General features: G+C 65.4%; 50 protein-coding genes, 2 tRNA genes, 5 pseudogenes and 1 riboswitch (1 of these 58 running past the window's edge). Of the genes and pseudogenes, 20 read left to right on the top strand and 37 right to left on the bottom strand.

Annotated elements, in window-relative coordinates; translation table 11 throughout:
• The 3 genes and pseudogenes from W823_RS0131105 to leuC form a co-directional block, all read right to left on the bottom strand.
• Positions 1-491 (bottom strand): HU family DNA-binding protein (locus W823_RS0131105; protein ID WP_031333716.1); only part of this gene is annotated, 491 nt, incomplete at its 3' end.
• 147 nt (positions 492-638) lie between these two features.
• Entirely contained in the window at positions 639-1,247 is a 609-nt protein-coding gene (gene leuD, locus W823_RS55615; RefSeq protein WP_023963784.1) for a 3-isopropylmalate dehydratase small subunit, read from the bottom strand.
• Positions 1,248-1,277: 30 nt separating this feature from the next.
• Positions 1,278-2,698 (bottom strand): annotated as a pseudogene (gene leuC, locus W823_RS55620) (3-isopropylmalate dehydratase large subunit).
• An 86-nt stretch (positions 2,699-2,784) separates the two neighbouring features.
• Between leuC and W823_RS55625 the strand changes: the two are divergent.
• A complete protein-coding gene (locus W823_RS55625; protein ID WP_023963786.1) occupies positions 2,785-3,504 on the top strand; it encodes an IclR family transcriptional regulator in 720 nt (239 codons plus the stop codon).
• An 88-nt stretch (positions 3,505-3,592) separates the two neighbouring features.
• Positions 3,593-4,099 (top strand): pyridoxamine 5'-phosphate oxidase family protein, encoded by a 507-nt coding sequence (locus tag W823_RS55630; protein ID WP_023963788.1) that lies wholly within the window; start codon positions 3,593-3,595, stop codon positions 4,097-4,099.
• Positions 4,100-4,127: 28 nt separating this feature from the next.
• Here the strand turns inward: W823_RS55630 and W823_RS55635 are convergent, their stop codons facing one another.
• Positions 4,128-4,352, bottom strand: a complete 225-nt coding sequence (locus tag W823_RS55635) for a hypothetical protein (RefSeq protein ID WP_023963790.1) — start codon at positions 4,350-4,352, stop codon at positions 4,128-4,130.
• Between the two features lie 144 nt (positions 4,353-4,496).
• Here W823_RS55635 and W823_RS55640 point away from each other — a divergent pair, with 144 nt between their 5' ends.
• Complete coding sequence (locus W823_RS55640) at positions 4,497-4,727, top strand: hypothetical protein (protein ID WP_030172015.1); 231 nt, start codon at positions 4,497-4,499, stop codon at positions 4,725-4,727.
• Positions 4,728-4,765: 38 nt separating this feature from the next.
• On the top strand, positions 4,766-5,797 hold the full coding sequence (locus tag W823_RS55645; protein WP_023963794.1) for an N-acetylmuramoyl-L-alanine amidase: 1,032 nt from the start codon (positions 4,766-4,768) through the stop codon (positions 5,795-5,797).
• A gap of 98 nt (positions 5,798-5,895) precedes the next feature.
• Here the strand turns inward: W823_RS55645 and W823_RS55650 are convergent.
• The 5 genes from W823_RS55650 to W823_RS55670 form a co-directional block, all read right to left on the bottom strand.
• Positions 5,896-5,968, bottom strand: a tRNA-Glu gene (locus tag W823_RS55650).
• Positions 5,969-5,996: 28 nt separating this feature from the next.
• A tRNA-Gln gene (locus tag W823_RS55655) sits at positions 5,997-6,068 on the bottom strand.
• Between the two features lie 101 nt (positions 6,069-6,169).
• Positions 6,170-7,642 (bottom strand): glutamate--tRNA ligase, encoded by a 1,473-nt coding sequence (gene gltX, locus W823_RS55660; protein ID WP_023963796.1) that lies wholly within the window; start codon positions 7,640-7,642, stop codon positions 6,170-6,172.
• A 48-nt stretch (positions 7,643-7,690) separates the two neighbouring features.
• Positions 7,691-8,518 (bottom strand): alpha/beta fold hydrolase, encoded by an 828-nt coding sequence (locus W823_RS55665; RefSeq protein WP_023963798.1) that lies wholly within the window; start codon positions 8,516-8,518, stop codon positions 7,691-7,693.
• Position 8,519: 1 nt separating this feature from the next.
• Positions 8,520-9,296, bottom strand: coding sequence for a fumarylacetoacetate hydrolase family protein (locus W823_RS55670; RefSeq protein WP_023963800.1), 777 nt, complete (start codon positions 9,294-9,296; stop codon positions 8,520-8,522).
• 147 nt (positions 9,297-9,443) lie between these two features.
• On the opposite strand from W823_RS55670, the pseudogene W823_RS55675 reads away from it, so the two are divergent.
• Positions 9,444-10,657, top strand: a pseudogene (locus W823_RS55675) (MFS transporter).
• Between the two features lie 28 nt (positions 10,658-10,685).
• Here the strand turns inward: W823_RS55675 and W823_RS55680 are convergent.
• Both W823_RS55680 and serA read right to left on the bottom strand, forming a co-directional pair.
• A complete protein-coding gene (locus tag W823_RS55680; RefSeq protein WP_023963802.1) occupies positions 10,686-11,699 on the bottom strand; it encodes a 3-isopropylmalate dehydrogenase in 1,014 nt (337 codons plus the stop codon).
• Positions 11,696-13,291 carry a phosphoglycerate dehydrogenase gene (serA, locus tag W823_RS55685; RefSeq protein ID WP_023963804.1) on the bottom strand — a complete coding sequence of 532 codons (1,596 nt, stop codon included), beginning with the start codon at positions 13,289-13,291 and terminating at the stop codon, positions 11,696-11,698. Before serA ends, W823_RS55680 begins: the two co-directional genes overlap by 4 nt.
• A 257-nt stretch (positions 13,292-13,548) precedes the next feature.
• On the opposite strand from serA, the gene W823_RS55690 reads away from it, so the two are divergent.
• A complete protein-coding gene (locus W823_RS55690; RefSeq protein WP_023963806.1) occupies positions 13,549-14,211 on the top strand; it encodes a S1 family peptidase in 663 nt (220 codons plus the stop codon).
• Positions 14,212-14,500: 289 nt separating this feature from the next.
• Here the strand turns inward: W823_RS55690 and ilvC are convergent, their stop codons facing one another.
• From ilvC to W823_RS55705, 3 genes are all read right to left on the bottom strand, one after another.
• Positions 14,501-15,502, bottom strand: coding sequence for a ketol-acid reductoisomerase (ilvC, locus tag W823_RS55695; RefSeq protein WP_200866421.1), 1,002 nt, complete (start codon positions 15,500-15,502; stop codon positions 14,501-14,503).
• A 141-nt stretch (positions 15,503-15,643) separates the two neighbouring features.
• Entirely contained in the window at positions 15,644-16,147 is a 504-nt protein-coding gene (ilvN, locus tag W823_RS55700; protein WP_023963810.1) for an acetolactate synthase small subunit, read from the bottom strand.
• Entirely contained in the window at positions 16,144-18,165 is a 2,022-nt protein-coding gene (locus tag W823_RS55705) for an acetolactate synthase large subunit (protein ID WP_023963812.1), read from the bottom strand. Before W823_RS55705 ends, ilvN begins: the two co-directional genes overlap by 4 nt.
• A 325-nt stretch (positions 18,166-18,490) precedes the next feature.
• Here W823_RS55705 and W823_RS0131125 point away from each other — a divergent pair, with 325 nt between their 5' ends.
• Together W823_RS0131125 and ilvD are read left to right on the top strand one after the other, a co-directional pair.
• Positions 18,491-19,015, top strand: coding sequence for a PH domain-containing protein (locus tag W823_RS0131125; RefSeq protein WP_023963814.1), 525 nt, complete (start codon positions 18,491-18,493; stop codon positions 19,013-19,015).
• A 185-nt stretch (positions 19,016-19,200) separates the two neighbouring features.
• A complete protein-coding gene (ilvD, locus tag W823_RS55710; RefSeq protein WP_023963816.1) occupies positions 19,201-21,048 on the top strand; it encodes a dihydroxy-acid dehydratase in 1,848 nt (615 codons plus the stop codon).
• Between the two features lie 107 nt (positions 21,049-21,155).
• Here the strand turns inward: ilvD and W823_RS55715 are convergent, their stop codons facing one another.
• Positions 21,156-22,220: a DoxX family protein gene (locus W823_RS55715; protein WP_023963818.1), complete on the bottom strand. Its 1,065-nt coding sequence runs from the start codon at positions 22,218-22,220 to the stop codon at positions 21,156-21,158.
• Between the two features lie 138 nt (positions 22,221-22,358).
• Between W823_RS55715 and W823_RS55720 the strand changes: the two genes are divergently transcribed.
• Positions 22,359-23,438, top strand: a complete 1,080-nt coding sequence (locus W823_RS55720) for a sorbosone dehydrogenase family protein (RefSeq protein ID WP_023963822.1) — start codon at positions 22,359-22,361, stop codon at positions 23,436-23,438.
• 4 nt (positions 23,439-23,442) lie between these two features.
• On the opposite strand, the gene gatB is transcribed toward W823_RS55720, so the two are convergent.
• The 4 genes from gatB to W823_RS55740 form a co-directional block, all read right to left on the bottom strand.
• A complete protein-coding gene (gene gatB, locus W823_RS55725) occupies positions 23,443-24,933 on the bottom strand; it encodes an Asp-tRNA(Asn)/Glu-tRNA(Gln) amidotransferase subunit GatB (RefSeq protein ID WP_023963824.1) in 1,491 nt (496 codons plus the stop codon).
• A gap of 102 nt (positions 24,934-25,035) precedes the next feature.
• On the bottom strand, positions 25,036-26,070 hold the full coding sequence (locus tag W823_RS55730; protein WP_023963826.1) for an ATP-dependent 6-phosphofructokinase: 1,035 nt from the start codon (positions 26,068-26,070) through the stop codon (positions 25,036-25,038).
• A 112-nt stretch (positions 26,071-26,182) separates the two neighbouring features.
• Positions 26,183-26,836 carry a response regulator transcription factor gene (locus tag W823_RS55735; RefSeq protein ID WP_023963828.1) on the bottom strand — a complete coding sequence of 218 codons (654 nt, stop codon included), beginning with the start codon at positions 26,834-26,836 and terminating at the stop codon, positions 26,183-26,185.
• Between the two features lie 9 nt (positions 26,837-26,845).
• Complete coding sequence (locus W823_RS55740) at positions 26,846-28,123, bottom strand: sensor histidine kinase (protein ID WP_023963830.1); 1,278 nt, start codon at positions 28,121-28,123, stop codon at positions 26,846-26,848.
• Positions 28,124-28,289: 166 nt separating this feature from the next.
• Between W823_RS55740 and W823_RS55745 the strand changes: the two genes are divergently transcribed.
• Together W823_RS55745 and W823_RS55750 are read left to right on the top strand one after the other, a co-directional pair.
• On the top strand, positions 28,290-28,904 hold the full coding sequence (locus W823_RS55745) for a hypothetical protein (protein ID WP_031333690.1): 615 nt from the start codon (positions 28,290-28,292) through the stop codon (positions 28,902-28,904).
• Positions 28,901-30,103 carry an alpha/beta-hydrolase family protein gene (locus W823_RS55750; protein WP_023963834.1) on the top strand — a complete coding sequence of 401 codons (1,203 nt, stop codon included), beginning with the start codon at positions 28,901-28,903 and terminating at the stop codon, positions 30,101-30,103. The genes W823_RS55745 and W823_RS55750 overlap by 4 nt, the downstream gene beginning before the upstream one ends.
• 68 nt (positions 30,104-30,171) lie before the next feature.
• Here W823_RS55750 and gatA read toward each other — a convergent pair whose 3' ends face one another.
• The 3 genes from gatA to W823_RS55765 all read right to left on the bottom strand — a co-directional run bounded on the left by gatA (position 30,172) and on the right by W823_RS55765 (position 32,634).
• Entirely contained in the window at positions 30,172-31,665 is a 1,494-nt protein-coding gene (gene gatA, locus W823_RS55755) for an Asp-tRNA(Asn)/Glu-tRNA(Gln) amidotransferase subunit GatA (protein ID WP_023963836.1), read from the bottom strand.
• The gene (gene gatC, locus W823_RS55760; protein WP_023963838.1) at positions 31,662-31,961 is read right to left on the bottom strand and encodes an Asp-tRNA(Asn)/Glu-tRNA(Gln) amidotransferase subunit GatC; all 300 of its coding nucleotides are present in this window, start codon (positions 31,959-31,961) and stop codon (positions 31,662-31,664) included. Before gatC ends, gatA begins: the two co-directional genes overlap by 4 nt.
• A gap of 106 nt (positions 31,962-32,067) precedes the next feature.
• A complete protein-coding gene (locus W823_RS55765) occupies positions 32,068-32,634 on the bottom strand; it encodes an antibiotic biosynthesis monooxygenase (RefSeq protein ID WP_031333694.1) in 567 nt (188 codons plus the stop codon).
• A 109-nt stretch (positions 32,635-32,743) separates the two neighbouring features.
• Between W823_RS55765 and W823_RS55770 the strand changes: the two genes are divergently transcribed.
• Positions 32,744-33,085, top strand: coding sequence for a YbjQ family protein (locus tag W823_RS55770; RefSeq protein WP_030172081.1), 342 nt, complete (start codon positions 32,744-32,746; stop codon positions 33,083-33,085).
• Between the two features lie 68 nt (positions 33,086-33,153).
• Positions 33,154-33,819, top strand: coding sequence for an amino acid-binding protein (locus W823_RS55775; protein ID WP_023963844.1), 666 nt, complete (start codon positions 33,154-33,156; stop codon positions 33,817-33,819).
• A gap of 17 nt (positions 33,820-33,836) precedes the next feature.
• Here W823_RS55775 and ligA read toward each other — a convergent pair whose 3' ends face one another.
• The 4 genes and pseudogenes from ligA to W823_RS55795 form a co-directional block, all read right to left on the bottom strand.
• Positions 33,837-35,978 (bottom strand): NAD-dependent DNA ligase LigA, encoded by a 2,142-nt coding sequence (gene ligA / locus W823_RS55780; protein ID WP_023963846.1) that lies wholly within the window; start codon positions 35,976-35,978, stop codon positions 33,837-33,839.
• Positions 35,979-36,055: 77 nt separating this feature from the next.
• Complete coding sequence (locus W823_RS55785; protein WP_369792682.1) at positions 36,056-37,033, bottom strand: ABC transporter substrate-binding protein; 978 nt, start codon at positions 37,031-37,033, stop codon at positions 36,056-36,058.
• A 156-nt stretch (positions 37,034-37,189) separates the two neighbouring features.
• Positions 37,190-37,945, bottom strand: a pseudogene (locus W823_RS55790) (ABC transporter ATP-binding protein); the annotation flags it as partial.
• Positions 37,945-38,982: an iron ABC transporter permease gene (locus tag W823_RS55795; protein ID WP_038254838.1), complete on the bottom strand. Its 1,038-nt coding sequence runs from the start codon at positions 38,980-38,982 to the stop codon at positions 37,945-37,947. The pseudogene W823_RS55790 and the gene W823_RS55795, both read right to left, overlap by 1 nt.
• 123 nt (positions 38,983-39,105) lie before the next feature.
• Positions 39,106-39,321, bottom strand: a riboswitch (cobalamin riboswitch).
• A gap of 44 nt (positions 39,322-39,365) precedes the next feature.
• Between W823_RS55795 and W823_RS55800 the strand changes: the two genes are divergently transcribed.
• The gene (locus tag W823_RS55800; protein ID WP_023963854.1) at positions 39,366-39,770 is read left to right on the top strand and encodes an MmcQ/YjbR family DNA-binding protein; all 405 of its coding nucleotides are present in this window, start codon (positions 39,366-39,368) and stop codon (positions 39,768-39,770) included.
• Positions 39,771-40,001: 231 nt separating this feature from the next.
• On the opposite strand, the gene W823_RS55805 is transcribed toward W823_RS55800, so the two are convergent.
• The 7 genes and pseudogenes from W823_RS55805 to W823_RS55835 all read right to left on the bottom strand — a co-directional run bounded on the left by W823_RS55805 (position 40,002) and on the right by W823_RS55835 (position 47,076).
• Positions 40,002-41,015, bottom strand: a complete 1,014-nt coding sequence (locus W823_RS55805) for a vitamin-B12 independent methionine synthase (RefSeq protein WP_023963856.1) — start codon at positions 41,013-41,015, stop codon at positions 40,002-40,004.
• Positions 41,012-42,160 (bottom strand): tRNA 2-thiouridine(34) synthase MnmA, encoded by a 1,149-nt coding sequence (gene mnmA / locus W823_RS55810; protein ID WP_031333700.1) that lies wholly within the window; start codon positions 42,158-42,160, stop codon positions 41,012-41,014. The genes W823_RS55805 and mnmA overlap by 4 nt, the downstream gene beginning before the upstream one ends.
• Positions 42,160-43,377 carry a cysteine desulfurase family protein gene (locus tag W823_RS55815; protein WP_023963860.1) on the bottom strand — a complete coding sequence of 406 codons (1,218 nt, stop codon included), beginning with the start codon at positions 43,375-43,377 and terminating at the stop codon, positions 42,160-42,162. Before W823_RS55815 ends, mnmA begins: the two co-directional genes overlap by 1 nt.
• 83 nt (positions 43,378-43,460) lie before the next feature.
• Positions 43,461-44,345, bottom strand: coding sequence for a 1-acyl-sn-glycerol-3-phosphate acyltransferase (locus tag W823_RS55820; protein ID WP_023963862.1), 885 nt, complete (start codon positions 44,343-44,345; stop codon positions 43,461-43,463).
• Positions 44,342-45,151: a GNAT family N-acetyltransferase gene (locus tag W823_RS55825; RefSeq protein ID WP_031333704.1), complete on the bottom strand. Its 810-nt coding sequence runs from the start codon at positions 45,149-45,151 to the stop codon at positions 44,342-44,344. Before W823_RS55825 ends, W823_RS55820 begins: the two co-directional genes overlap by 4 nt.
• Positions 45,152-45,283: 132 nt before the next feature.
• Positions 45,284-46,239, bottom strand: a pseudogene (locus W823_RS55830) (electron transfer flavoprotein subunit alpha/FixB family protein).
• Positions 46,240-46,290: 51 nt separating this feature from the next.
• Positions 46,291-47,076 (bottom strand): electron transfer flavoprotein subunit beta/FixA family protein, encoded by a 786-nt coding sequence (locus W823_RS55835; RefSeq protein ID WP_023963866.1) that lies wholly within the window; start codon positions 47,074-47,076, stop codon positions 46,291-46,293.
• Positions 47,077-47,289: 213 nt separating this feature from the next.
• On the opposite strand from W823_RS55835, the gene W823_RS55840 reads away from it, so the two are divergent.
• Genes W823_RS55840 through W823_RS55850 form a run of 3 tightly spaced genes read left to right on the top strand, consistent with a single transcriptional unit; the run spans position 47,290 to position 50,947 of the window.
• The gene (locus tag W823_RS55840; RefSeq protein WP_023963868.1) at positions 47,290-48,111 is read left to right on the top strand and encodes a bifunctional 2-polyprenyl-6-hydroxyphenol methylase/3-demethylubiquinol 3-O-methyltransferase UbiG; all 822 of its coding nucleotides are present in this window, start codon (positions 47,290-47,292) and stop codon (positions 48,109-48,111) included.
• Between the two features lie 47 nt (positions 48,112-48,158).
• A complete protein-coding gene (locus W823_RS55845; RefSeq protein WP_031333708.1) occupies positions 48,159-49,679 on the top strand; it encodes a glycoside hydrolase family 57 protein in 1,521 nt (506 codons plus the stop codon).
• Positions 49,676-50,947: a glycosyltransferase family 4 protein gene (locus W823_RS55850; RefSeq protein ID WP_023963872.1), complete on the top strand. Its 1,272-nt coding sequence runs from the start codon at positions 49,676-49,678 to the stop codon at positions 50,945-50,947. Before W823_RS55845 ends, W823_RS55850 begins: the two co-directional genes overlap by 4 nt.
• 48 nt (positions 50,948-50,995) lie before the next feature.
• Here the strand turns inward: W823_RS55850 and W823_RS55855 are convergent, their stop codons facing one another.
• Positions 50,996-51,742: an acyltransferase gene (locus W823_RS55855; protein ID WP_023963874.1), complete on the bottom strand. Its 747-nt coding sequence runs from the start codon at positions 51,740-51,742 to the stop codon at positions 50,996-50,998.
• 94 nt (positions 51,743-51,836) lie between these two features.
• Between W823_RS55855 and W823_RS55860 the strand changes: the two genes are divergently transcribed.
• Positions 51,837-53,138 carry a PQQ-binding-like beta-propeller repeat protein gene (locus W823_RS55860; RefSeq protein ID WP_023963876.1) on the top strand — a complete coding sequence of 434 codons (1,302 nt, stop codon included), beginning with the start codon at positions 51,837-51,839 and terminating at the stop codon, positions 53,136-53,138.
• Positions 53,139-53,160: 22 nt separating this feature from the next.
• Here the strand turns inward: W823_RS55860 and W823_RS55865 are convergent, their stop codons facing one another.
• The gene (locus W823_RS55865; RefSeq protein WP_031333710.1) at positions 53,161-54,351 is read right to left on the bottom strand and encodes an SAM-dependent methyltransferase; all 1,191 of its coding nucleotides are present in this window, start codon (positions 54,349-54,351) and stop codon (positions 53,161-53,163) included.
• A 108-nt stretch (positions 54,352-54,459) separates the two neighbouring features.
• On the opposite strand from W823_RS55865, the pseudogene W823_RS55870 reads away from it, so the two are divergent.
• Positions 54,460-55,098 (top strand): annotated as a pseudogene (locus W823_RS55870) (HNH endonuclease family protein); the annotation flags it as partial.
• Between the two features lie 69 nt (positions 55,099-55,167).
• Here the strand turns inward: W823_RS55870 and W823_RS55875 are convergent.
• Both W823_RS55875 and W823_RS55880 read right to left on the bottom strand, forming a co-directional pair.
• The gene (locus W823_RS55875; protein ID WP_031333712.1) at positions 55,168-56,133 is read right to left on the bottom strand and encodes a class I SAM-dependent methyltransferase; all 966 of its coding nucleotides are present in this window, start codon (positions 56,131-56,133) and stop codon (positions 55,168-55,170) included.
• Between the two features lie 29 nt (positions 56,134-56,162).
• Positions 56,163-56,951 (bottom strand): enoyl-CoA hydratase/isomerase family protein, encoded by a 789-nt coding sequence (locus W823_RS55880; protein WP_023963884.1) that lies wholly within the window; start codon positions 56,949-56,951, stop codon positions 56,163-56,165.
• A 46-nt stretch (positions 56,952-56,997) separates the two neighbouring features.
• On the opposite strand from W823_RS55880, the gene ligD reads away from it, so the two are divergent.
• Positions 56,998-57,671, top strand: partial view of a non-homologous end-joining DNA ligase gene (ligD, locus tag W823_RS55885; protein WP_023963886.1) — the 5' portion only. Its footprint extends 292 nt past the window's final position; 674 of the gene's 966 nt are visible here — the first part of the coding sequence; its start codon is at positions 56,998-57,000; its stop codon lies beyond the right edge, outside the window.

A 57,671-nucleotide genomic window follows, 5' to 3' on the forward strand; every position in this document is an offset into this window, starting at 1 on the left:
GCAGCAGTCTTCTTGGCCGGTGCTGCCGTGGTCTTCTTGGCAGCAGTCTTCTTGGCCGGTGCTGCCGTGGTCTTCTTCGCGGCGGTCTTCTTGGCCGGAGTGGCCGCCTTCTTGGCCGGAGCCGCCTTCTTGGCGGCGGTCTTCTTGGCCGGCGCACTGCTCGAAGCAGTTGCACTGCCCCGCTTGACTGCTGGTCCCGACGCGCTCAGCTTCTGCTTGCCGGAGACCACCAACTTGAACTGGGCGCCCGGACGGAATGCCGGAACCCAAGTCGGACGGACCTTGACTGTTTCACCGGTGCGGGGGTTGCGGGCAACCCGTGCAGCGCGGCGACGCTTTTCGAAAACACCAAAGCCGGTGATCGTGACGCTCTCGCCTTTGTTCACAGCGCGAACGATCGTATCGACGATGTGCTCAACGGCATCTGTAGCCGTCCGGCGATCGGTCCCCAACTTCTTTGTCAGTTCCTCGATGAGCTCTGCCTTGTTCATGGATTCAACCTCCGCAAACTGTTGGCCCACTTTGGGCCAGCTACAGGACACGGTAAACGTCAAATGGCAAAACGTCCACGATCCACGCCAAATTCACCCGGCGTGGCGAAAGGTTTGTCCTCTAACAGGTTACGTCAGAGGCCGGCTTCAGGCTCCCGAGGGAGGGACCGGCAGGGTTTTCGGTTTCCATACGGGCCTTACCTTTTCATACGCAGAAATGGCTTCGACCTGCCGCAATGTCAGTCCGATGTCGTCCAGACCCTCCATCAGACGCCACCTTGTGTACTCATCAATTGCAAAGCGCACCACTAGGTCCCCTGCGGTGACGGTCTGATCTTCAAGGCTCACCGTCAATTCCAGTCCCGGCTGCTCTTCGAGCCGTTTCCAGAGCAGTTCGACGTCCGACTGCTCCACCTGGGCGGCCACCAAACCCGCTTTTCCGGCGTTCCCGCGGAAGATATCGGCGAATCTCGACGAGATGACAACCCGAAATCCGAAGTCGGATAACGCCCAGACGGCGTGCTCGCGCGACGACCCGGTGCCGAAGTCGGGCCCGGCCACGAGCACCGAGCCGCGGTTGTACGGCTCGGTGTTGAGGACAAAATCGGGGTCGTTGCGCCACGCGGCGAACAGACCGTCCTCAAAGCCCGTGCGAGTCACTCGCTTCAGGTAGACCGCCGGGATGATCTGATCGGTGTCGACGTTGCCCCTGCGCATCGGGACGCCGATGCCGGTGTGCGTGGTGATCGGTTCCATCGTCTGTTCTTTCTTTTCGGCCTGTGAGATTTATCGGACGGGATCGGGCAGATCCGTGGGCGCAGAAAGCCGACCTCGGATCGCGGTGGCCGCCGCCACGGCCGGTGAGACCAGATGGGTTCGGCCGCCCTTGCCCTGTCGCCCTTCGAAATTCCGGTTCGATGTGGACGCACACCGTTCCCCTGGCGCCAGCTGGTCCGGGTTCATCCCCAGACACATCGAGCACCCCGCCTGTCGCCACTGTGCGCCTGCGGCATCGAATATCTCACCGAGGCCCTCCTGCTCGGCCTGCAGCCGCACACGGGTGGACCCGGGAACGATCAGCATGCGCATCCCGTCGGCGATCTTGCGACCGTCGAGGATCTCGGCCACCGCACGTAGGTCCTCGATGCGCCCGTTGGTGCACGATCCGACGAAGACGGTGTCCACCTCCACATCACGCAGTGGGGTTCCGGGCTTCAAATCCATGTACTCGAGCGCCTTCTGCGCCGAGGCGGCCAGCCCCTCGTCGGTCATCTCGGCCGGGTCCGGCACCGTGGCACCGAGGGGCGCGCCTGGCCGGGGTTGGTCCCCCAGGTGACGAACGGCGTCAGCGACGCCGCGTCGATGTGCACCTCGGCATCGAAGACAGCGTCTGGATCGGTACGCAATTGCCGCCAATTCTCCACCGCCGCGTCCCAATCGGCACCCTGCGGGGCGTGCGGACGGCCCTTGATGAACTCGAACGTGGTGTCGTCGGGAGCGATCAGACCCGCGCGTGCACCCGCCTCAATCGACATGTTGCACACGGTCATCCGCGCTTCCATCGACAGCTTCTCGATCGCCGATCCGCGGTACTCGAGGACGTAGCCCTGTCCTCCGCCGGTGCCGATCTTGGCAATGATCGCCAAGATCAGGTCCTTGCTCGTCACGCCGGGCGGCAGCTCGCCGTCGACGGTGATCGCCATTGTCTTGAAGGGGCGCAACGACAAAGTCTGAGTTGCCATGACGTGTTCGACCTCGGAGGTGCCGATGCCCATCGCGATCGCACCGAAGGCACCGTGGGTCGAGGTGTGGCTGTCGCCGCAGACCACTGTCATACCCGGCAGGGTGAGTCCGAGCTGCGGACCGATGATGTGGACGATGCCCTGCTCGGCATCGCCCATCGAATGCAGTCGGATACCGAACTCTTCGCAGTTGCGGCGAAGGGTGTCCACCTGCAATCGCGAGATGGGGTCGGCGATGACCTTGTCGATGTCGACCGTCGGGACGTTGTGGTCCTCGGTCGCGATCGTGAGGTCGGGCCTGCGCACCGGACGGTTCGCCAGGCGGAGCCCATCGAATGCCTGCGGACTGGTCACCTCGTGCACGAGATGTAGATCGATGTAGATCAAGTCGGGGTTGCGCGAGGATCCTTCTCCCTCACCGCGAACCACAACATGCTCTTCCCAGACCTTTTCGGCCAGGGTCATCGGACGGTCGGTCACCACAATCACCACTTTTCTGTCTTACCGAGTTGGGGCTGGCATCTCAGTATGCGAGAGCATAGTATCGGCTTGTGAGAAATGATACCGCATCGGCCACGTCCAGTGGCATCGGTGTTCTGGACAAATCCGTTGCAGTTCTGCACGCCGTCGCCGAGGGCCCGTGCAATCTGGGAGAGCTCTGTTCACGCACCGGCCTGCCCCGCGCCACCGCGCACCGATTGGCGGTCGGCCTCGAGACCCATCGACTGCTGGCGCGCAACACATCCGGCTTGTGGTGCCCCGGTCCGGTCTTGGGCGAATTGGCGGCCGGTGCCACCGACACGGTCCGCGAGGCCGCGGCCCTGGTGCTGCCGAGGCTTCGCGAGATCACCGGGGAAAGTGTGCAGCTCTATCGCCGCGAAGGTGCCGACCGCATCTGTGTCGCGGCGATCGAACCGCCGTCGGGGCTTCGGGACACGGTCCCGGTTGGCGCGCGCCTGCCGATGAACGCCGGTTCCGGAGCGAAGGTGCTTCTTGCCTGGGCCGATCCGGCGACCGCGCGACTGTTGTTGGGAGAGAACGGATTCAGCGAGCGAACATTGCTCGAGGCGCGACGGCGCGGCTGGGCACAGAGCGTCGGAGAACGCGAGCCCGGCGTCGCGAGTGTGTCCGCCCCGGTTCGCAGCCCCAGCGGTGAGGTGATCGCGGCGATCTCGGTATCCGGCCCCATCGACCGTATGGGCCGGCGTCCGGGATCGCGATGGGCCGCTGACCTGCTGGCTGCAGCCGATGCGATCAACAAGCGGCTGTAGCGCGGCATTAGTGTGTGAGAACACGTTCATCTGGGATGGAGATTGAGGGTCGTCGACCCATCACTCTCCCGCGGCGAGAGGGCACCGAGTGGGTACGAACGAGCGCGGCAAGATTGTCATGAGCGAGGACGAGATCTCGACGTTCATCGTCCAGAGCCGAACCGCGACACTGGCAACGGTGTCCGCTCAGGGCAGGCCGCACCTCGTCGCGATGTGGTACGCGGTGATCGACGGCGAGATCTGGTTCGAGACCAAGGCCAAGTCACAGAAGGCGGTGAACGTGCGCCGCAACCCGATCTGCACCGTGATGATCGAAGACGGCCTGACCTACGACAAACTCCGCGGCGTCGCGATCGAAGGCACGGCATCGATCCACGACGATCCCGACACCATCCTGAAGGTCGGGATCAGTGTGTGGGAACGGTACAACGGCCCGTACACCGAAGAGATGCGACCGTTCGTGGACCAGATGATGAACAAGCGCGTGGCGGTCCGGGTCTCACCCGACCGCGTCCGCAGCTGGGATCACCGCAAACTGGGTATGCCCGAGATCCCGTTGGCCGGCAGCACAGCTGAGTTCCTGAACCAGCAGTGATCGCGTCCACCGACCGCCGAGTGTGTGATCACTCGGCCAGGTGCGCGGCGATCTCGTCCAGGACCGGGTCACCGTCGGTGGCATTCTGGACCTGATCGCGCCACGACGACAATTTGGCATCCCTGGCGTGGATGTCGTCCGCACTCTCGGTGGCGCTGGTTGTCGATGACGTCCCCGGCATGTCCGGTGATGATGATCCGATTCTCAGGTCGAGTTCGGCGAGCAGCTCGTTCTTCGTCATCTTCTTGGTCATTGGCCAATCCTGCGTCAGCAACGTCGCTTTCTTCAACTCGTCGCCCGATCGACGGCGTCAGAGATGCACACGCGGCGGATCCACTCAGCTGTCCGACGGCTTTTGTACGCTCATCGGGTTGACCCCGTACTCGAGGAGGTACCGATGGTGCACTATCTGCGCCTCGTCTCGGACTCTGGTCGCGAGTTGAACTATCGGCTCCATCACGATGCCGATCCCGACTCGATCCAGACCTGGCTCGCCGAAGGCGTTCGAGCGCAAGCGTTCGTCAACGTCCCGATCGTGATGGACGGCCAGGTGGAGATCACCACGCTCGCCGTGCAACCGGGGCGCTGGGCGGCCTGGATGGTGTTCCACGTCGCCCAACCTCTCTGACGCGACCGCACCCGACAAGACACCAAGGAGACGCTGCCGTGGCAGATCCCGTCTGGCTCGCGGACGTTCTGCGCGCAGAGGGTGTGGAGACCGTGGAGTATCCGGGCTGGCTTGACCGCGGCCACGGCGACTTCGGCCAGATCACCCATGTCATGGCACACCACACCGGTGGCAACGCCAGTCCCCGATCCATCGCCGAGCATCCTGAATTGGGACTGAGTTCCCAGATACACCTTGCCCGCAACGGCGTCGCGACAGTTGTGGGCGCGGGCATCGCATGGCATGCCGGTCCTGGCGACTGGCCCGGCATTCCCACCGATGACGCCAACCGGGTCTCCATCGGGATCGAGGCGGAGAACAGCGGCACCGAAGGATGGTCCGCGGCGCAGTACTGGGCTTACGTGAAGGTGTGTGCAGCGATCTGCCGTCAGCTCGGCCTGGGTGCAGATCGCGTCATCGGTCACAAGGAATGGGCCGGCCGCTCGCAGGGGAAGTGGGACCCGGGCGGCATCGACATGGACGCGTTTCGGCAAGACATCCAGCAACAGATCAACCGAGGCCCGACACCGCCGGCGGTCAACCAGATCGATGAGGTCCAGAAGGTCGCGGGTTTTTGGCTGGGAGAACGTGAGACGCCCGGAGAGATGATCTGCGGATCAGACGGCGCAGGCAGGTACGCGAAATTCCGCGCCGGCTACGTCTACTGGCACCCGCGGTTCGGCGCACATGCGGTGAACATGCGCATCTTCGAGTACTGGGCCGGATTGAACTGGGAGAACGGTCCTCTGGGATACCCCGTGCAGGGTCACACCTACGTGGAGGGGGTGGGCGACATCCAGGCGTTCGAACGCGGCGTCGTGTTCCGCAAATTGGGAGACGACCCCGGACACCATGTTCACGGCGTGATCGGCGACGCGTACTACCGCCGAGGGGCCGAAACCGGTGAGCTGGGTTGGCCGGTGTCCAACGAGTACGAGTACAACGGCGGCCGAGCACAGGACTTCGAAAACGGCTCGCTGGCCTGGCATCCCACCGGGGCCGTTCGTATTTCCACACCGTCCACCGACTGAACCGGGGAGACTGGCCCCGCCGACCCGAAACTCTGCTGCCGCGACCCAAAACAAAAGACCCTCTCCCCTGCGTTGCAGGTGAGAGGGTCTTTCTGTTGTAGCCCCGACGGGATTCGAACCCGCGCTACCGCCTTGAGAGGGCGGCGTCCTAGGCCGCTAGACGACGGGGCCAGAACTGTCACAGCTGAGCTGTGAACCGCTGGGGTACCAGGACTCGAACCTAGAATGGCGGTACCAGAAACCGCTGTGTTGCCAATTACACCATACCCCAATGGGTGCTTTCCAAGCCGCTTGTGACCGCCGGAAAAGCGCCGAAAAGAAGGGTATCAAACCCCCCGCCAGAACCTACAATCGCCAGCTCAGAACGGGTTTTCAGCAGAAGTTTGCCCGGGCTTGCCGCAAACGCTCGAGACTGCGCGCCTCGCCGAGCAGCTCGAGCGACTCGAACAGTGGCGGGCTGATGTGGGATCCCGTCACCGCCACCCGCACCGGGCCGAACGCCTTGCGCGGCTTGAGCTCCAGCTTGTCCACCAGCGCATCTTTGAGGGCCGCCTCGATCGCGGGGGTGGTCCACTCGTCCAGAGCGCTCAGAGCGGCGATGGTGGCGTCGAGCACCGGCCCGGCGTCGGCTCCCAGGTTCTTGCGCGCGGCCGTCTCGTCGATGGCGAACTCGCTGTCGGGAACATAGAGGAACGCGATCAGACCCCATGCCTCACCGAGAACCTGGATGCGGGTCTGCACCAGATCGGCGACCACGGTGAACTGTTTGTCGTCCACAGGCTGGGTCAGCAGCCCAGCGGAGACCAGGTACGTGCGCAGCCGGTCGGCGAAGTCGTCCGGAGCCAAGCGTCGAATGTGCTCGGCGTTGATCGCGTCGGCCTTCTTCTGGTCGAACCGGGCCGGGTTGGAGTTGACCTGACGGATGTCGAACGCCGCGATCATCTCGTCGAGGGTGAAGATGTCGTGATCGTCGGCGATGCCCCAGCCGAGTAGCGCCAGGTAATTCAGCAGCCCCTCGGGGATGAATCCCCGGTCGCGGTGGTGGAACAGACTCGATTCCGGGTCGCGCTTCGACAGCTTCTTGTTGCCTTCGCCCATCACAAATGGAAGGTGCCCGAATTCTGGTGTGCGCTTTGCGATTCCGATCCGGGCCAGCGCCTCGTACAGCGCGATCTGGCGAGGCGTGGACGACAGCAGGTCCTCGCCCCGCAGTACGTGGGTGATGTTCATCAGGGCGTCGTCGACCGGATTGACCAACGTGTACAACGGATCACCGTTGCCGCGCGTCAAGGCGAAGTCAGGGACCGTGCCCGCCCGGATAACCGTGCGGCCGCGCACCAGATCGTCCCACTCGATGTCCCGGTCGGGCATCGGCAAACGCACCACCGAGGTTCGGCCTTCGTCGCGGTAGGCCTGCTTTTGTTCATCGGTCAGCGTGCGGTCGAAGTTGTCGTAACCCAGTTTGGGGTCGCGGCCGGCCGCCTTGTGACGGGCCTCGACCTCGTCGGCCGTCGAGAAGGCCTCATACGCTTCGCCGGCCTCGAGCAGCTTGGCCACCACGTCGAGATGCTGCGCCTTGCGCAGCGACTGACGGTACGGCTGGTACGGGCCACCGACCTCGGGGCCTTCGTCCCACTCGAGCCCGAGCCAGCGAAGGGCGTCGAGTAAGGACTGATACGACTCCTCGCTGTCTCGCGCCGCGTCGGTGTCCTCGATCCGGAACACGAAGGTGCCGCCGGTGTGCCGCGCGTGGACGAAGTTGAACAGCGCGGTGCGCACCAGACCGACGTGGGGGGTGCCGGTCGGTGATGGACAGAAACGGACGCGGACCTGCGAATCACTCATGTCCCCAGGCTATCGCTGACCGCCGGCCGGCCCTCGCCCGGTCGTGGCTCAGCGGGCGTGCTGGTCGAGGAACCCGATCAGCAATGAGTTCACCTCGTCGGGTTGCTCGAGATACCCGTAGTGTCCTGCCTTCTCGACAATGCGATACTCGGCACTGCCGATCGCGTCGGCGACCTCGCGCGCAAGGTGAGGTGGCAACGTCCGATCGTCGGCGAAACCGACCACGAGAGAAGGCGTGTTGATGGCCGCATAGGCCGACAGCCGGTCGCTCTCGCCGTCGTGCAACGCCAGTTGCGCACGAACTCCCGCGGTGTTGGATTGACCCGAGAATTCGATGACGTCCAGCCAATCCCGGACCGCGGCGTCGTCGTCGAGTGTGTGTCGCGACAGGTTCAGGTGCGCGGTGATCGCAGCGTGATAGCGCGGCGGGAGCGTGATGCCCCGGTCATACAGCGCACGCTCACCCTCTGAGATTGCCTCTTGGAGAGGCCCACTGCGGCCGTACGTGGCGATCATCGCCGCGCACTTGACGAGTTCGGGACGAGCCAGCGTCAACTCCTGGGTGATCTTCGCTCCCAGCGAGGTGCCGATCACCGCGGCCGGACCCGCACCGATGTACTCGATCAGCGCAGCGGTGTCGGCCACCATGTCGGCGAGGGTGAACCCACCGGGACACTCGCTCGACGGCGAGATCCCGCGATTGTCAAACGTGATGACCCGGTAGCCGGCCTTGACCAACGCCGGCTGCTGGTGCGCTTTCCACACCCGGCCGGGGCTACCCGTCCCCATCACCATCACGACCAGCGGACCGGTCCCCGCGTCTTCATAACTCAGCTGAATTCCGTTGACCTGAGCGGTCTTGGGTTGTGGGCGCATGTCACTTGCCCCGATCGGCGATCGGGTTGGTGAGGGTTCCGATGCCCTCGACCGTCACGCTCACCGTCTGGCCGGCGTTCATGGGGCCGATACCTTCTGGGGTGCCCGTCAGGATGACGTCGCCCGGGAGCAGGGTCATCACCGCGCTGATCCACTCCACGATCTCACCCACGTCGTGGAGCATCAGACTGGTCCGACTGCGCTGCCTCACCTCGCCGTCGAGTTCTGTGCGGATCTCGAGATCGCTTGGGTCGAGCTCGGTTTCGATCCATGGGCCGAGAGGACAGAACGTGTCGTGCCCCTTACCGCGGGTCCACTGACCGTCGGCCTTCTGCTGATCGCGAGCAGTCACATCGTTGCCGACCGTGTAGCCGAGGATGACGTCTTTGGCGGCAGAGGCCTTCACATCACGGCAAGGTCGCCCGATGACAACGGCCAGCTCGCCCTCGTAGTCGACCCGCTCCGACGACTTGGGTCGCAGAATGGGCACCTGGGGACCGATGATCGACGTGTTCGGCTTGATGAAGATGACCGGGTTCGCCGGCACGTCCGTCTCCATCTCCGCCGCGTGCGCGGCGTAGTTCTTACCGATGCAGATCACCTTGCTGGCCAGGATGGGCGCCAACAGCCTGGTGTCGGCCAGTTGCCAGCTGCGGCCCGTGAACGTGGGTGTGCCGAAGGGATGCTCGGCGATCTCGCGAGCGGTGGCATCACCGCCTTCTCCCTCGATACTGACAAAGGCAACCCCGTCGGGGCTCGCAATTCGACCTAGACGCATGGTCGCCACACTATCGCACCGGCGCCGTCTCACAGGGCGGGAGCCGGGTTGGTTGCATTCCCTAAGTGTTTTAAAATGTGGACGATAAGTTTCATATGTTGAGATCGAAGAAGGTGTGCGGTGCCTACGGAAACCAGACGTCGGGCGATGCTCGCCGCTTCCCTGACGGCAGCAATGGCAACCACGTGCGTGGTCAGTGGTATAGCTTTCCTGATCCCGGAGCTGCACCGGTCCGAGGGGATGTCGCTGACCGCCGCCTCGACCCTTGCCGCGGTCCCCATGGTCGGCCTGCTGCTCGCGACCTTCGCCTGGGGCGTTGCGCTGGACCGCTTCGGTGAACGTCGCATCTTGCTGCTGTCGCTGACGTTGACCGTCGCGGCCACCGGATCCGCCTGCCTGGCCAACGCTTTGGACGCGCCGACCGTGATCCTCGGCGCGTGCCTACTGGTCGCGGGAATCACTTCGGCGGCGACCAACGGTGCCGGCGGGCGCATCGTCGTCGGATGGTTTCCTCCCGATCGCCGGGGCACCGCGATGGGGGTCCGGCAGATGGCGCAGCCGTTGGGCATCGGGGTCTGCGCGTTGACGATCCCGGTGCTGGCCGAAACCTTCGGCGTCACCGCAGGTTTGGCTGTTCCTCTGGTGGTCACATCATTGGCGGCCGTATTCGTGGCAGTAGTGATTGCAGACCCACCCCGTGAGACCAGGGCCGACGGATCCGCGGTCGAGTCCCCGAATCCCTATCGTGGGAGCAGTTTTCTGCCGCGAGTACACGGCGTCAGCATCCTGCTGTCGATCCCGCAGGGGATGTTGTGGACCTTCGTCCCGGCGTGGCTCATCGTGCAACACGAATGGTCAGCCTCAGCGCCGGGATACTGGTGACGATCAGCCAGGTACTCGGCGCATTCGGTCGTATCGCCGCCGGGCGGTGGTCGGACTCGTGGGGGTCGCGTATCAAACCCATTCGGCTGATCGCCGTCGGCGCGGCTGCCTCGGTCGGCTTGCTCGCGTTCACGGACTGGCTCGACAGCCCGACCGCAGCCATCGTCATGGTTGTCGCAAGCGTGATCACAGTGGCGGACAACGGGTTGGCCTTCACCGCCATCGCCGAATTCGCAGGCCCCGGGTGGAGCGGGCGTGGACTCGCAATTCAGAACACCGGCCAGTATCTCTGGATGGCTGGATCCACTCCCCTGTTCGGAATGGCGATCGGCGCCTTCGGCTATCCGGCGGCCTTCTTGATCTCCGCGGCCGCGCCGGCCATCGCGATCGGCTTGGTCCCGGCCGACGAAAAGCCACCAAACAAATCCGCTCCACCTACGTTCGTTCGCACCGCTTGCGACGGGAGCGAACAGCAGTAGGTGGAGCGGATTTTCGGAGGTATCCGATTCAGCCGAGTGCAGCCTTGATCCGGGTTCCGACCTCGTCGGTGGTCACCGGCTGATCGCCGCGGCCCGCGAGGTCGGCAGCGACCGCTTGGTCGATGCGGTCGGCTTCGGCGTCGTGACCGAGATGGCGCAGCAGCAGTCCCACCGACAAGATGGCAGCCGTCGGATCGGCCTTGCCCTGCCCGGCGATGTCGGGTGCGCTGCCGTGAACCGGCTCGAACATCGACGGGTTGGTACCGGTGGCATCGATGTTGCCGGACGCCGCCAACCCGATACCGCCACTGACCGCCGCGGCGATGTCGGTGATGATGTCGCCGAACAAGTTGTCGGTGACGATGACGTCGTAGCGCGACGGGTTGGTGACCATGTAGATGGTTGCCGCGTCGATGTGGTTGTAATCGACCGTCACTTCCGGGAACTCGGCCGCGACCTCGTCGACGGTGCGCTTCCAGAGCGACCCGGCGAAGGTCAGTACGTTCGTCTTGTGGATCAGGGTGAGGTGCTTGCGGCGTGCCTGCGCACGCGAGAAAGCATCTCGGACAACACGTTCGACGCCGAAGCGAGTGTTGACACTGACCTCTGTGGCGACCTCGTTGGGGGTGCCGACGCGGATCGCGCCACCGTTTCCGGTGTACGGACCCTCGGTGCCCTCACGTACCACCACGAAGTCGATGTCAGGGTTTCCGGCCAGCGGCGAACGCACGCCCGGGAACAGCTTGCTGGGGCGCAGGTTCACGTGGTGATCGAGCGCAAATCGCATCTTCAGCAGCAGCCCGCGCTCCAGGATGCCCGGCGTCACCGACGGGTCCCCGATCGCACCGAGAAGGATCGCGTCGTGTTCGCGGATGGCCGCGAGGTCGCTGTCCGTGAGCAGTTCGCCCGTGCGGTGGTAGCGCTGGGCGCCGAGGTCGAACTCGGTCTTCTCGACACCCGGGAGCACCTGATCGAGAACGTCCAACGCCTGCCCGACGACCTCGGGTCCGATGCCGTCTCCCGCGATGACAGCCAGTTTCACGACAGATCCACCTGCTCGATGAGGGTGGCGTCGACGGCCTCGCCGATGGCCTCGACGACAGCTGCCGGAACTTCCTGGCTGACACGGAGCAGGATGGTTGCGCCTTCACCCTCGGCGTCCTGGGAGAGCCCGGCAGCCTGGATGTCGATACCGGCGTTGCCCAGCAGCGTGCCGATCTTGCCGAGCGATCCGGGCTTGTCACCGTAGGCGACAACGAGGTTACGGCCTTCGGCACGCAGGTCGAAGTTGCGGCCGTTGATGTTCACGACCTTCTCGACCTCGGCCGGACCCGAGAGGGTGCCGGCCACGTTCAGCACGGTGCCGTCGCCGAACACAGCGCGCAGGTCGACCAGGTTCCGGTGGTTCGGGCTCTCGGACGCCGTGGTGACCTCGGAGGTCACGCCGCGCTCTGCGGCCAGAGCCGGAGCGTTCACGAACGTGACCGGCTCCTCGATGACCGCCGAGAACAACCCGCGCAGCGCGGACAGTCCGAGGACGTCCACGTTCTTGACGGCGATCTCGCCGCGCACGTCGACGGTGAGGTTGGCCGGAACCTGACCGGACAGCGCGCCGACGAGGACGCCGAGCTTGCGCACGAGTTCGAGCCACGGTGCGACCTCATCGTCGACAGACCCGCCCGTGATGTTGACCGCGTCGGGAACGAAATGGCCGGCCAGGGCCAACCGAACACTCTTGGCGACGTCGGTGCCCGCGCGGTCCTGGGCCTCCGAGGTGGACGCGCCGAGGTGCGGGGTGACGACAACCTGCGGCAGCTCGAACAGCGGCGAATCGGTGCACGGCTCGGTGGCGTACACGTCGAGCCCGGCAGCGAAGACCTGACCGGACGCGATGGCGTCGGCGAGAGCCTGCTCGTCGATCAGACCGCCACGGGCGGCGTTGACCACGATGACGCCCTTCTTGGTACGGGCCAGCTGCTCGGCGCCGATCAGCCCGAGGGTTTCCGGCGTCTTGGGCAGGTGCACCGAGAACATGTCGGCACGCTCGAGCAGTTCATCGAGGCTGACGAGTTCGATGCCGAGCTGAGCGGCGCGAGCCGGGGACACGTAGGGGTCGTACGCGATGATGTTGGTCTCGAAGGCCGCGAGGCGCTGCGCGAACAGCTGTCCGATCCGGCCGAGCCCGACGACACCGACGGTCTTGCCGAAGATCTCCACGCCGTTGAAGCTCGACCGCTTCCATTCGTGCTGACGCAGCGTCGCGTCGGCTGCGGGGATCTGTCGGGCCGCGGACAGCAGCAAGCTGACGGCGTGCTCTGCGGCGGTGTGGATGTTCGAGGTCGGCGCATTGACGACCATGACCCCGCGTTCGGTGGCAGCCGGCACGTCCACGTTGTCCAGGCCCACTCCAGCGCGGGCGACGATCTTCAGATTGGGGCCGGCGGCCAGAACCTCGGCATCAACCTGAGTGGCCGATCGGACCAGGATCGCATCGGCGTCCTTGACGGCTTCGAGCAATTTGGGACGATCCGGGCCGTCGACCCAGCGCACCTCGACATCCTCACCCAGTGCAGTAACGGTGGACTGGGCCAATTTGTCGGCGATCAGGACGACTGGGCGGCCGGTGGGACTCACGGTGATTTTCTCCTGGTGTCGGGCCGCGCCCGGTGCTCTACCGGGAGCAAACTCAGTTGGCAACTCCAGCGATCAGCTTAGAGGCCCTCTCCTGCGGATTTCCCGCGGGTGGGTAGACCGACAAGCATCCGACCTGCGCGATTAAAGAATCTTCATTCGCGTGCAGGCAATCTAGCTCCCTGTGACTTGCGTTACGGTTATATTGCATCCGGGCGGGGGGCGCTCAGGTGGCCCGCACACACGATTGGGGAATCGAAATGTTCAGGAAACTGCTCGCCGTCTGCGCTGCGATCGCAATGGCCGCACTCGTGCTGGTGGGGGCCGGCACGGCGAGCGCGGATCCCGCCAAGGTCACCCTCGGAGGCGGGTCGGGAATCCTCATCCTCACCGGGGGCAACACCGCGGCCGCGTGCACGCTCACCACCATAGGCACCGACAACCGGGGCGACCTCTACGGGCTGACGGCGGCACACTGCGGCGAGGGCGGCCAGCGGGTCATCTCCGAACAGTTCCAAAACCGCGGTCTACTCGGCCGCATCGCGTTCTCCAACCACAAACTCGACTACGCCATCATCAAGTTCGACAACACCAAGGTGACCCCCACCCGCACGGTCGGCAGTGTCACCATCCGCGGCGTCCAGACCACTCCCCCGGCAGTCGGCAGCATCGCCTGCAAAGAAGGCCGCACCACCGGCAACACCTGTGGCATCACCTGGTTTTCCAACGGCACCGAACACATCAGCCAGATCTGCGTTGTCGAAGGCGATTCCGGAAGCCCCGTTGTAGTCGGCGACAGGCTCATCGGCATGGTCAACGCCTACTACTTCGTAGGGTGCATCGGGCCGGAGACCGGCACCAACATCAAAGCGCTCCTCGATGACATGCCCAAGCGGGGCGTCGAGGGTTTCCGGGTGTTCTGAGCCATCTGCTCGCTGCGCTCGCTATCGCTCGGCGCCAGTTAGCCTTTCGCTCACTCAGCTGTCCCCCAGTCAGCTCCTCGGCTCACCAGCTGTGTCTTTGGCTCGCTGGCGCTCGCGTGCGGGCGGCCCTTTCTCGCGCCGTCTTCCCTCGTCGACTCGGTCGCTGCGCTCCCTCGCTCCTCAGTCCAGACGGCGCGGGCCGCCCGCGTTGTGGTCGAGATCGCGACAAGTGCACAACAAACAAGCCCCGGTCCGAAAGACCGGGGCTTGTTGTGAAAACTACTGCGTATCAGGCAGTTTCGGTGATCGGACGATCAACCCAGCTCATCAGGTCACGCAGCTTCTGGCCGGTGACCTCGATGGGGTGTTCGGCGTTCTGCTTGCGCAGGTTTTCGAGCTCTTTGTTGCCGCCTTCGACGTTGGCGACCAGGCGCTTGACGAAGGTGCCGTCCTGGATGTCCTTGAGGATGCCCTGCATACGCTCTTTGGTACCCGAGTCGATGACGCGGGGACCGGAGACATAGCCACCGAACTCGGCGGTGTCGGAGACCGAGTAGTTCATGCGGGCGATGCCGCCTTCGTACATGAGGTCGACGATGAGCTTGAGCTCGTGCAGCACCTCGAAGTACGCCATCTCGGGCGCGTATCCGGCTTCGACCATGACCTCGAAACCGATCTTGACCAGTTCCTCGGTGCCGCCGCAGAGCACCGCCTGCTCGCCGAAGAGGTCGGTTTCGGTCTCTTCCTTGAACGTGGTCTTGATGACACCCGCGCGGGCTCCACCGATCGCAGCGGCGTAGCTCAGGGCCAGAGCCTCGCCGTTGCCCTTGGGATCCTGATCGACCGCGATGAGGCAGGGCACACCCTTGCCGTCTACGTACTGCCGACGCACGAGGTGGCCCGGACCCTTGGGGGCGACCATGCCGACGGTGATGTTGTCGGCCGGCTCGATCAGGTCGAAGTGGATGTTGAGGCCGTGGCCGAAGAACAGCGCGTCGCCGTCGTTGAGGTTGGGCTCGATCTCGTCTTTGAAGATCTTCGCCTGTGAGGTGTCCGGGGCGAGCACCATGATGACGTCGGCCCAGGCGGCGGCCTCGGACGCGGTCAGGACCTTGAGGCCCTGCTCCTCGGCCTTGGCGCGCGAAGCGCTGCCCTCGCGCAGGCCGATCACGACCTCGACGCCGGAATCACGCAGGCTCAGCGAGTGAGCGTGTCCCTGGCTGCCGTATCCGATGACCGCAACTTTGCGGCCCTGGATGATCGACAGGTCGGCATCGTCGTCGTAAAACATCTCGACTGCCACTTGGTTTTCCCTTCTTCGGTGATCCCCCGGCCCTCATTGGCCAGGGACTAGTTCTTTATTCGACTCGAACTTCTGGTGTGGTGACGAACTCGGCCCGAGAGACGAGCCGAGCGCATTCCGGCGAACGCCTCAGCGTGCCGCCGACATGCTCTTCGGACCGCGACCGAGCGCGACGATGCCCGACTGGGCGATCTCGCGGATGCCATACGGATCGAGCATTTTCAGCAGTGCCTCGAGCTTGTCGGGAGTACCGGTCGCCTCGACGGTGATCGATTCCGGCGACACGTCGATGACCTTCGCCCGGAACAGGTTGACCACTTCGATCACCTCTCCGCGCGCCGACGCATCCGAGCGCACCTTGATCATCATGAGCTCGCGGGCCACGGAGGTGTCCGGGTCCTGCTCGACGATCTTGATCACGTTGATCAGCTTGTTGAGCTGCTTGGTGACCTGCTCGAGAGGGAAATCCTCGACCGCGACCATGATGGTCATCCGCGAGACACCTTTGAGTTCGGTGGCTCCCACGGCGAGGGACTCGATGTTGAACCCGCGGCGCGAGAACAGTGCCGAGACACGGGCCAGGACACCTGGACGGTCCTCGACGAGCACGCTGAGGGTGTGATGCGTCGTCATTTCGTCTCGTCTTTCTCGTCACTGATCCGGGTGGTCTGCACCGATTCGACGCCGGCGATGTCTCCGCCTGCCATCGTCCGATGGATCTCGGCGGGTTCGGTGGATGCGGCCTCGTCGTCGTCGAACAACGGCCGAATTCCGCGGGCCGCCATGATCTCGTCGTTGCCTGTGCCCGCGGCGACCATGGGCCACACCTGGGCGTCGGCACCGACGACGAAGTCGATGACCACCGGACGATCGTTGATCGCACGCGCCTCGGCGAGCACGGCATCGACGTCTTCCTCGCGCTCACAACGCAATCCGACACAGCCGAGTGCTTCGGCGAGCTTCAAGAAGTCCGGGATGCGCACCGACGACTCGGAATGGTGAGTCGAGAGGTTGGTGTTGGAGTACCGCTCGTCATAGAAGAGGGTCTGCCACTGCCGGACCATGCCCAGATTGCCGTTGTTGATGACGGCGACCTTGATGGGGATGCCCTCGATGGCGCAGGTGGCCAGTTCCTGATTGGTCATCTGGAAACAGCCGTCGCCGTCGATGGCCCACACCTCGGTGTCGGGCATCCCGAGCTTGGCGCCCATGGCAGCCGGGACGGCGTAACCCATGGTGCCCAGCCCGCCCGAGTTCAGCCACGTACGCGGCTTCTCGTACGAGATGAACTGTGCGGCCCACATCTGGTGCTGTCCGACACCCGCGCAGTAGATCGCGTCCGGGCCGGCGGTCTTGCCGATCGCCGAGATCACGAACTCCGGCGACATCGAGCCGTCGGCCGGGCGGTCGTAGCTGAGCGGGTAGGTGCGGCGGATGCCGTCGAGGTAGCTCCACCAGGTACTCAGGTCCGGCGCAGCCGCGGTGGTCGCCCGCTCGTCACGGATGGCCTCGGTCAGCTCTGTGATCACCGCACGGCAATCCCCGACGATCGGCACGTCCGCGTGCCGGTTCTTGCCGATCTCGGCGGGGTCGATGTCGGCGTGGATGACCTTGGCATCGGGAGCGAACGAATCGAGCGCGCCGGTGACACGGTCGTCGAAGCGAGCGCCGAGGGTGATCAGCAGGTCGCTGCGCTGAAGGGCCGCGACCGCGGCAACCGTTCCGTGCATTCCGGGCATTCCGAGGTGCAGCTTGTGGCTGTCGGGGAACGCGCCGCGGGCCATGAGGGTGGTGACCACGGGAATACCGGTCAGTTCGGCCAGCTCGAGCAGCTCAGCGGAGGAGTCGGACTTGATGACCCCACCACCGACATAGAACACGGGTGAACGCGACGACGCGATCAGCCTGGCGGCTTCCCGGACCTGCTTGCCGTGAGGCTTGGTGACCGGACGGTAGCCGGGCAGATCGAGCTGCGGCGGCCACGAAAACGTGGTCTGGGCCTGCAACACATCTTTGGGGATGTCGACGAGAACCGCTCCGGGACGGCCACTTTCGGCGATGTGGAACGCTTCGGCCATCACCTTCGCGATCTCCGCACCACTGTTGACCAAGAAGTTGTGCTTCGTGATCGGCATGGTGATACCGGAGATGTCGGCTTCCTGGAAGGCGTCGGTACCGATCAGCGCGCGGCCGACCTGCCCGGTGATCGCGACGATGGGCACCGAGTCCATCTGCGCGTCGGCCAGGGGCGTGACCAGGTTGGTGGCACCGGGACCGGAGGTCGCCATGCACACCCCGACGCGTCCGGTGGCCTGCGCGTAACCGGTGGCGGCGTGGCCGGCCCCCTGCTCGTGGCGGACCAGGACGTGGCGGACCTGCTTGGAGTCGAACAGTGGGTCGTAGACCGGGAGGACCGCTCCGCCGGGAATGCCGAAGACCGCATCGACGCCGAGTTCCTCGAGGGCGCGCACTACTGCCTTGGCACCACTGACCCGCTCCGGTGCCACAGTTCGACGGGGACCGGTTGCGGACGGGGCTACCGGCGAACCACTCCCTGGCGTACGCCGCGGGGCGACGGGCCCCTTGGCCTGCTGCGTTGTCTGACCACCGGGGTGGGACCCCGGCTGGGTGCGTGCTGCTGGTGCGCTCACTGCACCTTCCCTCTGTTCGGACACCACGACCCTGGGCCGTATGCGTCGGTGGACAACAAAAAACCCCCGACAGCCGTTGCTGTGCGAGGGTGGCGCGTCGATGCTTTGTGAGTACTCGTGGGAGATACCCGGTCAGGCGATGACGCGCCGGCCGAGTACGAGAATCTGTTTTTGCATCACAGTTAGCCAGGCTAGAACTGCGGATGCAGTGAGTCAAACTCCTTGAGATCCGATCCCACATCGTGGGATCGAATCAACGCCCAGGCTTCAGGGCTGTGTTCATCGCCGATTCTGTCTGCGTCTTCGGGGATGCCACAATGTCTCGGTGTCCGAGACCGAATCAATCGAGCTGCCCGCGGTGTTCCGCATCACTCCGGTCGCCTACTTTGCTGCGTTCATGATGGCGGTGACGTCGCTGGCCCTGGCGGGCGCATCGTTGCGCTATCTCGGCTGGACCCTGGTGGTCCCGATCCTGCTGGCCTTGTGGATCCATCGGCTGCGCACCATCGTCACCGAGGACGGGGTCACCGCCGTGAGTCTGCGGGGACGCCGGTCGGCAACGTGGGACCAGATCGCCGGGCTGCAATTCCCCAAGTGGGGCGCTGTGCGTGCGATCCGGACCGACAAGTCCAAACTCGTGCTGCCCGCCATCACCTTCCGCGACCTACCCCGCCTGTCGGCGGCCAGCCGCGGACGCATACCCGACCCCTACGCGATCGACAGCCCCGAGCAGGAACGGATAGCCGAGGTCGAGGAGCCAACGCCCGAGCCGACCTCGCCGACCGATGACACCATCTCCGACAACGATGGACAGTCCGGCACCAAACCCGGCGAGGGTACGACCACCTGAGTCCCGGACGGCTCCCGCCGGACCCGTCTGCGTCGAGATGATCTGCGCCGAAACCCGCACTGAGCACTGCTGAATCGGTACGGCCGCGCAAATGCGGCCGCGCCCACCGGAGTACGGTTGACCGCGCAACTATTCCGTGCCGCAGCCCGGCCGGATCTGGTCGAGCAATCGAGGAATCAGCAGCCATGCCGAATTTGAGGTCACGCACCACCACTGTCGGACGTAATGCGTCGGGCGCCCGCTCGCTCTGGCGCGCCACCGGGATGACCGACGACGATTTCGGCAAACCGATTGTGGCCATTGCCAATTCGTACACCCAGTTCGTACCCGGCCATGTGCACCTCAAGGACGTGGGCGAGATCGTGGCAGACGCTGTTCGTGCTGCGGGAGGCGTGCCGAGGGAATTTCACACCATCGCTGTCGACGACGGCATCGCGATGGGCCACGACGGCATGCTCTACTCGCTGCCCAGCCGGGAGATCATCGCCGATTCGGTGGAGTACATGGTCAACGCCCACACTGCCGACGCGCTGGTGTGTATCTCCAACTGCGACAAGATCACCCCGGGAATGCTGAATGCGGCCATGCGGCTCGACATCCCCACCGTCTTCGTCTCGGGCGGCCCGATGGAGGCCGGCAAGGCGGTTGTCGTCGGAGACACGGTGCATCCCTCGTCAGACCTGATCACGTCGATATCGGCCTCTGCCAACGACGCCGTCGACGATGCCGCGCTCCGGGAGGTCGAACTCGCCGCGTGCCCGACCTGCGGTTCGTGCTCGGGCATGTTCACGGCAAACTCCATGAACTGCCTCACCGAGGCGCTGGGACTCGCCCTGCCGGGCAACGGTTCCACCCTCGCGACCCACGAAGCGCGCCGCAGTCTGTTCAGCAGGGCCGGACAGGTGATCGTCGAGGCAGCGCTGCGGTACTACCGAGACGATGACGAGTCGGTGCTCCCCCGGAACATCGCGACTCCCAGCGCATTCCGCAACGCCATGGCGGTCGACGTGGCCATGGGCGGCTCGACGAACACCGTTCTGCACGTATTGGCTGCCGCCCAGGAAGGCGAGGTCCGCGACTTCGATCTCACGGTCATCGATGAGATCAGCCGTCGGGTGCCCTGCTTGTCGAAGGTGTCGCCCAACTCGGACTACCACATGGAAGACGTGCACAGGGCCGGTGGAATCGCCGCCATCCTGGGCGAACTCCGTCGGGCAGGACTGCTCGACGACACCACCAGCACGGTTCATTCGCCGACGATGGCAGCCTTCCTGGACGACTGGGACATCCGCGGCGGCAAGGCAACCGACGAGGCCTTCGAGCTGTTCCACGCCGCCCCCGGCGGCGTTCGCACCACCACACCGTTCTCGACTGCGAATCGATGGAGCTCTCTCGACACCGATGCTGCCGGCGGATGCATCCGCGACATCGAGCACGCCTACACGATCGAAGGCGGGTTGTGCGTGCTGCGCGGCAATCTCGCCGAGGACGGCGCGGTACTCAAGACGGCCGGCATCGACGAGGAACTGTGGCACTTTCAGGGCCCGGCTCGAGTGGTCGAGTCCCAGGACGAAGCCGTCCAGGTCATCCTGAGCAAGACCATTCAGGCCGGCGAAGTACTGGTGGTGCGGTACGAAGGTCCTGCTGGTGGGCCCGGCATGCAGGAGATGCTGCATCCCACCGCCTTCATGAAGGGCACGGGCATGGGCAAGAAGTGCGCGCTCATCACCGACGGGCGTTTCTCGGGTGGTTCCTCGGGCCTGTCGGTCGGTCACATCTCGCCGGAAGCGGCCGCGGGTGGTGTCATCGGACTCATCGAGGACGGCGACCAGGTCCTGATCGACGTGAAGACCCGCAAGCTGGAGGTGCTCGTCGACGACGAGGTCCTCGCCGATCGCCGAGCGAAGATGGACGCATCCGAACGCCCGTGGCAGCCGATGCAAGCCCGCGATCGGAAGGTGACCACCGCGCTGCGCGCGTACGCCAAGCTCGCCACGTCAGCCGACAAGGGTGCGGTCCGCCAGGTCGATTGACCGGTCCCGATCGGCCCTGAGATCGGCCCGTTGCGAGGCCGCCGAGGGACATATGCCCCCGGCGGCCCGCCACGGCGACGAAGTTGGCGACGTTGCGAAGGGCCTGACTACTGGGCGGGGTTACCCGGCGATTCGAACGGGTTGGTTCCGTTGAACAGGAACCATATCGCCACGGGTGCGGCGATGCCGACAACAAGCCAGGCGACCGACCCGATGAACGGCCGGGTGGCCCAGCCCCGGTTGAAGTCGAGAGAGATACGGCCTGGCCCGGTCAAGATGATCACCGCGGCCGCCAGACCGAGGAACAGTTCGTACTCGATGCCCTTGTTGGTGAAGTCGGGGTCGACCGCGAAGAACCACACGCCGCCCGCGAGGGTCGACTTGAACAGCGCGGCGACAACCATGACGCCCAGGACCGCCGCGCCCGCGATGGGGGTCAGCAGTCCGAGCACCAGCATCAGCCCGCCGATGGTCTCCGAGAGCGCGCCCAGTACGGCAAGCCACTTGGCGGCATCCGGGTTGAACCCGATGTTCGTGTTTGCCGAATTGACAAGGTAGTCCTCGAAGCCGCTGAGCCGGGGACCGTTCCACCACCCGAACAGTTTCTGGCTGCCATGGGCCATCGCGATCAGGCCGACACCCACCCGCAGGATCAGCAATCCCAGATCGGTGGTCCCACGCCGCACGGGCGCCTCGGTGACCACCGGACCGACGGGCTCGGGCTCAGCCGGGCCGCGGGTCGCGAAGTCGTCATCGTCGTCGTATCGCGGCTGCGGGCCGTGTTGACGATGGAAGTCGTCCCGGTCCACACCCGCGGTCGGAATCCGGGTTGTCGCGGTGGAGGGCGCCGCTGCAGCGGGCCTGGCCACCACATCGGTGTCCTGACGGGACAGATCGTCGTCGGCGGCCTGCGCACCGGCCGGCGTCGCGCCGGCAGGCTGCTTGCGCATGGTCGGGATCTGCTCGGTCTCTTCCAGTTCCGCCTCGTCCTGGGCGAACTGACCACTCTCACCGGATCGAGGCGAGCGGTACGGCGCGTAGCCATAGGCGCCGGTATCGCCCTCCGGCCTGCTCGCCTGCGGGTCGCGCGCCGCACTCTGCGGCACTCCGATCTGTTCGGTGGGCTCGTCGTAGGGGCTCGACCCCTGGCCGTCAGGATCTCGTTCGGTCACAGTTCGACCTTAGAGGCTCACCGGGCAACCCAAGTGTTCGCCGGGCCGGGCGCGCCCGATCAGTAGGGTGGACGCCATGACAATGCACCACGGGTCTGCGATCGCACGGATCGTGATCATGCTGGTGGCGGCAGCCACGTGGTGACCGGATGTGCCGACGGCTTCGCCGAGCAGGACCGCAACCGCGACGCCGGCCAGTTCTCGACCAACCCCAACCCGCCGTTGCAGCAGCAGGAACAGACACCGAGCAGTCCACCACCGACCGATCCGGGCGCTCCGACGGGTCCGTGCCCAGACCCCGACCCGACCGTCATCGCCACATGTCTCGACACCACCAGCGGCGTGCTCCCAGGAAATGCCGACGCGACGGCGACCGTGGTCGCGCAACGCACCACGGGAAAGATCGTGCGCACCAAGCGCGGCGGGCCGACTCAGGACGTGGCCTCGTTCGAGGTCGATGCCTCAGGCGACGGCGGCCTGCTGGACTTCGCGTTCTCCCCCGATTTCGCGCAGGATCAGTTGCTCTACGCCTACATCACCACCCCCACCGACAACCGGGTGGTCCGGCTGGCCCCGAATGACGTGCCCAAGCCGATCCTCGTCGGGATCCCGAAGGGCCCGGTCGGGAACATGGGAACCATCTATTTCAAGAGTCCGACCGAACTGCTGGTGGCCACCGGCGACGCAGGCGACCCACAGTCGGCGTCTGACCCGGCATCCCTGGCGGGCAAAATTCTGTCGGTCACGGACTTGGCATCGGGTAGCACCACCCCACCTCGGGTGCTGACCTCGGGACTGGGATCGAACCCGGCTCTGTGCCCCGACGTCGCCACCGGTGCGCTGTACCTGACCGACCGCGCGCCCGCCGAGGACCGCCTCCAGCTGATCAGCGCCACCGGTGTGGCGCGCACGCTGTGGACCTGGCCCGACAAACCGGAAACGGCTGGATGTGCTGCGGTCAACGGCATGATCATGGTGTCGCAGACCAGGACTCAACGACTTCAGGCCCTGGCGGCACCGACCGAGGAGAAGCCCACCACGGCCGAACCGGTCACCGTGCTGGAGAAGCGGTATGGGTCGCTCGGACGCCTCACGGCTGTACCCGGTGGCCTCTTCCAGGTCGCGACGGTGAACAAACAGACCGGTACGGCCGGCCCCACAGACGATCGGGTGATCATCATCCCGATGCCGCAGGGCCCCGCCGACACCAACATCTGATCCGCTACTGGCAGGCAGCCAGTACCAGTTCCTTGACCCGGGCCGGATCTGCCTGTCCCCGTGTGGCCTTCATGACATCGCCGACGATCTTGCCTGCGGCGGCCACCTTGCCGCTGCGGATCTTCTCCGCGATGTCGGGGTTGTTGGTCAGCGCCTCGTCGACCGCCTTCTGCAGCGCGGAGTCGTCGCGCACGACCTCCAGGCCCCGGTCGGCGATGACCTGTTCGGGTTCGCCCTCACCGTCGAGCACTGCCGTCACGACCTGCTGCGCGAGCTTGTTGGTGAGTTTGCCCTCGTCGACGAGAGCGACAACTGCCGCAACCTGCTTCGGGGTGATCGGCAGATCCGCCAGCTCCGTACTCCGGGAGTTCGCCTGCTGGGCCAGGAACGAGACCCACCAACCGCGCGCGGCGTCCACCGACGCGCCGGACTCCACCGTTGCGATGATCAGGTCCACGGCACCGAGGTTCACCAGGTCACGCATCACCTCGTCGGACAGACCCCACTCCTGCTGGATCCGTGCGCGCCGCAGCCATGGCAGTTCGGGGATGGTCTCGCGGAGTTCCTCGATCCATGCCGAATCGGGTTGCACCGGAGGCAGATCCGGTTCGGGGAAATAGCGGTAGTCCTCTGCGGTTTCCTTGCGGCGCCCGGCCGAGGTGGATCCGTCGGACTCCTGGAAGTGCCGGGTCTCCTGGATGATGTCGACCCCCGACTTGAGCAGCGCACCCTGGCGCCGCATCTCGTACCGGACCGCGACCTCGACACTCTTGAGTGAGTTGACGTTCTTGGTCTCGGTGCGGGTACCGAACTCGGTGGCGCCCTTCGGCATCAACGACAGGTTGGCATCGCAGCGCATGGAGCCCTGGTCCATACGGACGTCGGAGACACCGAGCGACTTCAGCAGATCACGCAGTGCGGTGACATATGCGCGAGCGACCTCCGGTGCCCGCTCCCCCGCTCCTTCGATCGGCTTGGACACGATCTCGATGAGTGGCACGCCCGCGCGGTTGTAGTCGAGCAGCGAGTGGCTCGCGCCGTGGATGCGACCGGTGGATCCGACATGCAGAGACTTGCCGGTGTCCTCCTCCATGTGGGCCCGCTCGATCTCGACGCGCCAGGTGGTGCCGTCGTCGAGCGCGACGTCGAGGTAGCCGTCGTACGCGATGGGGTCGTCGTACTGCGAGATCTGGTAGTTCTTCGGCTGATCCGGGTAGAAGTAGTTCTTCCGAGCGAAGGTGCTCGACGGACGGATCGAGCAATTGAGGGCCAGGCCGATGCGGATCGCCGACTCGATGGCCCTCTCGTTCGCCACCGGCAGCGAGCCGGGCAGGCCGATGCAGACAGGGCACACCTGGGTGTTCGGTTCGGCACCGAAGGTGGTGGGGCAGCCACAGAACATCTTGGTGTTGGTGCCCAGCTCGACATGCACCTCCATGCCCATCACGGGATCGAATTCGGAAATGACATCGTCGTAGTCGAGCAGTTCGGTCATGCACCGAGTTTAACTGGCCCCCGCACCCCCGATGATGTGCCCTTCTGGCGGCGCTCACCTGGCTTTTACCCGCCATAAGGGCACATCATCGGGGGTGGGGAGTCAGCCGAAGAAGGCCGCGGCGTCCTCGTAGCGGTTCTGGGGAACGAGTTTGAGCTCTTTGGTGGCCTCACCGATGGGAACCAATCCGATGTTCGGCCCTTGGAGGCTGACCATCATCCCGTAGTCCCCGTTGTGCGCGGCGTCGGCGGCGTTTACCCCGAATCGGGTGGCCAGCACCCGGTCATAAGGTGTCGGTTTGCCACCGCGCTGCACGTGACCGAGCACGGTCGTCCGTACTTCCTTGTTGATCCGGCGCTCGATCTCGACGGCGAGCTGTTGTGCGACTCCGGTGAACCGCTCGTGTCCGAACTCGTCGAGTCCACCCTTGAGCACCGAGAAGTTACTGCCCTCGGCAGGTTTGGCCCCCTCGGCGACCACGCAGATGAAGTGCGAGTCACCGCGCTGGAAGCGGCGTTTGACCAGACGGCACACCTCTTCGACATCAAACGGCTGTTCGGGGATGAGGATCATGTGTGCACCGGATGCGATGCCCGAATGCAGCGCGATCCAGCCGGCGTGGCGGCCCATCACCTCCACCAGCATCACGCGCTGATGCGACTCGGCGGTGCTGTGCAGACGATCGATGGCGTCGGTTGCGACGGTCAGCGCGGTGTCGAACCCGAACGTCACGTCGGTGCAATTGATGTCGTTGTCGATGGTCTTGGGCACCCCGACCACCGGGACGCCTTCATCGGACAGCCAGGACGCGGCGGTCAACGTGCCCTCGCCGCCGATCGGGATCAGTACGTCGATGCCGTTGTCGTCCAATGTCTGCCGGATCTGGTCGAGACCGGCACGCAGCTTGTCCGGATGTGTGCGGGCAGTACCCAGCATGGTGCCGCCCTTCGCGAGCAACCGATCGTTCCGGTCGTCGGCGGCGAGATGAATCCGCCGGTCCTCGAGCAATCCCCGCCAGCCGTCGAGGAATCCGACCACCGCCGACCCGTACCGGACCTCGCTGGTCCGGACCACGGCCCGGATCACCGCGTTCAATCCTGGGCAGTCACCGCCACCGGTTAGCACTCCAATGCGCATCTGGTGTTCCCGCTCCCTTTTCATCTGTGCTCAGACTGTCATCTCTGCTCGGACAGCACGCGCTCTGCGGGCGCCACTGGCTTCAATTGTGCAACCGAATGCAAGCTACGGCTCAGCGCACGCCGTTTTCGTAGGCATAGACAACCGCTTGCGCGCGGTCGCGCAGCTGCAACTTCGAGAGCACGTTGCTGACATGGGTCTTGACCGTCTGCTCGGCCACAAAGAGATGCGTTGCGATCTCGGCGTTCGACTTGCCCTCGGCCACCTGCTCGAGCACCTCGCGTTCGCGAGGGGTCAACCCGGAGAGTTCGCTCGACGGGGCGCGGCGAGGGCGTTGTCTACTGGTCACCTCGGCGATCAGCCGACGGGTTACCGACGGTGCGAGCAGTGCGTCACCGGCTGCCACCACGCGGACCGCACGCACCAGCTCTTCGGCCGGCGCATCTTTGAGCATGAAGCCTGAGGCACCGATCCGCAGGGCCTGATAGACGTAGTCGTCGATGTCGAAGGTGGTGAGCATCAGGATTTTGCTGGACACCTTTGCCGGTCCGGAGAGCAGTTGTTCAGCTGCTGCGAGGCCGTCGAGGACGGGCATGCGCACATCCATCAGCACCACGTCCGGGTGGAGCTGACGGACCGCCGTCACCGCAGCCTTGCCGTCCGGCGCGTCCCCGACCACCGAGATGTCGGACTGTGCGGCGAGCAGGGCACCGAAGCCCTGTCGAACCATTGCTTGATCGTCCGCAATGAAGACCGTGATCGACACGTCGACAGCCTACTTTTCCACCATCCCGGCCTGCAGACCCGACTGTCCCGAATCATCGACCACACCCGGCGCCCGAATCGGTAGGCGTGCCTGCACAACAAACCCACCGTCGGGTTGCGGCGCTGCGGACAGCACCCCACCGACGGCTTTGGCCCTCTCGATCATTCCCGGAATGCCTAGTCCCCCTTCGGAATCGAGCCCGATGGGTTGTTCCGTCGGAGCGGTGTTGGCAATGGTCACCGCGAGTTCGGTTCCCTTGACCGTCACATCGACGCGCACCTGCGACCCTGCCGCGTAACGGGTGGCGTTCGCCAACGATTCCTGCACGATCCGGTATGCCACCAATGCACACGCGTCACCCACCTCGTCCACGCCGACGGCCGGGTAGTACGTGACGTCGATCCCCGCGCCCCTCGTCGCGGAGATCAGTCCGTCGATCTGCGCCAGCCCCGGGTTCGGGTTGCGTGCAAGTGCATCCGCGGCCGAATCATCTTCGAGACGAAGCACACCGAGCATGGTGCGCACCTCGTCGAGGGCCTCGCGTGCGACGTTGGCGATGGCATCGAACTCGGCCGCAGCCGCGTCGCCGACGCCTTCGATCCGGTATTTCGCGGTCTGTGATTGCACAACCACCACCGACATCCGGTGAGCCACAACGTCGTGGAGGTCGCGGGCGATGCGGGTCCGTTCCGAGAGCACCGCATTCTTCGACTTCTCGGTGTCCTTCAGTTTGGTCTGCTGGGCGAGTTGGGCACGGGATCGCACGATGATGCGGATCAACACGCACATGATGCCGGCGACCGCCAGTCCGATCACCCAGCCGACCTCGGCCTCGCTCGGAGCAACCGAGAACATCACCAGTGCCGACACCAGCCAGATCACCGGCAGAAGACGTAGCGGTGCCTTGAGATAGGCGAGAACCGTGAGCACCACCAGTTCGATGAAGTGCACCACCTGGATGGAGTAGTTCCACGTGTCGAGCCGATCGATGGTCAACCCGATGACCTGTGAGGACACCACCGAGATCGCCCAGCCGAGTGTGGGATTGGCCCAACCCAGCATGATCGGGAGGGCGGCGAACGCCGCGACGACAGGCATCAGCGCTGGCTGCACGTCGTGTGTCACTGCCAAGGTCGGCCACGCAATGGCGTACATGATGAGCGCGACGAGCGTGAAGAAGACGTTGACCTTGCGACTCAAGAATCCGATGACCACCGGGTCTGCGGTGATCGGCAGTTTCTTGGCCTCGTCGACCACATAGTCGGCGGCAGCAGTCAACAGTTTCATTTGTTTGACAGTAGCCACCCATTCCTCGTCCGACCCCATACCTGAGAGTGAGATCTGCACCGACCCGCAGGTAGCACGCGCACCCTGCGTGCACCTCGTAGTAGCCACCGGACAACGCGTCCGACGACCGATGTGCACGGGTGCGCTCCATTTCTACGTTCAATTCATGCGAGCCGTACACAACCGAATCTTTCTGTCCAGCTTGGTGATCTGCTTCGTGGTGGCCTTGGCGCTGTGGCCCGCAACCGCCGCCGCAACTACATCCGCAACGGGGATGTCGCCCGCCGAGGCCGCTGACATCCGTACCCCGGCCGGCGCGGCGATTGCGGCATTGACAGGGCCGAGGCCCGTCGATGCGATCGCAGTACTGCCCGTGGACTTCGAGGCAGCGATGGGATATCGGCCCGAGGTGGTCGATGGCATGCCGATCGATCCCGCAGGCGCTTGCTCATCGCCCATCCCGTTGCCCGACCGGTTCGAACCGCTTTGCAAGACACACGATTTCGGATACGACCTGTTGCGCCTCGCCGACAAGAACGGCGTTCCGCTGGCCGGTTGGGCTCGGGTGGCACTCGACACCATGCTCGCCGAGCGTATGCATGAGGTCTGCGACGACCCCGCCTGCGACTGGGCCGCCGATCTCGCCCGGGTGGGGTTGAGCTTCAACACCTGGCGTCAGCACTCGGGTGCCCCGGTCGCGCGGGAGTCTTTCCCGGCGATCGTTGCATCCACCTTCGTCCGCGGCGGCGAGTCGCTCGCATCTCTGGTGGGTCTGGCATGAAGGCACGCACGTGGCCACACCCACTGGTGACCGCCGGCACCACAGCAGGCGCGGCAATCGCTTTGGCCCCCGGCTCGCTGCCCCGCGAAGCACTGATCCAGGGCGTGCTGCTCGCAGCGTTCGCCGGCATCGGCGCCCTCATCGGCATGCTGGCGTCCCGCTTCGTCCCGTGGCCGGCCGCGCGCACGAGGAAGGTCACTGCCGCCGCCGGGGGCCTGGTCATTGTTGCGATGTTCGTACAGATGATCTGGTGGCAACTCGAGCTGCGATGGGCTCTGGGCACAGAGACCCTCGACCTCGGATGGGTGGCCGTGGCCGCCGCGCCTTCCGGGTTGGTGGCCGTGGGTGTTGCCCTGCCTTCCCGTATCCGCATGATCGGCGCGGCGCTGGCTGCCGCCATCGCGCTCTCGGTCGCCCCGTCACCTGCCGGTGCTGCGGGGTCAGGCGAGTCTGTGGCGCACAAGTTCACCGCTGTCGGCGCCCAATCAACATCGCTACGGGTCTACGGGGAACTCGACACCCGCGACGTCACCGACCGCGCGCAGAATCTGGTGAAACGCTGGCAGGCCGCGGGTGGGATGCACCGCAGTGCGGTGGTGGTCGCAGTACCCACCGGATCGGGGTGGGTGGACCCGGACGCTCTGGTCGGGATCGAGTCGCGGATGGCCGGAGATGTGGGAGTTGTTGCTTTGCAGTACAGCGACATTCCGTCTTGGCAGGCTTTTCTGTCGAGTTCCGCACCGGCCCGCGACAGCGCTATCGCGGTCACGGCCGCGCTCATCGATGCCGTCAACCGGTCGGCCTCGCCCAGCCGCCCACACATCTACCTCTACGGCCAGAGTCTGGGCGCGGTCGGCGCCGACGCGGCACGGCAATGGGCGCAGGCCAATCGTTCCGGCGCGCTGTGCCACACGGTGCTCGCGGGCGCCCCGGCGGGCACAGCGTCACTGTCGGCGCCGTCGACCACCGTGTTGGCGAACGGATCTGATCCCGTGGTGCGCTGGTCCCCGCGGTTAATCTGGCAGCCGCCGGCGCTGGCGTCCGGCATCACCCACGACTTGCCGACACCACCGTGGCTACCGGTGGCCGGGTTCGTCCAGGCCAGCGCGGACCTGATCGGGGCACTGTCGTTCCCTGCCGGTCACGGTCATCAGTACGGGACCGAACAGGGTCACGTCATCCCCGTCTGCCCCCGATGATGTGGCCTTATGGCGTACCCCACCTGGGGTTTTCGTCGCCAGAAGGGCACATCATCGGGGAGCGGGGGTCAGACGATCGGGCCCCGGGCCGCCTCGTAGGCGGCGCCGACGCGATACAGCCTCTCGTCGGCCATCGACGGAGCCATGATCTGCAGTCCCACGGGCAGTCCATCGTCCTCGGACAACCCCGACGGCACCGACATCGCGCAGTTCCCGGCCAAGTTCACCGGGAGGGTGCAGAGGTCGAAGAGATACATGGCCAGCGGGTCGTCGACCTTCTCGCCGATCGCAAACGCCGTTGTCGGAGTGGTCGGCGACACCAGGACGTCCACGGTCTCGTACGCCTTGGCGAAGTCGCGGGCGATGAGCGTGCGAACCTTTTGTGCCTGACCGTAGTACGCGTCGTAGTAGCCAGACGACAATGCGTAGGTTCCGATCATGATGCGGCGCTTGACCTCTGGACCGAAGCCGGCCGCACGGGTCATTGCCATCACCTGTTCGGCGCTGTGGCTGCCGTCGTCGCCGACCCGCAGTCCATATCGCATCGCATCAAACCGTGCGAGGTTGCTGGACACCTCGGACGGCAGGATCAGGTAGTAGGCACCAAGTGCGTAGGTGAAGTGCGGGCACGACACCTCGACCACTTCGGCGCCACGCTCACGCAATGCCTCCACGGCCGCGTTGAACGAGGACAGCACGCCCGCCTGGTAACCGTCACCCTGCAATTCGGCGACAATACCGACCTTGACACCTGAAAGGTCTTGCGAAGAGCCGGCTTTCGCGGCGGCAACCATGTCACCGACCGGCTGGTCGATCGACGTCGAATCCCGTGGGTCGTGCCCGGCGATCACCTGGTGCAGGAGCGCGGTGTCCAGCACGGTGCGCGCGCACGGTCCGCCCTGATCGAGCGACGAGGCACATGCCACCAGCCCGTACCGCGAGACGGTGCCGTACGTCGGCTTCACGCCCACGGTCCCGGTGACCGAGGCCGGCTGACGCACAGAACCGCCGGTGTCGGTGCCGATGGCCAGCGGCGCCTGGAACGAGGCCAGGGCCGCCGCGCTGCCGCCACCCGATCCGCCGGGGATCTTTGTTGTGTCCCAAGGGTTTCGGGTGACGCCGTATGCCGAGTTCTCGGTGGACGATCCCATCGCGAACTCGTCCATGTTGGTCTTGCCGAGGATCGGGATGCCCGCAGCGCGCAGCCGTGAGGTGACGGTGGCGTCGTACGGAGGTACCCAGCCCTCGAGGATCTTCGAACCACAGGTGGTGGGCGCGTCGGTGGTGGTGAACACGTCCTTGAGGGCCAGCGGGACACCGGCAAGCGGCGATGCCGGGGGCTCGCCCGCAGCAATGGACTTGTCGACGGCCGCGGCCGCCTGCAGTGCTTCGTCGGAATTGACGTGCAGGAAGGCGTTCAGCTCACCGTCCACCTCGGCGATCCGGTCGAGGTGCGCGCTGGTGACCTCCACGGCAGACAGGTCACCGGCGTGGATCTTCTCCGCCAGTTGGGCGGCGGACAAGCCGGTGATCTCGCCGGACTGGCGGGTGGGTGCGGTCACTGTTCTTCTCCGAGGATCTGCGGCACTGCGAACCGTCCCTGCTCGACCGAAGGTGCACCCGAGAGGGCTTCCTCGGTGGTGAGACTGGGCACGATGGTGTCGGGCCGTAAGACGTTGGCGATGTCTGCCGGATGTGCGGTGCCGGGGATGTCGGCCGCGGCGACTTCCGAGATGTTGGCGACGTGGGACAGAATCGAATCGAGCTGACCGGCGTAGTGGTCGAGTTCGTCGTCGGTCAGCGCCAGCCGCGACAGCCGGGCGAGATGCGCAACCTCATCACGCGAGATGGCAGACACGAGAGATGCACCTTTCTGTTCGAGGGCGGCCCACGATGATGTCGGCCCGAACCCCGGTCCAGACTAGTCGGCGCCGGTCCCCCGATCGCCTCAGGTGCCGCGAGCCCTACAACCAGCGTTTGAGTCGCGCGGTGATCCACGGCAGCAGCAGGTACACCATCAGCGGTGTGCTCACCAATGTGGCGATCAACGTCTTCACCACCAGCGGCGTGTCCCCCAGGTGGGCGATGATGCCGATGTTGATCGCCAGACTGAGAGGAAAGAAGCCGAGCCAGATGGTGATCGCCTGCTTCCAGCGTGGTGGCGGAGCGCCCAACACGCGTACCGCCTGCGTCAGCGTGGACTGCGGCTCGAACCATCCTTCGATGCCGGACAGGCGATGGGTGGCGTACTCCACCGCGATCCCCTCCCCACGCGAGAGCCAGGCCTTGCGCACCGGCGACGACACCCAATCGTCGACCTGTGCGTGGTTCTCGAACCGGTACATGACGTAGTACTCGCCGGGCACCTTCGATGAGCGCAACCACCCTCCGCCGAGGAAGCCCGGGAATGTCCGGGCCAGTGCGATTCCGGCGTCGGTCCAGGCGATGAAGTCGTGTTCTCGATCAGGCTCGATCCGGCGTGCCACGGACGTGGTCACGTCGGAATGATCGCGCGCATCGTCGATTGCCATCCGCTCATTATCGAGCCCGAACGGCAACCGCCCCGAACTCTGGGCCTGCGTCGTGATCAGGCGAATATCCGGCGGGCGGATGATGGGTCGCCGACGTATCGTCTCGTTCATGATCATCGTCACAACAAACGACATCCCCGGCTACCGGATCACCTACACCTTCGGCGAGTGCTTCGGGCTGACCGTCCGGTCACGCAACATCGGATCGAACCTCGGTGCCGGCTTCAAGGCGATGGCGGGTGGTGAACTCAAGGGAGTCACACAGCTACTCCACGATTGCCGTCAGGAAGCACTGCAGCGCTTGGCGACCGAGGCGCAGCAACGCGGCGCGAACGCCGTGGTGGCGTTCCGGTTCGAGACCACCGAGTTCGGTGGAACCGGTATCGAGGTGTGCGCGTACGGCACGGCAGTGGGCGTCGAAGCGCTCCCCGGAACCACTCCTCCGGCCTGATCGCCAGGCCACTGAGCGCCGGCCACTGAGGGCGCGCCACACGGCAGGGCCGACGTAGCGGTGGGAGAATGTCGACCGTGTCCTATCTGCTGCGCGTCTACCTCCAGGACCGGCCCGGATCCTTGGGCCTCCTGGCCGTTTCCCTGGGTTCGATCGGTGCCGACATCCTGTCGCTCGACGTTGTCGAACGCGGCGAAGGGTACGCAGTCGATGACATCGTCGTCGAGGTTCCGCGCAGCTCGCTACCCGACACCCTGATCACTGCCGCAGAGAAGGTTGATGGCGTGCGAGTGGATTCGATCCGCCCGTACACCGGCATCCTCGAGACCCACCGGGAACTCGAGTTGGTCAACGAGATCGCGGCCGCCGGCCGCGATCGGCTACAGGTCCTGGTCGAGGCGGCACCCCGGGTTCTGCGGGTTGCGTGGGCCACCATCATCACCTCAGGCGCCAACGGGGCGATCCAGCTCTTCGGGAGCTCTGGTGCCCCGGAAACCCAACTCACCGATGCGAGTTGGCTGCCGATCGACCACGAGGCCGAGCTGGATCCGGAATCGCCATGGGTGCCGCAGTCCTGGCGCGACATGGACACTCGGCTGGCCGCAGCGCCCATCGGGTCACCGGGCAAGGCGTTGCTCCTCGGTCGACCGGGTGGCCCGGACTTCCGTCCGTCCGAAATTGCCCGGATCGGCTACCTCGCGAAGATCGTGACGACGGTGCTCAGACAACCCTGACCGGGTCGGCCGCGTCATCAGTCCCACGGCGCGTCACCTTCGTTCACGTCGGCAGGTGATTCGTCGGTCTCTGCTGGCGGAGGCCCTTCTGCCAGAAGCTTTTTGAACCCGTCTTCATCGAGAATGGGTACGCCGAGCTGTTCTGCCTTGTCCGCCTTGGTACCGGGCGAATCCCCGACGACAACATAAGCTGTCTTCTTCGACACCGACCCTGACGCCTTGCCCCCGCGCACCAGGATGGCCTCTTTGGCGCCGTCGCGGGAGAAGTCCTGCAGCGAGCCGGTGACCACGATGCTCAGGCCTTCGAGCGTGCGCGGGATGGAAGCGTCGCGCTCGTCCTCCAGCTGCACACCGGCCTCACGCCATTTGCGGACGATCTCACGATGCCAATCGACTGTGAACCAATCAGCGACGCTCTTCGCCAACGTGTTACCCATACCCTCCACGCTGGCGAGCTGTTCGGCTGTTGCCGATTCGATGGCCTCCAAGCTGCCGAACTCGGTGGCCAATGCGCGTGCGGCACTCGGGCCGACGTGCCGGATCGACAACCCGACCAATACCCGCCAGAGCGGTACCTTCTTGGCCGCAGAAAGGTTCGCGAGCAACCGCTTCCCGTTCGCGGAGAGATCTCCCGATTTGGTGGTGAACAAAGTGGTCTTGCGGAGATCGTCCTCGGTCAGGCTGAACAGATCACCCTCGTTGTCGAGCACCCCGGAGCTCAGAAGCGCGGTGGCAGCCTCGTATCCGAGAGCCTCGATGTCGAATGATCCGCGACCGGCGATGTGGAACAGCCGCTCTCTCAGCTGGGCCGGACACGATCTGCTGTTGGGACAGCGGATGTCGGCGTCGCCCTCCTTCTGCGGCGCCAATTCGGTGCCGCATTCGGGACAGTGCGTGGGCATCACGAATTCACGTTCGGTGCCGTCTCGCAGGTCGACTACAGGGCCGAGTACTTCGGGGATGACGTCGCCGGCCTTCCGAATGGTGACGGTATCGCCGATCAGAACGCCCTTGCGCTTGACCTCGGACGCGTTGTGGAGCGTTGCCATGCCGACCGTCGAGCCCGCCACCAGAACAGGCTTCATCGATGCGAAAGGAGTGACCCGTCCGGTGCGTCCGACATTGACCAAGATGTCGAGCAGTTTGGTGGTCGCCTCTTCGGGGGCGTATTTGTACGCGATGGCCCAGCGCGGCGCGCGCGAGGTGGACCCCAGCCGACGTTGAAGTGAGATGTCGTCCACCTTGACAACGATCCCGTCGATCTCGTGTTCGACGTCGTGGCGGTGTTCACCCCAGTAGGCAATCTTCTCCAGGATGGCGTCGGCGCCGGCGAGTTTGGTGGTGTGCTCGGAGACCGGCAGTCCCCAGGCACCCAGCGCCAGATAGGCGTCATGGAGAGTCTTGGGCGGCGTTCCGTCGATCCGGCCGAGCCCGTGACAGATCATCCCGAGTCGTCGCCTGGCGGTGATCTGCGGGTTCTTCTGACGGAGGGACCCGGCGGCAGAGTTGCGTGGGTTGGCGAACGGCGCCTTGCCCGCCTCCACGAGCGACGCGTTGAGCGCCTCGAAATCCTCGACTCGGAAGAACACCTCACCGCGCACCTCGAGCAGGTCGGGTATCGGGTAGTCGTCGGACGGGGTGAGCCGGTGCGGTACGTCGTCGATGGTCTTGGCGTTGAGCGTGACGTCCTCGCCGGTGCGTCCGTCGCCGCGGGTGGTGCCGCGAACGAGGACACCTTTTTCGTAGACCAGCGCCAGGGCGACGCCGTCGATCTTCAGCTCACACAGGTATTCCAAGCCCGAACCGGCGTCAGCCTCGACTCGGGACACCCAGCTGCGCATCTCGTCGGCATCGAACACGTTGTCCAGCGACATCATTCGTTCGAGATGGTCGACGGCCTTGAACTCGGTGGCGAAACCGCCGCCGACCAACTTGGTGGGCGAATCGGCGACAGCCAACTCCGGGTATTGGTCTTCGAGGGCCTGCAGGCGGCGCAACAACGTGTCGAACTCACCGTCGGTGATGACGGGAGCGTCTTTCACGTAGTAGCGGAATTGGTGGTCACGCACCTCCTCGGCCAGCTGCGACCACTGCTCTCTGGCCGCAGAAGGAGTCGGCTCCGCGGGCGTCTGCTCACTGATGTCTGCACTGTTGGCCACCCCTCGAAGATAGTCCAGAGGGCTGACACCGAAACCGGACTCGCGGGGTTCGATTCATCGATATGGACTTGTGCGCCCTAGCGGCCGATGGATCGCAGGTAATCCCCCACCGTGACCACAGCCTGCGGGTTCCTGGGGCCCTCCACCAGGGCCGCGTAAGGCAGCGCCATGATGCGGCCCTCTCGGACCGCGGTCGAGCCCGACATCAACGGGTGCGATTCGAGCTGACGGATCTTCGCGGCGACGGAGTCGGACAGCCCCGCCCCGTAATCGACGATGATGATGACCTCGGGATCCCGCTGGGCGGCGGCCTCCCACGAGGTGGTGGTCCACGAGTCGTTCAGGTCATCGAAGATGTTGTACCCACCGGCCTCGGTGATGATCTGTTGGGGTGCAGCGGTTCTGCCCGAGGTGAAGGGTTCAGGGGCGGCGCTGTCGAAGAGGAAGACCCTGGCCGGGTCACGGTCTCGCGGCACGGCCGCGTTCACACCGCGCACCAGGTTCCGGTACTCCTCCACCAGGTTGTCCGCACGCTCGCGGACCCCAAAGATGTCACCGAGGTTCTCCAGATCGGCATAGAGGGCATCGAACGGCGCCATGATCCCGCGGCGCGTTGTTCCGGGCTGACGACACGCCTCGGTGAGTTGGTACGGGACGGCGCCGATCTGTTTGATCCAGTCAGGTGTCAGACCGGTCGACTCCCGGAAGCCGTAATTCCACCCGGCGAAGACGAAATCGGGGTCGGCCGCCTGCACGATCTCCCGGGTGAAGGCCTCACCGAGTTCGGGAGTCGATTCGAAATCCGCCTTCCAGGGCGAGGTCTGGACGTCACGTTCCTTGCTGGGATAGGTGGTGTACCCGACGAGCCGGTCGGCCAGTCCGAGCGAGAACATCATCTCGGTGATGCCGGTGTCATTGGTCACCACCCGGGTGGGCGTCCCGGAGACCGTGAGTGGCGCACCGCAATTCGTGACCGTCACCGTGGGCCCGCCGGACGGGGTCTTCTGCTCCACGGCGGCGCCGCACGCGCTGACTGCCACCGCCATCGCGATCATCATAAGGGCACAGCGATTTCGGTACATTCAGCTCTCCTCGTGGTGAACGGCGTGGGGTGTGCAATTCGGCACCGGTTTGTGCCCGTCGGAGACGGCCCTGAAATCCCCGTCGGAGACGGCCCTGAAATTCCCGTCGGACACGGTCCTGTTGAGACCGTCGAAGATGATCTGGGGAACGCCGAGGCGGGGATGGGCGACGATGTGGCAGCCGATCGAGAACCACCGGTTGATCACGGTTTCGGTGAAGACCTCCTGAGGGGTTCCGGCACACACCACCGCGCCGTCGACGAGCACGAGGACACGGTCGCAGTACTGCGCGGCCAGATTGAGATCGTGCAATGCCGCTATCACCGTGATGCCCAACCCTTTTGCCGCGCCGAGCACGCCGTGTTGATGTTGCACGTCGAGATGATTGGTCGGTTCGTCGAGCACGAGCACCTGTGGTTCCTGGGCCAGAGCACGGGCGATCAGCACCCGCTGCTTCTCGCCGCCTGACAGAGAGGAGAACAATCGCGAGCGCAGATCCCCGGCATCGGCCTTGTCCATCGCCTCCCCGATGGCCTCGTCTTCGGCGACACGGTCGCGGGCGACGATCCCGCTGTGTGGCAATCGCCCGGTTGCGACCACCTCGCGCGCTGTGAAGTCGAAATGCAAGGTGTTGTCCTGGGTCAACGCGGCCACTTGACGGGCATTCTCGCGCATGCTGATGGCACGAATGTCGCGCTCACCCACCACGATACGACCGTCGGACGGTTTCAACGCCCGATACAGACAGCGCAGCGTCGTGGATTTGCCGCTGCCGTTGGGCCCGACGATCCCGACGAACTGACCCGCCCCGACGGTCAGGTTCATGTCGCCCACCACCAGACGGCCGCCGATCTCGACGTCCACGTGATCGAACTGCACGCGCATCAGATCTGCACCATCGATGCATCACGGCGTCTCATCAAGAACACGAACACCGGTACCCCGACTGCTGCGGTGATCGCCCCCAGTGGCAGTTCCTGTGGCGGTACCACCGTGCGCGACAACAGGTCGGCAGAAACGAGGAAGACGGCGCCCAGCAAGGGCGTCACGATGATGAGTCGCCGGTGATCGGCGCCGGCGAGCAGTCGCGCCACGTGTGGGACGACCAGACCGACGAATCCGACCGCGCCACACACGGACACGAAACAACCCGTCATCGCGGCCGCGATGACGAACAGGAGGATCCTGAACCGCGATGCGTTCAGTCCCAGTGCGGCACTGACCTCGTCGCCCATCGACAACGCGTTCAGGCGTCGCGCACACAGGGCAATGGACACCATTCCCGCCGCGGCGACGACCACCACCAGTGGAACCACGCCCCAGCTGACGCCCGACAGGCTCCCCAGGAGCCAGAACATCACGCTGCGCGCACCGTCACCTTGCGGTGCCATGAAGATCAGCACGGTGGTGACCGCCGAGAAACCGTATCCGAGCGCGGTTCCCGTCAACACGAGCCGCAGGGGCACCAATCCGGCTGCCGATCTCGCCATCAGATACACGAGGGCGGTGGCACCGAGGGCGCCCAGGAACGCTGCGGTACTCAGCGCGTAGATACCCAGCGCACCGAAAGTGCCGAACAGGACAACCGCGGTTGCGCCCACGGATGCCCCCGAGGAGATCCCGAGGACATACGGGTCTGCCAATGCGTTGCGCACCATCGCCTGTACGAGCAGACCCACAGCACTGAGTCCGGCGCCGACGAACATTGCCACGATCAGTCGCGGCAATCTGGAATCGACCACTATCCGGTAATTGGGCACGTCGTCTGCCGGTATTGCGCCTCCGACCAACTCGGCCCAGAGGAACGAGGTGGTGTCGCGCCAGGGAACGTGAACGGTACCGAACATGAGTGCCACCACCGACACTGCGACCAGCGCAAAACACAACCCGACCACCAACGCAGTCACCGAATGAGGGCGCATCGCCGCACTTTCCGCTGTACCCGATGCCGGTCGACCCGTACGCATGCGTCAGCGAATGAAGGCGCGCGCGAGCGCACCATCACCGCGTCAACCGTGTCCCTCGGAGTCGACGGGCGACCACGCCGGCGGCGCGGTCGCGTTGGCAGGTCTTCGGACTCGTGGACATGGCACCGTACGTTCGGTGTCTCCTACCGGCGGTCGCTTCCCAGGCATACACCCAGTGCTGGTGACCGCGTTCGTTTCCACTCACCGCTGCGGGGCAGTTCCGGATCTTCACCGGATTCCCTCTTACGATCCGCCGGTCACTGACCGACGGAAACCAACGCCCGGTCAACCTAACATTTCACCGGCACCCGAACAGACACCGGTTCTACACTGTCGCCATGCCCCACCCGATCATGTACTCCGAAGACGACCCGGTTCTGATTCGACTGCGCACCATCGCACTCGCGTTCCCGGATGCGACGGAGAAGATCGCACACGGTCGCCCGACGTTCCGCGGCGGGAAGATGTTCGGCATGTACGGCGGCGGGGTCAAAGGTGGACCGCAATTCGAGCAATCGCTCCTGTTCAAGGTCGAACAGACCGAACGCGTTGCACTGGATCAAGACTCGCGATTCTTCTATCCGGCGTACGTGGGACCGTACGGATGGATGGGGATCGACCTGTCGGCACGGCCGGACTGGACGGAGGTGGCCGAACTACTCGATGCCAGCTACCGCTCTGTCGCGACCAAGAAGCTGATCGCCCGGCTCGACGCCGGCGAGCGACCCGACGAACTGACCTGACGTCATCGCTCGGTTGCTGCGCCGGGGCCGAACTCATCACCGTCCTCGGCGGGCTGGGGCCCCGCATCGTCACGGCCATGGCACGGGAGCGGCCAGATGAAAGTGCCGCCCTGCATCGCGGTCCGAACCCGCGTCGGTTTCGCGCATATCCGTGCGCGGCAGGCGAAGTTGTCCATACCTCATCAGAGGCTGCGCAGACGATGAATGTTCCCGATCGACCGGGCCGGGTCGCTATACCGCGGTCGGGTCGGCAAGCAAGCCGGCCGCCGCTGTGGTGCACAGCGAGAGCGCCGTCTTCGCCCAGGCGGCATCGGCACCGGCCAGACCGCACGCGGGACTGATCACCACCTGCTCCGCCAGGACCTTCCGGGACAGCCCGATTCGGTCGGTCAGAGCGGCGCACGACGCGGCCACCTGTTCTGCGGCGAGTTCGGTTGCGGGGGCAGCTGTCGGCACGGCGCCCAGGATGACGTCCCGACCCTCGTCGAGCAGCTGCCCGATACCGTCGAGGTCCGCCGTGCGGATCTGGGCGAGATCCACACTGACCGCAGCAAATCTGGTGCGCTCCAACAGCTCCCACGAAAGGTTCGCCGAGCAGTCGTGCATCACCACAGGCCTGCCGACGACGTCGATGAAGCCGTCGTACTTCTCGGCGAGCACAGCGACGGGTACGGGCCTGATGATGTCGAAACGGGTGAGCGGCTCCACCGAGCCCTCGATCACCCGCCCGATCATCGGTTCGTCGATCTGGACGATCACCTGAGCTCCGGTGCGGCGACCGACCTCGTCGGCATGCACTCGCAGGCCCTCGGCCATCGAATCCACCAGATCCGACCACGCTCCGGCATCGTGCAGGATCTTGTGACCGTTGCGCAGTTCCACCGACGCGGCCAATGTGAACGGGCCGCACGCCTGCACCTTGACGAAGCGGTCGGTCGCGGCCATCCCGGCACGCTCCCAGGCCTCTTCGAAGGCGTCGAGGTCGGCGTTCAAAAAGTCACGCGCGCGGCGGGTCAATCCGGATTTGCGTGCCGACAGGCGGTAGCCGGAGGCCACGGTGTCCATCGGCATGTCCACCAGCAGGGCAGCCGACCGCCCGATCATGTCGGCCCCGAGCCCGCGCTGCGGCAGTTCGGGCAGAAACGCCAGCTCGCACTCGCCCAGGCTGATGCCCGCGGATTCGATCGGATCGGTACCCGGCATCGATCCGACACCGGTTCCGGTGCCGGCCGGCAGGACGGTCACGTGGTGGCGCTGCTGACGAGATCCGACGGGACCGAACCGGTGACCGCGATTCGTCCGCTGCCGATGACCAGGTCGCCCGACACCGGATCTGGCTGGTACAGCACCGCCGCCTGCCCGCGGGCAACCCCGGTGAGAGGGCTGCGCAGGGTGATGCGGATACCCGGGCCCTGTCCGTCGACACCGTCTGAAGGCTCAAGCTCGATGGCCTCGGCCACGGCCGGCGCCAATCCGCCGTGTGCCCGGACCTGGACCATGCACTCGAACGGTTCGGTGGGAGTGTGTCCGGACGTCCAGATGGCCTTGCGGGCGGTGATCGTCCACACCTGGAGATGCTCGGAGGAACCCACCGTCACGGTTCCGGAGTCGGGATCGATCTCGGTCACGTACCGCGGTTTGCCGTCGACAGCCGGTGCATCGATACCGAGCCCCTTGCGCTGTCCGATGGTGAACCCGTGGACGCCTTCGTGCTGGGCCAGTTCGGCGCCGGAGTCGGCGTCGACGACCTTGCCGGGCCGGACACCGATCGTGGCACCCAAGAACGCCCGGGTGTCACCGGTGGGGATGAAGCAGATGTCATGTGAATCGGGCTTGTTGGCAACGGACAAGCCGCGAGCGGCGGCCTCTTCCCGGATCTGGTCCTTGGGTGTGTCGCCCACGGGGAACATCGCCCGCGACAGCTGCTCCGGCGTCAGCACGGCGAGCACGTACGACTGGTCTTTGTCGTCGTCGACCGCCCGACGCAACCGGCCGCCTTCGAGCCGTGCGTAGTGGCCGGTGGCAACTGCGTCGAAGCCCAGGGCGATGGCGCGTTCGGCCAGAGCCGAGAACTTGATCTTCTCGTTGCATGTCAGGCAGGGATTGGGGGTCTGCCCGGCCGCGTACGCCGCAACGAATTCGTCGATGACGTCATCTTTGAAGCGGTCGGCGAAGTCCCAGACGTAGAAAGGGATTCCGAGAACATCCGCGGCCCGCCGGGCATCAGACGCGTCCTCCCGCGAGCAGCAACCTCGGGATCCGGTCCGCAGTGCGCCGGGCGCAGTGGACAGGGCCAGGTGTACCCCGACCACGTCGTGTCCGGCGGCCACCGCCCGTGCGGCAGCCACCGCCGAGTCGACACCACCACTCATTGCTGCGAGTACTCGCATCAGCGCTCTCCTGCCATTGCCGTGGCCATCCCGGCGGCGCGGGCGCGGGAGACCACTTCACCGATGACAGCGCCTACGGCGTCGATGTCATCGCTAGTTGTCGAGGGCGCCAGTGAGAACCGCAGCGAACTGCGGGCCCGCGCAGTGGATACGCCCATCGCGGTCAGCACATGAGACGCCTGGGCAACGCCTGCGGTGCAGGCCGACCCGGTGGAGCACTCGATGCCGTTGGCGTCGAGCAACATCAACAGCGAATCACCTTCACAGCCCGGAAACGACACGTGCACGTTGCCCGGCAGCCGTGCCGAGCCGGTAGGTCCATTGACCACACAGTCGTCGGTGTTCTCGGTCAGCACCGCGAACAATTGGTCACGCAGGTTCGTCACTGCCGGGACGGTGACCGACAGCTCTCGCACCGAATGTTCAAGTGCTACAGCCATTCCCACCGCAGCCGCGACGTCGGGGGTACCCGAGCGAACATCCCGTTCGTGCCCACCACCGTGGAGCAGCGGCACGCAGTCCACATCGCGGCCCAGCAACAGCGCGCCGATCCCGTGGGGCCCACCGAACTTGTGTCCGGCGATGCTCATCGCCGAGAGGCCGCTGGCGGCGAAGTCGAGCGGAAGGTGTCCGGCCGCCTGCACAGCATCGGAATGCATGGGAACGCCGTACTCCCGGCAGATCGCGGCCAGCTCTGCGATCGGCTCGATGGTGCCGACCTCGTTGTTCGCCCACATCACGCTGACCAGCGCGGTGTCCTCTACATGCGCGGTGAGCGCGGCCCGCAGATCTGCGGGGTCGACAAGACCCTGATGGTCGACGGGTAGCCAGGTGACCTCGGCTCCCTCGGTGTCGGCAAGCCACAGCACAGGGTCGAGAACGGCGTGGTGTTCGATGGATGACGCAATGATGCGCCGGCGGCCGGCGGCTGGCGAACCCGACTTGTTCCGCGCCCAGAAGATGCCCTTCACCGCGAGATTGTCGCTTTCGGTTCCGCCCCCGGTGAAGACCACCTCGGATGGTCGCGCACCCAGCGAGGCCGCGATGGATTCCCTCGATTCCTCCAGGTGCCGGCGGGCGCGCCGTCCTGACGCGTGCAGCGACGATGCGTTGCCCGCAGTGCCAAGGATCTGACTCATCGCCACGACTGCTGCAGGCACCATCGAGGTTGCCGCTGCGTGATCGAGGTAGATCGGGGCCCGGTCGGAGGAATACATAACCAATCCAGGATAACCGCTCGCAGAGCAGGTTCTATTCCACCGGCGTCTGGACGGCGCCCCGACACCGGACCGTCCGGTTGTCAGCTCACCATCGCGGCGGGGATGTCCGACGAGAGACCGATCAACGAAGGTTCTCCGAACACGATCCGCTCGCATCGGTCGGCGAGCTCACGTCGGTCCGATCCGGGCCATTGGGGTTCGCAGAGGCGGACGTGCACGGTCAGACCTTTGGCCCGCAGGACCCGGCCCATCGTGTCGGCGATGTTGTCGGTTCCGATGAAGGCCGCGACCGGGCTGATCGCGCCGTCCGGTGTGTGAAAACTCACCACCAGAGGCTGGACCGGAACCCCCGTTTCGACCGCGGCCTGGAAGATCGCGGGGCGGAAACGACCACCGCCGCGACCGCATCGCGTCGTCCCCTCGGGGAACAACCCGACATTGTCCCCCGCTCGGAGTCCGTCGACGGCGTCCGAGATGACGGATGGGAGGTCGCGCAACGACTCGCGGCGGATCGGGATCACACCCAGGCGACGGGTGAGCGTTCCGATCACCGGCCATCGGGTCAGTTCTGCCTTGGCCACGAAGCGGGCAGGGCAGACGGTGGCGATCGCGAGGATGTCCAGGAACGAGATGTGGTTGGCGACGATGAGGCCTGCGCCTGCGGCCCGCGGGTCTCCCGCAGCCAATTCGCTGTACCGGACGCGTACCCGGATGCCGATCGAAGCCAGCAACAGGACAGCCATCCACCGCACGTACGCCGCACGCGCCGACCGTGGCAGCAGAGGCACCAGGACCCCGAGGGTGACCGCGACCGCCACGGTGGTCATCAGTGCGATGACGCGCCAGCTCCTGCGTACCCGCCCCGCTGCGCAGCTCGAGGTGGACAGGCAACTGCTGTCACAGGCACTCGCCGGAAACCAGCTGTGCCGAGCGGGCGCGTTCGTCACCATCGGGTCGTCTGTCATCCGGGTACCCGCTCGGCGGCCTGGCGGAGTCGGTCCAGGTACCTGGTGTTCGCGCGTTCGCGATCGATCACCGTGAAGAAGTCGGCCACCCCGAAATCGGGGTCGTAGGCCGGTTCTCCGCACACCCAGGCCCCCATCCTCAGATATCCACTGAGCAGGGGTGGGAATACCAGACGCTCGGGCGGTGCGATGTCGTCGAGCCACAGGCCGTTGAGCAGCACCGGCCTGTGCGGGTACACCTCCCACGGACCTCGGTGCCGGTCGCGCACGAAGTCCCGGATACCGCGGACCTGTGCGCCGGGCCGGTCGCGGTCGCTGTCCTTGCAGATCGGCACCGAGGTCGCACCCATCAGGTACCGGTAGCCACTGAGATCCAGATACCTCAAGATCCCCGCCCACATGAGAGCCAGGACCGATCCGGACCGGTGTTCGAGGGCAACACACGCCCGGCCCATCTCGACCGTCTGCGGCGCAATCGAATCCAATTCGTGGACGTCGAATTCCGTAGCCGTATAAGGGCCTTTGGCAGCGATGGCACCCGGCGGCGGCAGGAGGCGATAACAGCCGACCACGGCGTCGGTCATGTTGTGGCGCACCATGAGGTGGTCACAGAACTCGTCGAACGGGTCGCAATCGCGTCCGTCGGTGACTCCGGCCATCGCGCCGCCGAAACCCGGCTCGTTCGCGAAGACCTGGTAACGCAGACGGGCGATGACGTCGATATCGGAAGGGTCGGTACTCAGATACAGGCTGTAGTCACGCCCGGAGACGAGTGCGGTCGTGCTGATGACTGCGGGTGTCCTCATGGGCACAGGTGTATCGAGCGCGTCGGACCGGTCGGAATCGGCGGCGTGTCGTGTCGGTGCAACGTGCATGAACAGCAGATGACCCCCCGGCAGGGTGCCAGGGGGTCATCTGTGGTTCAACTGCGAGCGGTGTTACTTGCGCTTCTTGACCGCTTCGGTGAGCTGCGGTGCCACGTTGAAGAGGTCACCGACGATGCCGTAGTCGGCGATCTCGAAGATGGGAGCCTCTTCGTCCTTGTTGACCGCCACGATGGTCTTGGAGGTCTGCATACCCGCACGGTGCTGGATGGCGCCTGAGATACCCAGAGCGACATACAGTTGCGGCGACACGGTCTTACCGGTCTGGCCGACCTGGAACTGGCCGGGGTAGTAACCGGAGTCGACAGCCGCACGCGAGGCACCGACAGCGGCACCGAGCGAATCGGCGAGTTCCTCTACGACAGAGAACTTCTCGGCACTGCCGACGCCACGTCCACCGGACACCACGATGGTGGCCTCGGTCAGTTCCGGACGGTCACCGCCGACGTTCGGCTCGACCTTGGTGATCTTGACCGCGTTCTCGGGAACCTCGGGCACCTCGACGTCGACGCGCTCGCCTGCGCCGGCCTGGGGGGCTGCCTCGACGGCGCCGGGACGCACCGAGTACACCGGGACGTCGCCGCCGGCCTGTGCCTCGGCGGAGAAAGCGCCGCCGAAGATGGAGTAGACGCCCACTCCGCCTTCTTTGACCTCGACCACGTCGCGTGAACGCCTGAACCGAGCCGTGCGGCAAGGCGACCGGCGATCTCTTTGCCGTCGAAGTTGGCGGTGACGAGGACACCGGCCGGGGAGACCTGCTCCACCAAGGTGCCGAGGATATCGACCTTCGGCGTGATCAGGTAGCCGTCGACGTCGTCGGACTCGGCGACGTAGATCTTCTCGGCGCCGAACTCCTTGAGCTCGTCGGCGATGGCGTCGGTTGTTCCGGGCTTGGCCGCGACGACAACAGACGGGGTGCCCAGTGCGCGGGCAGCGGTGATGAGTTCGGAAGTGACCTTCTTCAGGGCACCTTCCGCGTCCAACTCGGCGAGGACGAGTACTTCAGCCATTTGTTAACTCCTTGCGGTGTGGTCGATGTCGGGGGATGTGATCGGCGGGGATCAGATGATCTTCTGACCGACCAGGAACTCGGCGACCTTCGTGCCGCCGTCACCCTCATCGACGACCTTTTCGCCCGCGCTCTTCGGCGGCTTGGGGGTCGCGCTGGTGACCGTCGATCCGGCGTTCGCCAGTCCGACCTCTTCGGCTTCGACGCCGATGTCGGCAAGCGAAAGAACCTGAACCTCTTTCTTTTTCGCCGCCATGATGCCCTTGAAGGACGGGAAGCGAGGCTCGTTGATCTTCTCTCCGACGCTGACGATGGCAGGCAGGGTGGACTCGAGATGGAAGATGCCCTCGTCCGTCTCACGCTCTCCGGTGATCTTGTCGCCCTCGATGGTGAGCTTGCGCATGTGGGTGAGGTGCGGGAGCTCGAGGTACTCGGCGATGATGGCCGGCACCGCGCCGACGCGACCGTCGGTGGCCTCGTTGCCTGCGATGACGAGTTCGACGCCCTCGACGGTGCCCAGCGCACGGGCGATGACCCATGCGGTCTGGATGGCGTCGCTGCCGTGCATCTGGTCATCCTTGACGTGGATGGCCTTGTCGGCCCCCATCGACAGTGCCTTACGGATGGCGTCGGTCGCGCGATCCGGTCCGACCGTCAGCACGGTGACTTCACCGCCGTCCGCTTCTTTGATCTTCAGAGCCTCTTCGACGGCCTTCTCGTTGATCTCGTCGAGTACGGCGTCCGCGGCTTCGCGATCGAGGGTGTAATCACCGTCGCTGAGCTTGCGCTCGGAGTAGGTGTCAGGGACCTGCTTGATCAGAACGACAATGTTTGTCATGGGTCTTCGTCGACCTCCTGCGTAGGGTTCTGGACAACTTACCCGTCGGTAAGTACTCCTGTTTCTTTACCACCTTAGCGCGCACTTCCGGCAGGTCGAACACCCGATTGCAGGGGAATGAAGTCGGTCACACTGCCTTGCCGAACCCCGCATCGCGAGGGTCACCGCGAGGTCCGCCTCCGGCTCCACACACGGCCCACTAGGCTCTGCTGGATGGTCAGCCCCACGCACGGATCCAACAACGCCGTCGGATCGCCTGCCCCGATCGGCGCCGAGGACGGCGCAACAGCCCCCGAGCAGGGTTTATCGCTCACCGGGGAGCGGACAGTTCCCGGAATTCCCGAGGAGAACTACTGGTTCCGCCGCCACGAGGTCGCCTATGAGTACATCGCCGACCGTTGTCACGGACGCGATGTCCTGGAAGCCGGATCAGGCGAGGGTTATGGCGCCGACCTGCTCTCCGCCGTCGCCCGATCGGTGACGTGCGTCGACTACGACCAGTCCGCCGTCGAGCACACGCGGGCACGCTACCCGCACCTCACCATCCACCAGGCGAACCTGATCGACCTACCCCTTGCCGACGCCTCGATCGACAGCGTCGTCAACTTCCAGGTGATCGAACACCTGTGGGATCAGCCCGCGTTCGTGGCCGAGTGCTTGAGGGTGCTCCGACCCGGTGGTGAGTTGCTCATGTCCACGCCGAACCGGATCACCTTCTCCCCCGGACGCGACACCCCACTCAACCCGTTCCACACCCGGGAACTCGATCCCGCCGAACTCCACGAACTGCTCTCCGCAGCGGGCTTCTCGGTCATCGAGCAATTGGGCGTCCGTCATGGCCGGGGACTCCGCGAACTCGACACCAGATGGGGTGGCTCGTTCATCGACGCCCAGATCGACCGGGCACTGTCCGGCCAGGCCTGGCCCAGCGACTTGACCGCAGACGTGGCGGGGGTGAGCACCGCCGACTTCGACATCTCCGGAACCGATCTCGACAACAGCCTCGACCTGCTGTTCGTCGCGGTGAAGCCGTGACCGAAGCGGGTCTTCGCGACGACGGGGTCGCGGACGCCGTCCCCGGCATGTTCGCCCTGGTCCTGCACTCGCATCTCCCCTGGCTCGCCAATCACGGCCGATGGCCCGTCGGCGAAGAGTGGCTGTACCAATCGTGGGCCGGCTCCTATCAACGTGTGTTCGCAGTCCTGCGGGGACTCGCAGCAGATGGATACACAGACCAACTGAGTCTCGGGATGACGCCGGTGCTGGCGGCGCAGCTCGATGATCCGCATTGCCTGGATTCGATGTATCAATGGCTCGCGGATTGGCAGCTGCGGGCGGGTGAGGCCGCGGTCGCAGACAGCCGAGACGGCCGCCCCTCCGACATCAACAACCTCGGTGCCCGCGAATACCGCAGTGCGGCACAAGCTCTCGATGACTTCGAAAACCATTGGCGCCACGGCGGTTCCCCGCTCATCCGGTCGCTGGTGGACGCGGGAACCGTCGAGTTGCTCGGCGGCCCGCTGGCACATCACTTCGGCCCCCTGCTTGATCCGCGCCTCCGGGCGTTCTCCCTCCGGGAGGGGCTCGCAGATGCGGGCCAACGCTTCGGCGCACGTCCGCGCGGGATCTGGGCACCCGAGTGCGCTTACGCGCCCGGCATGGAAGAGGATTACGACGAAGCCGGCGTCGAGCACTTCATGGTCGACGGCCCTGCGCTGCAAGGGAATACGGCACTCGGACGCCCGGTCAGTGGGAGCGATGTGATCGCGTTCGGCCGGGATCTGCCGGTGTCGTACCGGGTGTGGTCACCGCGCTCGGGATATCCCGGGCACAGCGCCTACCGCGACTTCCACAGTTACGACCACCGATTCGGCCTCAAGGCCTCGCGGGTGACCGGCCGCTCCGTCGCCGCCGGCGACAAGAAGCCGTACGAACCGGAGCGCACCCACGCAGTTGTGCAGCGTCACGTCGACGACTTCGTCACCAACGTCCGAGCCCGGTTGATCGCCGAGACCGAACGGATCGGAAGGCCGGCACTGGTTGTGGCCGCCTTCGACACCGAACTGTTCGGCCATTGGTGGCATGAAGGCCCCCAATGGCTCGATGCGGTGTTGCGTGCACTCCCGCGCGCCGGCGTCCGTGTGGGCAGCCTGCAGAGCGCCAAAGCCGGGGGCTTCGTCGGCGATCCGGTCGACCTTCCCGAGACCTCTTGGGGCTCAGGCAAAGACTGGCGGGTGTGGAACGGGCCGCAGGTCCACGATCTGGTCCGGATCAACGCCGAGGTCGTCGCCGCAGCCCTGGCGACCGTCGACAAACGCATGGACGATCACGGTCGCCGACGTGACCGGGTCAGTGATCAGATTCTGCGCGAGACGCTGATGATGCTGTCGTCCGACTGGCCCTTCATGGTGTCGAAGGACACCGCAGCCGACTATGCGCGCCAACGCCTGTACACCCACGCGCATGCTTCCAGGGAGATCTGCGACGCCGCCGACCGGGGCCGTGAACAGTGGGCCGAAACCCTCTCCGCGCGTTGGAATCTCGCCGACAACGTATTCCCCGGACTCGACGCCCGCCGATTGCCGGCCGACGCGATCACATGAGGATCCTGGTCGTCTCCTGGGAGTATCCCCCGGTGGTGGTCGGCGGCCTCGGAAGGCACGTCCACCACCTGGCAACCGAGCTCGCCCGAGCGGGGCACGACGTGGTGGTGTTGTCGCGACAACCAACGGGCAGCGACGGACTCACACATCCGGGTACCGACGCGGTGTGCGACGGGGTTCGCGTGATCGCCGCGGCCGAAGATCCCCCGCATTTTGTGTTCGGTGAGGACATGATGGCGTGGGTCCTGGCTCTCGGCCACACGCTCATCCGCGCCGGTCTCGGGCTCGGGCATCCGAAAGCCGTTGACGGCGAGGGCACGTGGGTGCCCGACGTCGTACACGCCCACGACTGGCTCGTCGCTCATCCGGCGATAGCTCTGGCCGAACACTTCGACGTGCCGTTGGTGAGTACCTTCCACGCCACCGAGGCGGGCCGGCACAGCGGATGGGTCAGCGGACGGGTGAACAAGCAGGTCCATTCGGTGGAGTGGTGGCTGGCAGCCGAGTCCGACGCCGTGATCACCTGTTCGGCGTCGATGCGGGACGAGGTGTATCGGTTGTTCGGCCCCGAACTGGCCGAGATCCACACCATCCACAACGGCATCGACATCGAAGCGTGGCCATTCGCGCGCCGCGTCGCGCACGACGGCCCGCCGCGCCTGTTGTTCGCGGGACGCCTGGAATACGAGAAAGGTGTCCAGGACGCCATCGCGGCCCTTGCACGCATTCGGCGCACCCACCGCGGAGCGGTGCTGACGGTCGCCGGTGACGGCACGCAGTTGTCGTGGCTGCGGGAGGTCGCCCGCGACCACAAGGTGTCGCGGGCGGTCCGTTTCGTCGGTGCCGTCGACAAGGCGGGACTGGCCGAACTGATGAAGGACTGCGACGTGATGGTGCTTCCCAGCAGATACGAACCGTTCGGGATCGTCGCCCTGGAGGCGGCGGCCACCGGCGCCCCGCTGGTCACCTCGACCGCCGGCGGTCTCGGCGAGGCCGTCACCGACCGGGTCACCGGGCTCAGTTTCACCCCGGCCGACGTCGGTGGCCTCACGGCTGCGATCCGAGCCGCTCTCGCCGACCCCGTGGCCGCTCAACAGCGCGCCATCGCCGCGCGCGTCCGGGTGTCACAGGGGTTCGCCTGGGACCAGGTGGCGGCGCGCACGGCGGCTGTCTACGAGAAGGCCACGCGGCGCCCACGGCGCCCACTGGGGCGGCCGACCATCGTCGACAGGCCACTGCCCGAGCGGGACACCGCTCGACCGATCTGATCCGTCGACGTGAAGGCCATCGGGCGTGCCGGTTCGATCCTCCCGGGCTCAATCCCCTTGAGCGGCAGCCTTCTTGCGTTCGATGTCGGCGAGAGCACGCTCCAGTTCTGCTCGCTCGGCAGCGTTGCTCGCCCAGTCGTCCATGCGGTTCTTGACCACTCGCGCCGGCGCACCGACCGCGATGGAGTAGTCCGGGATCGTCCCCTTTACCACCGCGTGAGATCCGAGCACACAACCCCTGCCGACCAGGGTGTTGCGGAGCACCGACACCTTGGCGGCGATCCAGGTGTCCGGGCCGATCCGCACGGGCCCCTTGACGATCCCCTGGTCTTTGATGGCAACGGTGATGTCGTCCATCCGGTGGTCGAAGTCGCAGATGTAACACCAGTCCGCGACCAAAGTCGACGCGCCGATCTCGATGTCCAGGTAGGTGTTGACGACGTTGTTCTCACCGAAGACGACCTTGTCGCCGATGCGCAGCGAACCCTCGTGGCACCTGATCGAGTTCCCGTCTCCGATGTGTACCCACCGGCCGATCTCGAGCCGGGACAGTTCAGGGGTCGCGTGGATCTCCACGTTCTTGCCGAGGAACACCATCCCGCGCAGGATCACGTGTGGGTTGGCGAGTTTGAACCGGAGGAGCCGCACATACCGCACCAGATACCAGGGTGTGTACGCCCGATGTTCCAGCACCCACCGCAGCGATTCCCGGGTGAGGAAACGGGCCTGCTCCGGTTCCCGCCGCATTCCAGCACGCCACCGGCGATGCAGCGGTGCGTTCCACATGCTCGTCATGGATACGAACACTAATGGACGCCGATACCCGATCCTGCGGGTCACTCGCGATAGGCTCAGGCCCGATCTGCCGAAGCAAACGAAGAGGAGCACGATGGGGCGCCGGACCACCGCACGAGCCGCCGCGGCCCTGGTGATGTTGCTGGCCGTTCTGCTCAGTTCGTGCTCTGACGGTGTCGACGACGTGCGTTCGGTGGCCAGCGCAGGCTGGTCCAGCTATGGGGGTAACGCCCACAACTCGAACTTCGTGTATCCCCAGACCGGCGAACTCGAGCTCTCGTGGTCGCGGCCGGTCGGTGGGCCGATCTCCTCGCCCCTGACGATCTCTGGTCGATCCAACGTAGGCGTCACGGCCGCCACACCCGGGGGCTGCAACACATTCCTCTTCGATCAGCGGGCCGGGCGGAAGAACTTCTGCAAGTACTACGGACCGGGCATCGAACTCAATTCGATGCTGTTCGATCAGTACGAGAACATCTACATCGGTGACGCCGGCATGTTTTACGGGCTCAACGGAGCAGGTGATTTCCGGTGGCGTTTCGGCGTCGTCGGCGTGCCGCTCTCGGCAAAGTTCGCGGCGCCCGGGCTGGTGCTGATGGTGAGCCACCTCGGCCAGATCCTGCTGTTCGACTCGCAGACCGGCAAACTTGCCGCGCCGGGTATTGCGTTGCGTCCTGATGCCGACCCGGCACAGCCGCTGTACGGCCTCGGCGACTGCGTCTCGGGTGGTCCTCGTTGCCCCGTGCAGGCGCCTCCCGCAGTCGATTCCGATCGCGAGCGCTTCTATCTGAACTACTGGCCCGAGGGTGTCATCGCATCTGGGGTCCGCGGCTACGACTACTCCGAGGAGAACGGCACCCGCTCGATTCGCGAGTCGTGGAAAGCGGAGATCCCGGGCGGCGTCATCGGGACGCCCACCTTGTCGGCAGACGGTCGCACGCTGTACGTGTTCAACCGCCTCGGCAGCATTTACGCTCTCGACGCCCTCACCGGAACGCCCAAATGGGACTACTTCGTGGACAACTACGGTTTCGGGACGATGACCGTCTCACCCGACGGCCTGATCATCCCGACCGGACTGCTCAACGCACCGGTGCGCGCCTACCGAGATCTGGGCGACAAGGCCGAACGAGTGTGGCAACGCACCGATGTGCAATCGGTGGGGCTGTCGGCACTCACCACCTCCGGGACCGCCTGGACGGTCGTGCGCGAGAACAACGCGGACGAACTGACATTGATGGAGGTAGATTCCGCCGACGGTGCCACGGTGCGGAAGTTTGCGATCCCCGGGTCGGTCGGTTTCACCACGGGTGTGGCCGTGTCGAACACCGGGCAGGTCGCGACTGCGACCAACCTCGGTGAGGTCTACTTCTACGACGCACCGAAGGACAAATAGACCGCACACATCGCGGTGGTCATCAGCGTTGCCGCACCCCTTCCTCGCAGATGAACATCACCCCGCGCCGCCCGATCCTGGTGATCACCACAGCGTGGGCCGCAGAACCCTTGAGCTTCAGTCTCTTACGCAGCCTGTCGGGGTCGATGTCGACACCGCGAACCAGGATTTCGAGGGTGCCACAACCCAACTCGGCCAGGCGCCGCTTGAGGTGTTTCTCCGAGAAGTTGAACTGTTCCATGACCCGCCATCCGCGTTCACCCCTCGGCAAGTGATCGCCGCTGAGATAGGCGATCTGGGGGTCGAGTTGCCACAGCCGGTGGGCTTTTGCGAAGTGGCGGACCAGACCGGCCCGGACGACGGCGCCGTCCGGGTCCAAGATCCACTCCCCTGCGTCATCGACGCCTGCATCGTCGTCGGCAGCGTCGGTGATCTCGAAACCTGAGCCGTCCGTGCGGATCACGGTTGCCCGGCGCTTGACGCCAGGGCGGGGGTCATTCCACAGGCACGCTTCGCGTACCGCGCCGTTCAGCGAGATGATCTGTACTTCGCCGGCGAATCCGTAACGATCGCGCAAGAGTCGGTAGTCGAGCCCGGGCGCGCACTTGACCACCAGTGAACGGCCGGCGTAGACGGTCAGCAGTTCCAGGAGCGGCGGCGCGGTGTCCTCGATCCGGAAGCTCCGGCGACCCCCGCTGCGGCGTGCGGGGTCGGCCACATAGACGTCGGCAGCACTCGTCGGCGTGAGTGCATCGGCGCGGGCCAGCGCGGCCTGGGGCACGTTGTGCGCCGCCATCGCCAACCTGATCTGGTCGATGTCGCTGCCGATCACGCCGCCCAACCCGTCGGCGTGCGCCAGCGACGCGAGATCGGCGCCTACCGAGCAGGTGACGTCGTGGACGGTGGCACCGGGATATCGGGCGGCGAGTTCAGCTGCCCGGTGATCGGCGACCGGGTAGGCGGTGGCCTGTTGCAGGGCGTCAGAGGTCAGCAGCCAGCGATGCGGGTCGCGCAGTTTCCCGACTGCCCGACGGCGGCACGAGACCGTCTCCACCAGCGCCGCCTGCCGTCCGGGATAGGCCGCGGTCAGGCGTCCGATGTCACTCATCAATGAATCCGGCTGCAGGGCAAGCGAATCCGCCAACCGCAGTGCCTCGCGTCCGGTTTCGGAACGGAGGAACGCCACATCGTCGGTCGAGAAGTCGTAGCCCACGGGTATAACAGTATCCGTGCCGAAATCGAGGAGAACGTGAACCGACCCGAACAGGGCCGCCACCTGGCGCTCACGTTGTTGAGTGTGCTGGCAGTCGCCTCCTGTCAGATCGAGGACGCGCCCGTCCCGCCCGGGAGTCAAACCGCGGCCCGCCCTGCCCAACCTGACGCGCCGACGGCCCAGAGCGCCGCGATTGCTCAGCTCGACTCGCTGACGGTCAAGGGCCGTGCGCCCAAAACCGGCTACAGCCGCGAGCAATTCGGGCAGGCCTGGACCGACGACGTGAATGTCGCACAGGGCCACAACGGATGTGACACCCGCAACGACATCCTGCGTCGCGACCTGACGGTTGTCACGACCAAGCCCGGTACACGCGAATGTGTCATCCTCACCGGCGTCCTGGACGACCCCTACACCGGCCGTCGCATCGACTTCGTCCGAGGCGAGAAGACCTCTCCCGCAGTGCAAATCGACCACGTGGTGGCACTGTCCGACGCCTGGCAGAAGGGAGCAGCGCAATGGGACCGCGCCAAGCGGACAGACTTCGCGAACGACCCGGCCAATCTGCAGTCCACCGACGGGCCGACCAACCAGAGCAAGGGCGCAGGCGACGCGGCCACCTGGCTTCCACCAAACAAGTCCTACCGTTGCACCTACGTGTCCCGCCAGATCGACGTCAAGGCGCGTTACAGCCTGTGGGTCACGGAGGCCGAGAAACAAGCCATGGCCCAGATCGTGGCCACCTGCTGATTGACTACACGGACCGAGCTGTCGCGTGAGCGCCTGCATCCTTTCCTGACACAGGAGGGCCCGGGACTACTCCGGCTTGGTGCCCGTGATGATCACGTTGTAGAAGAACTTGGGCGGCACCACTTTTCGCAAGATGTTCTCGTCCACCCAGGTGAGCCGCTTCCAGCCGCCGAACGCGAACCGCGCCCAGCCCCAGCCGAGCTTTTCCGGCGGAACGGCGGCCTCGAAGGTCCGAACCGGCCAGCCCAGCATGGCGGCGGCAAACTCTTCTGTTGCGGTCTTCACGTTCACAGCTCCGGCGGACGTGGACATCCGCTCCAGATCGCTGGGATCGAAGGTGTGAATGTCGACGACCGCCTCGAGCGCCGCAGCGCGCGACGACTCGTCGAGTTCGGCCTGCGGTCGGCGCCAGCCTTGCAGCGGCCCCAGTTTGGTGACCTTCGTCGTCGCTGCCCACGTGGCACGCGAGAGCCACCGTGCGTAGAAGTCACCGATGGTCGACGGTTCGCCGGCAAAGATGAACCGTCCCCCGGGTTTGAGTACTCGCAGCACCTCGCGCAGCGACTTCTCGACGTCGGGGATGTGATGGAGCACCGCGTGACCCACCACGAGGTCGAAGGTGTTGTCGTCGTAGGGAATCGTCTCCGCGTCGGCCACCCGGCCATCGACGTCGAGGCCCAGGTTCGCCGCGTTGCGCAACGCCACCTTCACCATGCCCGGCGACAGATCGGTCACCGAACCTTTTGTCGCGATCCCACCCTGCATGAGATTGAGCAGGAAAAATCCCGTGCCACAACCCAATTCGAGCGCATGCCCGTACGGCAACGGCTCGTCGGCCGCAACGGCGTCGAAGCGACCCCTGGCGTAATCGATGCAGCGCTCGTCGTAGCTGATCGACCACTTGTCGTCGTAGGTCTCGGCTTCCCAGTCGTGGTAGAGAACCTGCGCGAGCTTGGTGTCTGCGAGCGCGGCCTCGACCTCGTCCGCGGTGGCATGCGGGTTGGGAGCGGGATCACTGGTAGGCGAAGTCATTGGTTCCACAACTACTTTCGGATCGATACTCATTTACCTGTGAACTCTGCTTTGCCCGGGCCGTTCTCGACAAACGACGCCATGCCGATCGCACGGTCGTCGGTGGAGAACAACGCGGCGAACAGATGCTCCTCGATCTTGAGGCCGGTGCGCAGGTCGACGTCGAGACCTTGGTCGATGGCCGCCTTGGCTGCGGCAAGCGCCACGCTGGCCGCGCCGGAGAACTTCGACGCCCACCGAAGCGCCGCGTTGTAGACCTCGTCCGGAGCGACGACCTCGTCGACGAGCCCGATCTGCAGGGCTTCGGCGGCGCCGACGAATCGACCCGTGAACACCATGTCCTTGGCCTTGGCGGGCCCGATCAGCCGTGCCAGGCGCTGGGTGCCCCCACCACCCGGGATGACGCCGAGAAGGATCTCAGGGACGCCGAGCTTCGCATTGTCGCCGGCGATCCGGCGATCGGCACCGAGCGCAACTTCCAGCCCGCCGCCGAGGGCGTACCCCGTGATGGCCGCAACGGTCGGCTTGGGGATGGCGGCGATGGAACTCAGACCGTCTTGCAACTGGCCGGCGACCTTACGCATCTCGGCGTAGGTCATATCGTTCATCTCTTTGATGTCGGCCCCTGCGGCAAGCACTTTCGGTCCGCCATAGACAACAACCGATTTGATGTCGTCACGGTGGGTGGCTTCGCGGGCGGCGTCGGCCAATTCACTCTGCACCTGCCGGCTCAGAGCGTTCATCGGAGGGCGGTTGAGAAGAATCGTGCCGACCCCGGGGAACTCGTCGGACGTCTGCAATGTGACGAACTCAGGCATGTATCGGAGGCTACCGGGTGTCCGGTCCATCCCCTACTGTCGGGGGATGGCAGCTAGCTCGCACGGCGAGCCGATCGAGATCTCCGTGGGCGACCGCGTCGTGCGCGTATCGAGTCCTGAACGGGTGTACTTCCCTGCCCGGGGCGAGACCAAGCTGGATCTGGTCAACTACTACCTCGCCGTCGGTGACGGAATCGTTCGCGCACTGCTCGACAGGCCGTGCATGTTGCATCGGTATCCCAAGGGGGTTGCCGGACAGAAGGTGCATCAGAAGCGCATCCCGTCCGGAGCGCCTCCCTGGCTGGAGACGGTGAACATCTACTTCCCCAGATTCGGCCGGACCGCCGACGAGGTGTGCGTCACCGAATTGGGCAGTGTCATCTGGGCGGTGCAGATGTCGACCGTCGAGTTCCACCCGTGGAACTCGCGTCGTTTCGACACCGAGAAGCCCGACGAATGGCGCATCGACCTCGACCCGATGCCCGACTGCCCGTTCGACCGGGTGCGCCGCAGTGCACACGTTGCCCATGAGGTACTCGATGAGTTGGGCATGACGGGCTATCCGAAGACATCCGGCGGCTCGGGCCTGCACATCTACGTTCGGATCGAGCCCGAGTGGGGTTTCGCCGACGTCCGCCGCGCGGCGCATGCCTTTGCCCGGGAGGTGGAACGCCGAGCCCCTGACGACGTGACCACCACCTGGTGGCGCAAGGACCGCGA

The organism is Williamsia sp. D3 (assembly GCF_000506245.1).
GTDB lineage: Bacteria > Actinomycetota > Actinomycetes > Mycobacteriales > Mycobacteriaceae > Williamsia > Williamsia muralis.

Coding starts and splice junctions, on each gene's coding strand:
- W823_RS55860 (WP_023963876.1), top strand. CDS start 51,837: ATGGGGCGCCGGACCACCGCACGAGCCGCCGCGGCCCTGGTGATGTTG.
- W823_RS55745 (WP_031333690.1), top strand. CDS start 28,290: ATGCGAGCCGTACACAACCGAATCTTTCTGTCCAGCTTGGTGATCTGC.
- W823_RS55825 (WP_031333704.1), bottom strand. CDS start 45,151: ATGAGGACACCCGCAGTCATCAGCACGACCGCACTCGTCTCCGGGCGT.
- W823_RS55815 (WP_023963860.1), bottom strand. CDS start 43,377: ATGTATTCCTCCGACCGGGCCCCGATCTACCTCGATCACGCAGCGGCA.
- W823_RS55875 (WP_031333712.1), bottom strand. CDS start 56,133: ATGACTTCGCCTACCAGTGATCCCGCTCCCAACCCGCATGCCACCGCG.
- W823_RS55840 (WP_023963868.1), top strand. CDS start 47,290: ATGGTCAGCCCCACGCACGGATCCAACAACGCCGTCGGATCGCCTGCC.
- W823_RS55820 (WP_023963862.1), bottom strand. CDS start 44,345: ATGACAGACGACCCGATGGTGACGAACGCGCCCGCTCGGCACAGCTGG.
- W823_RS55775 (WP_023963844.1), top strand. CDS start 33,154: ATGTCGACCGTGTCCTATCTGCTGCGCGTCTACCTCCAGGACCGGCCC.
- W823_RS55635 (WP_023963790.1), bottom strand. CDS start 4,352: ATGACCAAGAAGATGACGAAGAACGAGCTGCTCGCCGAACTCGACCTG.
- W823_RS55855 (WP_023963874.1), bottom strand. CDS start 51,742: ATGACGAGCATGTGGAACGCACCGCTGCATCGCCGGTGGCGTGCTGGA.
- W823_RS55690 (WP_023963806.1), top strand. CDS start 13,549: ATGTTCAGGAAACTGCTCGCCGTCTGCGCTGCGATCGCAATGGCCGCA.
- W823_RS55795 (WP_038254838.1), bottom strand. CDS start 38,982: ATGCGCCCTCATTCGGTGACTGCGTTGGTGGTCGGGTTGTGTTTTGCG.
- ilvD (WP_023963816.1), top strand. CDS start 19,201: ATGCCGAATTTGAGGTCACGCACCACCACTGTCGGACGTAATGCGTCG.
- leuD (WP_023963784.1), bottom strand. CDS start 1,247: ATGGAACCGATCACCACGCACACCGGCATCGGCGTCCCGATGCGCAGG.
- gatB (WP_023963824.1), bottom strand. CDS start 24,933: ATGACCGAACTGCTCGACTACGACGATGTCATTTCCGAATTCGATCCC.
- ilvC (WP_200866421.1), bottom strand. CDS start 15,502: ATGTTTTACGACGACGATGCCGACCTGTCGATCATCCAGGGCCGCAAA.
- W823_RS55800 (WP_023963854.1), top strand. CDS start 39,366: ATGCCCCACCCGATCATGTACTCCGAAGACGACCCGGTTCTGATTCGA.
- W823_RS55845 (WP_031333708.1), top strand. CDS start 48,159: ATGTTCGCCCTGGTCCTGCACTCGCATCTCCCCTGGCTCGCCAATCAC.
- mnmA (WP_031333700.1), bottom strand. CDS start 42,160: ATGCGAGTACTCGCAGCAATGAGTGGTGGTGTCGACTCGGCGGTGGCT.
- W823_RS55770 (WP_030172081.1), top strand. CDS start 32,744: ATGATCATCGTCACAACAAACGACATCCCCGGCTACCGGATCACCTAC.
- W823_RS55740 (WP_023963830.1), bottom strand. CDS start 28,123: ATGAAACTGTTGACTGCTGCCGCCGACTATGTGGTCGACGAGGCCAAG.
- W823_RS55750 (WP_023963834.1), top strand. CDS start 28,901: ATGAAGGCACGCACGTGGCCACACCCACTGGTGACCGCCGGCACCACA.
- W823_RS55850 (WP_023963872.1), top strand. CDS start 49,676: ATGAGGATCCTGGTCGTCTCCTGGGAGTATCCCCCGGTGGTGGTCGGC.
- W823_RS55730 (WP_023963826.1), bottom strand. CDS start 26,070: ATGCGCATTGGAGTGCTAACCGGTGGCGGTGACTGCCCAGGATTGAAC.
- W823_RS55665 (WP_023963798.1), bottom strand. CDS start 8,518: ATGCGCCCACAACCCAAGACCGCTCAGGTCAACGGAATTCAGCTGAGT.
- W823_RS55835 (WP_023963866.1), bottom strand. CDS start 47,076: ATGACAAACATTGTCGTTCTGATCAAGCAGGTCCCTGACACCTACTCC.
- W823_RS55670 (WP_023963800.1), bottom strand. CDS start 9,296: ATGCGTCTAGGTCGAATTGCGAGCCCCGACGGGGTTGCCTTTGTCAGT.
- W823_RS55880 (WP_023963884.1), bottom strand. CDS start 56,951: ATGCCTGAGTTCGTCACATTGCAGACGTCCGACGAGTTCCCCGGGGTC.
- ilvN (WP_023963810.1), bottom strand. CDS start 16,147: ATGACGACGCATCACACCCTCAGCGTGCTCGTCGAGGACCGTCCAGGT.
- W823_RS55640 (WP_030172015.1), top strand. CDS start 4,497: ATGGTGCACTATCTGCGCCTCGTCTCGGACTCTGGTCGCGAGTTGAAC.
- W823_RS55785 (WP_369792682.1), bottom strand. CDS start 37,033: ATGATCGCGATGGCGGTGGCAGTCAGCGCGTGCGGCGCCGCCGTGGAG.
- W823_RS55765 (WP_031333694.1), bottom strand. CDS start 32,634: ATGGCAATCGACGATGCGCGCGATCATTCCGACGTGACCACGTCCGTG.
- gltX (WP_023963796.1), bottom strand. CDS start 7,642: ATGAGTGATTCGCAGGTCCGCGTCCGTTTCTGTCCATCACCGACCGGC.